General features: G+C 66.5%; 52 protein-coding genes, 1 pseudogene and 2 riboswitches (1 of these 55 running past the window's edge). Of the genes and pseudogenes, 27 read left to right on the forward strand and 26 right to left on the reverse strand.

What is annotated here, in order from left to right:
* From ADBZ5N_RS01355 to ADBZ5N_RS01370, 4 genes are all read right to left on the reverse strand, one after another.
* Positions 1-886, reverse strand: an 886-nt coding sequence (locus ADBZ5N_RS01355) for a phosphatase domain-containing protein (protein ID WP_526255692.1), incomplete at its 3' end; no start/stop codon positions are given.
* 38 nt (positions 887-924) lie between these two features.
* On the reverse strand, positions 925-1,581 hold the full coding sequence (locus ADBZ5N_RS01360; protein ID WP_526255693.1) for an LpqN/LpqT family lipoprotein: 657 nt from the start codon (positions 1,579-1,581) through the stop codon (positions 925-927).
* Positions 1,582-1,716: 135 nt separating this feature from the next.
* Entirely contained in the window at positions 1,717-2,283 is a 567-nt protein-coding gene (locus ADBZ5N_RS01365; protein WP_526255694.1) for a hypothetical protein, read from the reverse strand.
* Between the two features lie 34 nt (positions 2,284-2,317).
* Positions 2,318-3,580, reverse strand: a complete 1,263-nt coding sequence (locus tag ADBZ5N_RS01370; RefSeq protein ID WP_526255695.1) for a cadherin-like domain-containing protein — start codon at positions 3,578-3,580, stop codon at positions 2,318-2,320.
* A gap of 712 nt (positions 3,581-4,292) precedes the next feature.
* On the opposite strand from ADBZ5N_RS01370, the gene ADBZ5N_RS01375 reads away from it, so the two are divergent.
* From ADBZ5N_RS01375 to ADBZ5N_RS01385, 3 genes are read left to right on the forward strand one after another with little or no spacing between them, the layout of a single operon-like run.
* Positions 4,293-5,189 carry a uridine phosphorylase gene (locus tag ADBZ5N_RS01375; RefSeq protein WP_526255696.1) on the forward strand — a complete coding sequence of 299 codons (897 nt, stop codon included), beginning with the start codon at positions 4,293-4,295 and terminating at the stop codon, positions 5,187-5,189.
* 36 nt (positions 5,190-5,225) lie between these two features.
* A complete protein-coding gene (deoC, locus tag ADBZ5N_RS01380; protein WP_526255697.1) occupies positions 5,226-6,020 on the forward strand; it encodes a deoxyribose-phosphate aldolase in 795 nt (264 codons plus the stop codon).
* Complete coding sequence (locus ADBZ5N_RS01385) at positions 6,020-7,687, forward strand: phospho-sugar mutase (protein ID WP_526255698.1); 1,668 nt, start codon at positions 6,020-6,022, stop codon at positions 7,685-7,687. Before deoC ends, ADBZ5N_RS01385 begins: the two co-directional genes overlap by 1 nt.
* Positions 7,688-7,691: 4 nt before the next feature.
* Here ADBZ5N_RS01385 and ADBZ5N_RS01390 read toward each other — a convergent pair whose 3' ends face one another.
* The 7 genes from ADBZ5N_RS01390 to ADBZ5N_RS01420 all read right to left on the reverse strand — a co-directional run bounded on the left by ADBZ5N_RS01390 (position 7,692) and on the right by ADBZ5N_RS01420 (position 11,822).
* Positions 7,692-7,832 (reverse strand): hypothetical protein, encoded by a 141-nt coding sequence (locus ADBZ5N_RS01390; RefSeq protein ID WP_526255699.1) that lies wholly within the window; start codon positions 7,830-7,832, stop codon positions 7,692-7,694.
* The gene (locus ADBZ5N_RS01395; RefSeq protein ID WP_526255742.1) at positions 7,829-8,245 is read right to left on the reverse strand and encodes a cytidine deaminase; all 417 of its coding nucleotides are present in this window, start codon (positions 8,243-8,245) and stop codon (positions 7,829-7,831) included. The genes ADBZ5N_RS01390 and ADBZ5N_RS01395 overlap by 4 nt, the downstream gene beginning before the upstream one ends.
* 145 nt (positions 8,246-8,390) lie before the next feature.
* Complete coding sequence (locus tag ADBZ5N_RS01400) at positions 8,391-8,903, reverse strand: Rv2253 family sensor-like surface protein (RefSeq protein WP_526255700.1); 513 nt, start codon at positions 8,901-8,903, stop codon at positions 8,391-8,393.
* 4 nt (positions 8,904-8,907) lie between these two features.
* Positions 8,908-9,180, reverse strand: a complete 273-nt coding sequence (locus tag ADBZ5N_RS01405) for a hypothetical protein (protein ID WP_526255701.1) — start codon at positions 9,178-9,180, stop codon at positions 8,908-8,910.
* A 97-nt stretch (positions 9,181-9,277) separates the two neighbouring features.
* The gene (locus ADBZ5N_RS01410; RefSeq protein ID WP_526255702.1) at positions 9,278-9,466 is read right to left on the reverse strand and encodes a CDGSH iron-sulfur domain-containing protein; all 189 of its coding nucleotides are present in this window, start codon (positions 9,464-9,466) and stop codon (positions 9,278-9,280) included.
* 40 nt (positions 9,467-9,506) lie between these two features.
* Positions 9,507-10,922, reverse strand: coding sequence for an NCS2 family permease (locus ADBZ5N_RS01415; protein WP_526255703.1), 1,416 nt, complete (start codon positions 10,920-10,922; stop codon positions 9,507-9,509).
* 66 nt (positions 10,923-10,988) lie between these two features.
* Positions 10,989-11,822, reverse strand: coding sequence for an MIP/aquaporin family protein (locus ADBZ5N_RS01420; RefSeq protein WP_526255704.1), 834 nt, complete (start codon positions 11,820-11,822; stop codon positions 10,989-10,991).
* Between the two features lie 151 nt (positions 11,823-11,973).
* On the opposite strand from ADBZ5N_RS01420, the gene ADBZ5N_RS01425 reads away from it, so the two are divergent.
* Both ADBZ5N_RS01425 and ADBZ5N_RS01430 read left to right on the forward strand, forming a co-directional pair.
* Positions 11,974-12,750, forward strand: a complete 777-nt coding sequence (locus tag ADBZ5N_RS01425) for a GmrSD restriction endonuclease domain-containing protein (RefSeq protein ID WP_526255705.1) — start codon at positions 11,974-11,976, stop codon at positions 12,748-12,750.
* Between the two features lie 22 nt (positions 12,751-12,772).
* Positions 12,773-13,597 (forward strand): SDR family NAD(P)-dependent oxidoreductase, encoded by an 825-nt coding sequence (locus tag ADBZ5N_RS01430; protein ID WP_526255706.1) that lies wholly within the window; start codon positions 12,773-12,775, stop codon positions 13,595-13,597.
* Here the strand turns inward: ADBZ5N_RS01430 and aceA are convergent.
* Both aceA and ADBZ5N_RS01440 read right to left on the reverse strand, forming a co-directional pair.
* On the reverse strand, positions 13,594-15,879 hold the full coding sequence (aceA, locus tag ADBZ5N_RS01435; protein ID WP_526255707.1) for an isocitrate lyase ICL2: 2,286 nt from the start codon (positions 15,877-15,879) through the stop codon (positions 13,594-13,596). The genes ADBZ5N_RS01430 and aceA overlap by 4 nt on opposite strands.
* 151 nt (positions 15,880-16,030) lie before the next feature.
* Positions 16,031-16,627 (reverse strand): peptidoglycan endopeptidase, encoded by a 597-nt coding sequence (locus tag ADBZ5N_RS01440; RefSeq protein WP_526255708.1) that lies wholly within the window; start codon positions 16,625-16,627, stop codon positions 16,031-16,033.
* 312 nt (positions 16,628-16,939) lie between these two features.
* Between ADBZ5N_RS01440 and ADBZ5N_RS01445 the strand changes: the two genes are divergently transcribed.
* The 3 genes from ADBZ5N_RS01445 (at position 16,940) to ADBZ5N_RS01455 (ending at position 19,449) form a co-directional block, all read left to right on the forward strand.
* Complete coding sequence (locus tag ADBZ5N_RS01445; protein ID WP_526255709.1) at positions 16,940-18,370, forward strand: aldehyde dehydrogenase family protein; 1,431 nt, start codon at positions 16,940-16,942, stop codon at positions 18,368-18,370.
* A gap of 4 nt (positions 18,371-18,374) precedes the next feature.
* On the forward strand, positions 18,375-18,806 hold the full coding sequence (gene dtd / locus ADBZ5N_RS01450) for a D-aminoacyl-tRNA deacylase (protein WP_526255710.1): 432 nt from the start codon (positions 18,375-18,377) through the stop codon (positions 18,804-18,806).
* Positions 18,807-18,888: 82 nt separating this feature from the next.
* On the forward strand, positions 18,889-19,449 hold the full coding sequence (locus tag ADBZ5N_RS01455; RefSeq protein WP_526255711.1) for a hypothetical protein: 561 nt from the start codon (positions 18,889-18,891) through the stop codon (positions 19,447-19,449).
* Positions 19,450-19,464: 15 nt separating this feature from the next.
* Here the strand turns inward: ADBZ5N_RS01455 and ADBZ5N_RS01460 are convergent, their stop codons facing one another.
* The 4 genes from ADBZ5N_RS01460 to ADBZ5N_RS01475 all read right to left on the reverse strand — a co-directional run bounded on the left by ADBZ5N_RS01460 (position 19,465) and on the right by ADBZ5N_RS01475 (position 23,504).
* Positions 19,465-20,538, reverse strand: a complete 1,074-nt coding sequence (locus ADBZ5N_RS01460; RefSeq protein ID WP_526255712.1) for a PDR/VanB family oxidoreductase — start codon at positions 20,536-20,538, stop codon at positions 19,465-19,467.
* Positions 20,539-21,438, reverse strand: coding sequence for a metal-dependent hydrolase (locus ADBZ5N_RS01465; RefSeq protein ID WP_526255713.1), 900 nt, complete (start codon positions 21,436-21,438; stop codon positions 20,539-20,541).
* Positions 21,439-21,512: 74 nt separating this feature from the next.
* On the reverse strand, positions 21,513-21,938 hold the full coding sequence (locus ADBZ5N_RS01470; RefSeq protein ID WP_526255714.1) for a hypothetical protein: 426 nt from the start codon (positions 21,936-21,938) through the stop codon (positions 21,513-21,515).
* Positions 21,939-22,022: 84 nt separating this feature from the next.
* A complete protein-coding gene (locus ADBZ5N_RS01475; RefSeq protein WP_526255715.1) occupies positions 22,023-23,504 on the reverse strand; it encodes a cryptochrome/photolyase family protein in 1,482 nt (493 codons plus the stop codon).
* Between the two features lie 121 nt (positions 23,505-23,625).
* On the opposite strand from ADBZ5N_RS01475, the gene ADBZ5N_RS01480 reads away from it, so the two are divergent.
* Positions 23,626-25,770, forward strand: a complete 2,145-nt coding sequence (locus ADBZ5N_RS01480; RefSeq protein WP_526255716.1) for an adenylate/guanylate cyclase domain-containing protein — start codon at positions 23,626-23,628, stop codon at positions 25,768-25,770.
* Entirely contained in the window at positions 25,767-27,212 is a 1,446-nt protein-coding gene (locus ADBZ5N_RS01485; protein ID WP_526255717.1) for a mechanosensitive ion channel domain-containing protein, read from the forward strand. Before ADBZ5N_RS01480 ends, ADBZ5N_RS01485 begins: the two co-directional genes overlap by 4 nt.
* Here the strand turns inward: ADBZ5N_RS01485 and ADBZ5N_RS01490 are convergent.
* The 4 genes from ADBZ5N_RS01490 to ADBZ5N_RS01505 are packed head-to-tail and all read right to left on the reverse strand — an operon-like array spanning position 27,209 to position 30,543.
* The gene (locus ADBZ5N_RS01490; protein ID WP_526255718.1) at positions 27,209-27,703 is read right to left on the reverse strand and encodes an NUDIX hydrolase; all 495 of its coding nucleotides are present in this window, start codon (positions 27,701-27,703) and stop codon (positions 27,209-27,211) included. The two genes, ADBZ5N_RS01485 and ADBZ5N_RS01490, sit on opposite strands and share 4 nt — an antisense overlap.
* Positions 27,704-27,706: 3 nt before the next feature.
* Positions 27,707-29,839 carry a 4-alpha-glucanotransferase gene (malQ, locus tag ADBZ5N_RS01495; RefSeq protein WP_526255719.1) on the reverse strand — a complete coding sequence of 711 codons (2,133 nt, stop codon included), beginning with the start codon at positions 29,837-29,839 and terminating at the stop codon, positions 27,707-27,709.
* 48 nt (positions 29,840-29,887) lie between these two features.
* Positions 29,888-30,211 carry a DMT family transporter gene (locus tag ADBZ5N_RS01500; RefSeq protein WP_526255743.1) on the reverse strand — a complete coding sequence of 108 codons (324 nt, stop codon included), beginning with the start codon at positions 30,209-30,211 and terminating at the stop codon, positions 29,888-29,890.
* Entirely contained in the window at positions 30,211-30,543 is a 333-nt protein-coding gene (locus ADBZ5N_RS01505) for a DMT family transporter (RefSeq protein ID WP_526255720.1), read from the reverse strand. The genes ADBZ5N_RS01500 and ADBZ5N_RS01505 overlap by 1 nt, the downstream gene beginning before the upstream one ends.
* A 66-nt stretch (positions 30,544-30,609) precedes the next feature.
* On the opposite strand from ADBZ5N_RS01505, the gene ADBZ5N_RS01510 reads away from it, so the two are divergent.
* The 7 genes from ADBZ5N_RS01510 to ADBZ5N_RS01540 all read left to right on the forward strand — a co-directional run bounded on the left by ADBZ5N_RS01510 (position 30,610) and on the right by ADBZ5N_RS01540 (position 37,609).
* Entirely contained in the window at positions 30,610-31,509 is a 900-nt protein-coding gene (locus ADBZ5N_RS01510) for a sterol desaturase family protein (protein ID WP_526255721.1), read from the forward strand.
* A gap of 4 nt (positions 31,510-31,513) precedes the next feature.
* A complete protein-coding gene (locus tag ADBZ5N_RS01515) occupies positions 31,514-31,999 on the forward strand; it encodes a cation:proton antiporter regulatory subunit (protein WP_526255722.1) in 486 nt (161 codons plus the stop codon).
* A 4-nt stretch (positions 32,000-32,003) separates the two neighbouring features.
* Positions 32,004-33,128 (forward strand): cation:proton antiporter, encoded by a 1,125-nt coding sequence (locus ADBZ5N_RS01520; RefSeq protein ID WP_526255723.1) that lies wholly within the window; start codon positions 32,004-32,006, stop codon positions 33,126-33,128.
* Between the two features lie 62 nt (positions 33,129-33,190).
* Positions 33,191-34,603 carry an NAD(P)/FAD-dependent oxidoreductase gene (locus tag ADBZ5N_RS01525; protein WP_526255724.1) on the forward strand — a complete coding sequence of 471 codons (1,413 nt, stop codon included), beginning with the start codon at positions 33,191-33,193 and terminating at the stop codon, positions 34,601-34,603.
* 121 nt (positions 34,604-34,724) lie between these two features.
* A complete protein-coding gene (locus tag ADBZ5N_RS01530; RefSeq protein ID WP_526255725.1) occupies positions 34,725-35,270 on the forward strand; it encodes a LysM peptidoglycan-binding domain-containing protein in 546 nt (181 codons plus the stop codon).
* Between the two features lie 175 nt (positions 35,271-35,445).
* Positions 35,446-36,102 carry an Rv1815 family serine proteinase gene (locus tag ADBZ5N_RS01535; RefSeq protein WP_526255726.1) on the forward strand — a complete coding sequence of 219 codons (657 nt, stop codon included), beginning with the start codon at positions 35,446-35,448 and terminating at the stop codon, positions 36,100-36,102.
* A gap of 43 nt (positions 36,103-36,145) precedes the next feature.
* Positions 36,146-37,609, forward strand: coding sequence for an FAD-binding protein (locus ADBZ5N_RS01540; RefSeq protein ID WP_526255727.1), 1,464 nt, complete (start codon positions 36,146-36,148; stop codon positions 37,607-37,609).
* Positions 37,610-37,621: 12 nt separating this feature from the next.
* Here the strand turns inward: ADBZ5N_RS01540 and ADBZ5N_RS01545 are convergent, their stop codons facing one another.
* A complete protein-coding gene (locus ADBZ5N_RS01545) occupies positions 37,622-39,532 on the reverse strand; it encodes an ABC transporter ATP-binding protein/permease (protein ID WP_526255728.1) in 1,911 nt (636 codons plus the stop codon).
* Between the two features lie 45 nt (positions 39,533-39,577).
* Entirely contained in the window at positions 39,578-41,494 is a 1,917-nt protein-coding gene (locus tag ADBZ5N_RS01550) for an ABC transporter ATP-binding protein/permease (protein ID WP_526255729.1), read from the reverse strand.
* Between the two features lie 106 nt (positions 41,495-41,600).
* On the opposite strand from ADBZ5N_RS01550, the gene ADBZ5N_RS01555 reads away from it, so the two are divergent.
* The 10 genes from ADBZ5N_RS01555 to ADBZ5N_RS01600 all read left to right on the forward strand — a co-directional run bounded on the left by ADBZ5N_RS01555 (position 41,601) and on the right by ADBZ5N_RS01600 (position 53,612).
* Positions 41,601-43,247 carry an acetolactate synthase gene (locus ADBZ5N_RS01555; RefSeq protein ID WP_526255730.1) on the forward strand — a complete coding sequence of 549 codons (1,647 nt, stop codon included), beginning with the start codon at positions 41,601-41,603 and terminating at the stop codon, positions 43,245-43,247.
* A gap of 23 nt (positions 43,248-43,270) precedes the next feature.
* Positions 43,271-45,652 (forward strand): accessory Sec system translocase SecA2, encoded by a 2,382-nt coding sequence (gene secA2, locus ADBZ5N_RS01560; RefSeq protein ID WP_526255731.1) that lies wholly within the window; start codon positions 43,271-43,273, stop codon positions 45,650-45,652.
* Complete coding sequence (locus ADBZ5N_RS01565; protein WP_526255732.1) at positions 45,653-46,237, forward strand: CDP-alcohol phosphatidyltransferase family protein; 585 nt, start codon at positions 45,653-45,655, stop codon at positions 46,235-46,237.
* 106 nt (positions 46,238-46,343) lie between these two features.
* A complete protein-coding gene (gene gcvH / locus ADBZ5N_RS01570) occupies positions 46,344-46,730 on the forward strand; it encodes a glycine cleavage system protein GcvH (RefSeq protein WP_526255733.1) in 387 nt (128 codons plus the stop codon).
* 162 nt (positions 46,731-46,892) lie between these two features.
* Positions 46,893-47,372 (forward strand): glycogen accumulation regulator GarA, encoded by a 480-nt coding sequence (garA, locus tag ADBZ5N_RS01575; protein ID WP_526255734.1) that lies wholly within the window; start codon positions 46,893-46,895, stop codon positions 47,370-47,372.
* Positions 47,369-48,121: a transcriptional regulator FtsR gene (gene ftsR, locus ADBZ5N_RS01580; protein ID WP_526255735.1), complete on the forward strand. Its 753-nt coding sequence runs from the start codon at positions 47,369-47,371 to the stop codon at positions 48,119-48,121. Before garA ends, ftsR begins: the two co-directional genes overlap by 4 nt.
* Before the next feature lie 45 nt (positions 48,122-48,166).
* Positions 48,167-48,661 carry a bifunctional nuclease family protein gene (locus tag ADBZ5N_RS01585; protein ID WP_526255736.1) on the forward strand — a complete coding sequence of 165 codons (495 nt, stop codon included), beginning with the start codon at positions 48,167-48,169 and terminating at the stop codon, positions 48,659-48,661.
* Between the two features lie 210 nt (positions 48,662-48,871).
* Positions 48,872-49,510 (forward strand): MerR family transcriptional regulator, encoded by a 639-nt coding sequence (locus ADBZ5N_RS01590; RefSeq protein ID WP_526255737.1) that lies wholly within the window; start codon positions 48,872-48,874, stop codon positions 49,508-49,510.
* A gap of 112 nt (positions 49,511-49,622) precedes the next feature.
* Positions 49,623-49,720, forward strand: a riboswitch (glycine riboswitch).
* A riboswitch (glycine riboswitch) is annotated at positions 49,721-49,822 on the forward strand.
* A 38-nt stretch (positions 49,823-49,860) separates the two neighbouring features.
* Positions 49,861-52,722 carry an aminomethyl-transferring glycine dehydrogenase gene (gene gcvP, locus ADBZ5N_RS01595; RefSeq protein WP_526255738.1) on the forward strand — a complete coding sequence of 954 codons (2,862 nt, stop codon included), beginning with the start codon at positions 49,861-49,863 and terminating at the stop codon, positions 52,720-52,722.
* A 50-nt stretch (positions 52,723-52,772) separates the two neighbouring features.
* The gene (locus tag ADBZ5N_RS01600; protein WP_526255739.1) at positions 52,773-53,612 is read left to right on the forward strand and encodes an alpha/beta fold hydrolase; all 840 of its coding nucleotides are present in this window, start codon (positions 52,773-52,775) and stop codon (positions 53,610-53,612) included.
* Here ADBZ5N_RS01600 and ADBZ5N_RS01605 read toward each other — a convergent pair.
* The 3 genes and pseudogenes from ADBZ5N_RS01605 to ADBZ5N_RS01615 form a co-directional block, all read right to left on the reverse strand.
* Entirely contained in the window at positions 53,609-55,441 is a 1,833-nt protein-coding gene (locus ADBZ5N_RS01605) for a vWA domain-containing protein (protein WP_526255740.1), read from the reverse strand. The two genes, ADBZ5N_RS01600 and ADBZ5N_RS01605, sit on opposite strands and share 4 nt — an antisense overlap.
* A gap of 3 nt (positions 55,442-55,444) precedes the next feature.
* Positions 55,445-57,625, reverse strand: a complete 2,181-nt coding sequence (locus ADBZ5N_RS01610) for a malate synthase G (RefSeq protein WP_526255741.1) — start codon at positions 57,623-57,625, stop codon at positions 55,445-55,447.
* Positions 57,622-57,671: pseudogene (locus tag ADBZ5N_RS01615) on the reverse strand (3-methyladenine DNA glycosylase); its annotated part runs 599 nt beyond the window's last position; the annotation flags it as partial. The pseudogene ADBZ5N_RS01615 and the gene ADBZ5N_RS01610, both read right to left, overlap by 4 nt.

A 57,671-nucleotide genomic window follows, 5' to 3' on the forward strand; every position in this document is an offset into this window, starting at 1 on the left:
CGAACGGCATGCTGGGGTAGGCCGCCAAGAGTCGGCGAATTGCCGTCCGTTTGTGTTCGGCGCCGCTGCGGCGCAGGTACCGCTCGGTGGGGCCCCAGTCGGTGAGAAACATCGGCCCCACCGGAAAGCCGCGGAGTTGGAGGAACTCCTGCAGGGTCGGGTAGAAGGCCCAACTGCCGGTCGACACGTAGAAAAACGTCGGCACCGGCTTGCGGTTGCCGGTGCGGGAGGCCACACCGCGGGCCAGCCCCCGGTAGAACGACGACATCCCCGGAATTGCGGCGCGCTCGCTGGCCTCACGGAGCACCGTGCGGGCGACCATGGCGACACCCTCGGTGAGGCCGGTGAGCAGGATCGTGTCATCGATGTCGGAGATCACCAGGAACGGGGCCCGCAGTGACGGTTTGACCACCCGGCCGCTGCCCGATGCGGACTGGCCGTCCTCGAGTGGAGTCGTCAGGGCCGCGTGCGCCTGGTGCCAGCCTGTCCGCAGACCCGGGACGGCGAGCGAAAATTTCGCGAACCCATGGCTGTCGGTGGTTTCCGTGGTGCGGTACTTGCCGATCCGCAACTCGACCTCGGCGCCGACGATCGCCAGCGCCGCGTGCCGCTGCAGGTTCGACTGGGCCACCTCCCAGTAGGGAATCCGGCTGTCGCCGGGCAGTTCCGGGGCTTCGATCACCCGGACCCGGACCTTGGCGACGTTATCGGCGACGAACCCGCGATAGACCACGACATGGACGCCCCGGAACGCACCGGATTTCATCTTCTTCTTGCGACGTCGTTGGGTGAGACCGCTCTCGAGGCCCGCGACGAAAGCCGCCGTCTCCGTGCTGCGGAGCTTGGAGTTCAGTTCCGAGGCGATCCGGCGGGGGAAGCTTGCCATATCGACCAGCATCCCAAAGACCGGCGGTGCTGGCCTGGTTATTGCGGCGTGATGGTGGTGAACTTGTCGATCGCGGTCCCCGCCTCAACCAGATCAACGATGGAGTCGTCACGACCATCGAGGTTGATCTGTAGAACGTACAGTCCGTTCTTGCCCGGGATCACCGTTGTCTTCTGCGCAATGAGGCGGCCGATACCATCTCGCACGTAGCTTCCGCCAAAGCGAACAGATTCAAACCCAGCGAGCTTCTCCCTCGTCGGTTCTGTGCTACTACCGAACTCGGCATTGAAATCGGGCAGGTTCTGGACCTCGTTAGGCGCCAGGTCAAGAATCTCGGCCGGATCGGTATCCATGGGCATCTTCGAATAGACGACGACGATCGTCGGTGGGTCCTCGCCGAACTCCGGATTGGTGTCGACCAGCGCCCCGTAGGCATACGCCGGCGTTGCCGGGCCGGCCGGCCGCCAGTTCGGTAGAACCGGCAGCTTCACGACCGGGGCGGTTGGGTCGCCGGGCTTCACCTGGACCGGGGTGAGGTTGTTCTGCTCGATGTAGTCAGTGATCGTCGGCAAACGGCCCTCGGTCCCGCTCGTCGGCGATTTGGGCTTCTCGGCGGCCTGGGACTGCGAGCCGGCTTCTTTGCCTGCGGTGTCCTGCTGGGAACATCCCACCGCGCCGCCGGACGCGGCGGTCACAGCCACGAACACTGCGGCGATCGGCAGCCACCGTTGGCCAGCTGACATGTTCGAGCTCCTTGGGGTCCGTCGCGCCGCCGCAAAAGCGGAGCCGACTTGTCATTATGCCGGACGGCGCCGGGACCCCGTAATCTGCTAGTCGCCTCGGATGCCCGGCGTGAAGCTCATCGGAGTGCGGGTGACGTTGATCCGCGGCCCCGGAGAATCGGTCTGTTCGCGAGGCGGCTCAGGTGATTGCGAGTTTGCCGGTGCCGGGTCGGTCGGCGCGGGTGCGGGCTCCGGACTGGGTTCGGTGACTGGCGAGGGTGCCGCAGACGAGGTGCGCGAGGACGCCGCCGACGACGTGCGCGGCGACGACGTGTTGGTAGCGACCGACTGGCTGACTCGGGTCGATGTGACCGGAGTTGACGACGTCCTGGTTTCCAGTCGGGGCTTGGCTGGGATCTCTCCGGAGAAATTGCTGGTCAGGAGCAGGGCCGTGGCGACCACCAAGGTGGCGGCAGCCAGTCCGATCAACAGCAGCAGTAATCGCGACGTGCGCTGTTCTCGGCTGGTCGGGACTGGGTGCACTGCCGCGCTGTCGAGGTGGTGCTCCCACTCGGGGTCGTCCCACTCCGGGTCGTAGCCGGGTTCGTCGTAGTCGGGGTCGTACGGCGCCCACCCCCGGCTGTCTTCCTCGTGGAGCGCCTCACGCTCGGTCATAGCCGCTGATGCTAACGCCGGGCGTGGGTGCGCGTCAGTCCAGCCGACGACGGATGAGGAATACACCGACGAACATCATCGCCGCCGTTCCGGGCCCCGGGTTCATCTCGTAGCCGATATCGCGCAGGATGCCCAACTCGACGGCGCTGAGTTTGCGGGGCCCCGGACCGCGGCTGATGACCGCGTTCATCAGCGTGTCTTTCGAACCGGTGAACACGTAATCGCTGAGGTGGGACACCGAACTGCCGGCCGCCCACGGGTTGGGGGTATGGAGCGGGACGCGCCCGTTGTTGGCGGCGCTCGCATTCGGCCCGCCGAAGTACAACCCTGCGTTGCCGCCGGTCAGGTTCGAGTTGTAGGCGTTTTTCCAAACGTAATCAAGGCCGATGACCGGGGATCCTGCGGAGTTCACCAGGAAACTGTCGAACACCGTCCAGGTCTGACCAGTATTGGCTCCGGCTGCTCTTACGTAGGACAGAAAACCCAACGTGTGCAGCAGTTCGTGCATGGCGATCGACTGGAAGTCGTACTGACCGCTCGTTACGGAATCCCCCAGACCCCAGGAGGGGCCGAAGTTCCAACGGATACTTCCGTCTGGAGCGGAGCCGTTGGCATCCACCCCGGTCTGAATCTTTCGTTGCGCGACCGTCTGCAGGAATCCCGTTCCGGTACCGGCGAAGTCGCTGCCCGCCTCGGCCAGGGTTGATGAAAACGGGGATAACTCCCCGGTGACGCGATAGGTGATCGTCACCGGCGAGGAGACGACGAAGTACGAAGTCAGTCGAGCAGCTGCCGATTCCAGAGCCCTGCGGGCCTCAGGTGACCAGTACTGGGATCCGGAGCCGTAGCTGAACTGGAAGCGCAGCACCGGTGTCACCGCGCCCCGGGCAACCGACACCGCTGCTGAGGTGCCGGCCGGACGGAACGGATTGAGCAGGTTGATGTGGAAGCCGCCGTCGGTGGCTGTCACGACGAAACTGTCGGTGCCGGTGAAGTCCGGACCGGGTGTGTAGGTGTAGTCGCCCGCCGGTGTCACCGACACCGTTCCGTACCGCGCATCGCTGCTGACTTTGTAGGACAGCGGATCGTCTTCGGGGTCAACCGCACCGATGGTTCCGGTGATCGGACCGTCGCCCTGACCGGTCAACTGCACCGGGTTGACGGTTGGTGCGTCGTTGAACAAGGTGCGGCGCACCAGCAGTGCGGCGCCTTCGAAGAAGGCTTGAAGTGGGCCGAGTAGACCCGCGAGAGAGTCGCTGAACGACGATGCCGCAGCAACCCCCGGGGTGCTGATCACCGCAAAGGCTCGAGGTGGCGCTGTGACGGGCTCGGGGGCAGGTTCGGGTGCTGTCTGGGGGTTGGCGGTCAGTTGCTCCGCAGCGGGCGGCGCACTCATCGACACGGCAGCGGCCGGTGCCGTTGGCTGCTGTGGGAGGGCGGGCGCAAGGGTATCCGGGTCGCGAGCAGGCTGTGCGGGTGTGACAGGCGGGCCGGCGTCGACTGCTGCGGACGCGCTCATGTCGATGCCACGTGCGGGCCGGTTGCTGCTGTCGCGATGCGCGGTTCCGCCGGACTCGTCGGGTGAGCTGTGAAGGGCTGATCGTGTACCGGTTGCCGGATCCGGCGAGGTGGTCCGATCGGCGCTGCTGCGAACCCGCGGCCTGGACGGGCGGGTGTTGCGTGGCTCCGGGCTGGTCTTGGCCTCGCCATCGGAGACCGAAGCGCCCTCGGTCGGCTGCGCCGTGTCGTTTGACTCCGCTGTCGCCACGGCGATCGCGTCGGGCAGCAGGCAGGGTGCGCCGAATGACAGCCCGAGTGCAACTACTGCCGCACTGAGTCTTCCGGTGAATTGCGTGGCCAACTGGCACCCCCTGCTCCTGCGGTCACGCAGGACGATCGGAAGGTGAATCTAGCTGCGATGCTCTGGATGCGTCAACGTCAAACCGCCGCCGCGGCCGCACCGTGATGCGTAGATTTCGTCGCGATCGACAAAAGCCGGGGAGGTCGCAATGAAGACCGACAACATCAACCACGCATTCCTCGACGGTGTCGTTGCCGGCAGCCACGAGGACGTCTACTACCACTTCGGCGTCGCGTCCTCGGATCCCCTGCTGGAGAAGTTACGAGGCGTCCAAGCCGTGGTCATGGCCGGATCCGGGGGGCGGATCAAGGAGTTCGCCGATGGCTGGAGTGCAACCACCGGATCGGAGATCGTCGCCTTCCCGAAAGAGGACCGATTCGTCACCCGCTACAGCGGCGGGGTCCTGTTCGCCTCACACGGTATGGGCATGCCCAGCGCGTCGATTGCCCTGCAGGAGTTGATGCGGCTGGTGTTCTTCCTCAAACGCGGTGATCTTGACGCCCTCGCCGAGGTGTTCTGGTGCCGAGTCGGGACCAGCGGCGGAGTCGGACTGCCCGGCGGCACAGTCGTGGTGTCCTCCGAGGGACTGATGGCCGACCTCAAGCCGTATCGGCTGCTGCGGGGCGGCGAAGGGGAGTACTGGTTCGACGGGCATTTCCCGGCGACTACCTGCCAGGCCATCATCGCCGCGAATCGGCATACCGATTTCGAGGTCGTCTCCGGAAAGACGGTGGCCGGCAACGAGTTCTTCCTTGAGCAGTTCCGTCTTGACGGCGCAGTGTGTTTCGAGACACAACAAAGCAAGATGGTGTGGCTGGGATGGCTCGACGAGAACGGTGTGCGCAACATCGAGATGGAGGGAGCGATGCTCGCCGGCTACCTCAACCATTGGGGTTTCCCGAAATTCGCGATGATCTGCTGCACGCTGCTCAACCGGCTGGAGGGTGATCAAGTCACCGCCACGCCCGAGCAATTGCACAAATTCAGCGAGGACTCCGGGATAGCACTGTTCAACTATCTCAAAGCCAGTTTGCTGCAACCCTGATCGAAAGAAGTCGACGGAAATCGAGGGAATTGCGACATGAACAACTACATCGCGGACTATTCCGGCCTGTTCAACCGGGCCAACGAGGCCGTGACTGCGGGCCTCGGCCCGGCCCCGGACGGGGTTGACATCCCGGACGCGCTTCGCGCATCCGAGACCCTCGCCGGTCGGATCGACCACACGCTGCTCAAGGCCGATGCGACGTTGAGCGCCATCGAAGCGCTCTGCGACGAGGCCAAACACCATGGCTTCGCCTCGGTGTGCGTCAACACCCGCTGGGTTCCGACCGCCGCTGCACGTCTCGCAGGCTCCGGTGTGATGGTCTGCACCGTGGTCGGCTTCCCCCTGGGCGCGATGACCAGGCTCGCCAAGGCCGAAGAGGTCCGCATCACAGTGGCCGAAGGAGCCGATGAGATCGACATGGTCCTCGACATCGGAGGCCTGCTTTCCGGTGATCTGGCCGCGGTCTACGACGACATTCTCTCAGTGGTGGGGGCCGCTCGCCCGGCGCCGGTCAAGGTGATTCTGGAGACCAGCATGCTCAATGACGATCAGAAGGCCATCGCCTGTCTGATCGCGCGGCGTTCCGGTGCTGCATATGTCAAGACCTCCACCGGTTTCGGCGGTGGTGGCGCGAACGCGCACGACATCGCTCTGATGCGCGCCATGGTCGGAGATACGTTGGGGGTCAAGGCCTCCGGCGCGGTCCGCACCAGGCAGGACGCCCACGCAATGCTCAAGGCAGGTGCCGACCGGATCGGCGCGTCGTCGTCGGTCGCGATCGTAGCCGGCACTGCCGATAACTCAGACGCAACGGCAGGCGACTACTGATGGCTCCGGACTCGCTGGTCGCCACCGCCCGGGCTTGGCTGGCCGAGGATCCAGACCCGGATACCGCCGCTGAACTGGCGGCACTGCTCGCCCGAGCAGAAGCCGGGCAGCAGGATGCGGCGGCCGAACTTGCCGATGCCTTCGACGGAACCCTGCAGTTCGGCACTGCCGGACTCCGCGGCCGATTGGGTCCAGGCAGCAACCGGATGAACCGAGTCGTGGTGGCCCGCGCGGCCGCCGGGTTGGCGGCCTATCTGCTCGGCACCGGCGGCACACCGGCTGACTCCCTCAAGGTGGTGATCGGTTACGACGCCCGGCGCAATTCCGATGTGTTCGCCCGCGACACCGCCCGGATCATGGCTGGTGCGGGCCTGACCTCGATGGTGCTGCCGAATGCGCTACCCACGCCGGTGCTCGCCTTTGCGATCCGGCAACTCGGTTGCGCGGCAGGTGTGATGGTCACTGCGTCGCACAACCCCCCGGACGACAACGGCTACAAGGTGTACCTCGGCGACGGCAGCCAGATCGTCCCGCCTGCGGACGCCGAGATTGCGGCCTGCATCGGAGCGGTCGGTCCGATGGCTTCAATCGCCCAGTCCGATGACTACCAGACTCTTGACGGCGCGGTCGTGGACTCCTACGTGGCTAGGGCAGTGTCACTGCTCGGCGACGGTCCGCGGGAGGTATCCGCGGTGTACACCGCGATGCACGGTGTCGGTGGTGAGGTTTTCATGCGTGCGGTCAGCGACGCCGGTTTTGGTGCGCCGACAGCGGTGGCCGCCCAGTTCGCCCCCGACGGCCTTTTCCCGACGGTGAACTTCCCGAACCCGGAAGAGCCCGGCGCGATGGACCTTTCGCTGGCAGACGCCCGGTCGCAGAATGCGGATTTGATCATCGCCAACGATCCCGACGCCGACCGGTGCGCGGCCGGCATCCGCTGCGGCACGGACTACCGGATGCTTACCGGCGACGAGGTCGGTGCACTGTTGGGTTGGTGGATCGCTGAACGCGGACGCCGGGACGGCACGCCGGTCAGTGGGGTGTATGCACAGTCGATCGTGTCCGGGACGTTACTGGAACGCATCGCCGGCGACGCCGGACTCGGTTATGCCACCACGTTGACCGGGTTCAAATGGATCTCCAAGGTGCCCGGGTTGCGGTTCGGCTATGAGGAGGCGCTGGGCTACTGCTGCGACCCCGACTCGGTCAAGGACAAGGACGGGATCACTGCCTCGCTGCTGATTCTGGAGATGGTGGCGGCACTGAAGGCGCAGGGTCGCGGGCCGCAGGATGTTCTGGACGACTTGGCCCGCAAGCACGGCCTCTACGCGACCAGCCAACTGTCGGTGCGAGTTTCGGACCTCTCACTGATCTCCGACGCCATGGCACGCCTGCGGGCCGATCCCCCGCAGAACTTGGGTGACCGCGAGGTGGTACGTATGGACGACTTGGAGAAGGGCGTGGACGGGTTGCCGCCGACCGACGGGTTGCGCTTCACGCTCTCCGACGCTCGGGTGATCATCCGCCCCAGCGGCACCGAAGCTAAGCTGAAATGCTATCTGCAGGTGGTTGTTCCAGTCAGCGGCGTGGTCACGGTGGCGCGCGCCACCGCCGAGTCAGAACTGGGCTCGCTGCGAGCCAGTGTGGCCGAGGTACTCGCCCTGTAACGCCTCAGACCTGGGCGGTTTGGGTGACATCGATGTGGTCGGGTGTGGGCCGACGGCCGATCACAGCCCACGCGAAGATCGCCCCGGCCGACGCCACCGCGGCGAGCACCAGCATTGTGGTGATCCCGCCCGCGCCGGCCGTCACGGATGGCCATCCTGTCGCTGAGAGTCGCGCCTTTCCACCAGGTCCCACGGGCCGAACGCCTGCGGCAGGATCTGTGCCATGCGCTGGACGCCCTGCGGTGTCATCACCAGCAGGTCCGGGCCGCCGTGTTCGTAGAGTAACTGGCGGCAGCGCCCGCATGGCATCAGCGGGTCACCGTTGCCGTCAACGCAGTACACCGCCGTCAAACGGCCACCGCCGGTGGCGTACAGCGCGGACACCATCGAGCATTCCGCGCACAGGGTGATGCCGTAGGAGGCGTTCTCGACGTTGGCGCCCGACACCACCCGGCCGTCGTCGGCGTAACCGGCGACCCCGACCGGGAAGTTGGAGTAGGGGGAGTAGGAGTTCGCGGTGGCCGCGACCGCCGCTTCGTGCAAGGTCTCCCAGTCCACGTGCGCGCCGCCCACACCTGCCTCTCACGACAGCTATCGCAGCCTCGCGCTGCCGACCACGTCAACGTAACACCGTAAGCGCCGCGCACTGGTGAAATCACGCTCCGGCGCTAAACACGCAACGGCAGCAATCGATCGGCTCGCCTCATGCGATCGAGTCCTGCTTGACCGGCGTCACGGTGAGCGGGATGTAGACCGTGCCCGCGCAGACGCCGCCGCCGATGTTGGTGGCGAAGGTCCCGGTGAGCGACCCGTCGGCCTGGGGTGTGTAGGTGGTCACCGAACTGGCCGGGTCGAAGGTGATGGTGCCATCGGGAAGGAGGCAGTCCCAGCGCCAGCTGTTGGTCCGCGACCACTGCGAACCGGTCCAGTCGAACGTCAACGACTGCGCCACATTGTCTTTGGGTGTGGGGCCCTGCTGCACCGACGCCACGCAGGAACCGGTCGTGCAGTCGGTGCTGAACAGGTAGGCCGCGGTGTAGGGCTCTTCAGGTTGGTTGGCCGCCGCGCTGGTTCCCGATTTCCGGTCGGTGTGGAACGTGATCCGGTACCAGCCATCCCAGTTCGGGGCCGGTTCGGCGCTGGCTGTTCGGGCGCCGGCCACACCGGCAGCCACCGCGGCTGGGACGAGGAGAACCCGGAAAACTCTGCCGCTCAAAGTTTTAGCGAACGCAGACGCCGTTGACGATCTCGTTGCAGACCGCACCCGGCGGCTTCGGGTTAACGCTCGGGGAGAAGGAGTTCCCGTCGCCGGGGCTGAGCGCCTTCTCGGTGGGTGAGACAGCCGGAGCCGACGTCCCCGTCGTCGCGGTGGTCGGTGCGCTCGTCGAGGCGGGAGCGTCCTTCTCGGTGGTGGGGCTGCACGCGGTCATCGTGCTGATGCTCAGCGCAGTGGCGCAGGTGCCGATAAACACCGTCAATCGTCGTGAAGTCATTACTGCATCCCGTCTGTCGGTTTCACCTGGCCCCAGGCCCGCCGAACCCGGCAGCCCACTGCAACGCATCGTAACGCCGTCGGCGCAGCGTGCGCCGTCAGGGAGCGGTGAAGCCCTCACGCTTGTGCGAACCGTCGCAGAACGGCTTCTTCTCGGAGTAGCCGCAGCGGCACAGGTAGCACTTCGCGGTCTGTTTCACCAGCGAGCCGTCCGCTGCCAGGATCTCGACCTCGCCGGTGATCTCGAGAGGGCCGTCGGTCAGGGAGGTGATGGTGACATCGCTCATGGGCCGCATTCTGCCGTACCCGGGTGTGCATCGTGTTGGGTTACTGCACGCCGGCCAGGCCCTGCACCCCCGAGCGGGAGAAATACAGTAGGAATCCTGCGGCGACCACCCACAGCAGGGGGCTGATCTCGCGGGCCTTGCCGGCCGCCGATCGCAACACCACCCAACTGATGAAGCCCACGCCGATCCCGTTGGCGATCGAGTAGCTCATCGGCATGACGGTCACGGTGAGAACGACGGGCAGCGCGATGGAGAAATCCGCGATGTCGATGTGGCGCAGGTGGGAGAACATCATCGCCCCGACGATCACCAGCGCGGCGGCGGCGACCTCGGTGGGCACGATCGAGGCCAGCGGGGCGATGAACATCGCGGCGAGGAACAGTGCTCCGGTGATCAGGTTGGCCAGGCCGGTTCGGGCGCCCTCCTCGATACCGGCTCCGGACTCGATGAACACGGTGTTCGACGACGCCGATGCCGCCCCGCCGAGCACCGCGCCGCCGCCCTCCACGATCAGGGCGGCGGGGAGCCGGGGAAAGTTGCCGCCTGCGTCGGCCAGTCCGGCCTCCCGGGACAGCCCGGTCAGCGTCCCGAGTGCGTCGAAGAAGTTGGTGAACACCAGGGTGAACACCAGCATCATCGCGGCGATCGTCCCGATGCGGCTGAAACTGTTCAGGCTGAACTCTCCGACAAGCGACAGATCCGGCAGCGCGAACGGGGAACCGGTCAACACCGGAACCGACAGCCGCCAGCCGCCGGGGTTGTCGACCGCAGAGCCGAGATGCCAGATCGCCTCGACAAGGATCGCGATCACCGTTCCGGCCACCAAGCCGATCAGGATTCCGCCGCGCACTCGCCGGGCCACCAGGATCCCGGTCAGCAGCAGGGTCACCACGAACACCAGGGCAGGGATCGTGGTGATCGACCCGGCACCGCCGCTGCCGAGTCCGACCGGTGGCGACGGCTGTCCGGTGGAGCCGACGAATCCGGCGTCGACCAGGCCGATGAAGAGAATGAACAGCCCGATGCCGGCGGTGATCGCGAGCTTGAGTTGCATCGGGACCGCCTCAAACACCAACCGCCGCAGCCCCGTTACCGCCAGCGCCACGATCACCAGGCCGTTGATCACCACCAGGCCCATGGCCTCCGGCCAGGTGCATATGCCGACGACCGAGCTGGCGAGGAAGGAGTTGATGCCCAGACCGGCTGCGAACGCGAAGGGCAGCCGCGCGATGACGCCGAACAGGATCGTCATCACCCCGGCGGTCAGCGCTGTCACCGCCGACACCTGGGCGAACTGCAGCCGGTTGCCTGCGACGTCTTCCGGTCCGGCCAGGATGATCGGGTTGAGCACGATGATGTAGGCCATCGCGATGAACGTGACCATGCCGCCGCGGATTTCGGCGCCGACGGTCGACCCACGGGTGGTGATCTCAAAGAAACGGTCGAGCCGACTCACGGGGTGAACCCTATGGCCTGCCGAGTCGGTCCGACCGCAAAAGCCCGTCCATCCGAATGGATCCGGCTAGCGCAGCGGGGTGGGTTCCACCACGCCGATCTCGGCGGGATTGGCGACCGCCGCCGGCAGGAACCTCTCGATGCAGAACACGAACAGCGCGCCGCCGATAAGCCCGCCAATCAGCGGGGCGACGATCGGAAGCCAAAAGTACAGTTCGGGTCCGTTGGCGGAATACCAGGCGTCGCTGTACCCGGTGATCCAGGAAGCCAGCCGCGGACCGAAGTCGCGGGCCGGGTTGATCGCGTACCCGGCGTTGGCGCCCCAGCCCAATCCGATGGCGACCACCAGCAGGCCGATGACCAGCGGCCCGGTGTTGGCTAGCGGCGGGTTGTTGACTGCGCTGGTCAGGGCGAAGATGACGGCCACCAGGATCGCGGTCCCGATGACCTGGTCGAAGAACGCGGTGAAAACAGTCACCCCGGCGTCCGGCGAGGTGGAAAAGATGCCCTGGGTCGCCTTGGTGTGTTGCGGGTCGACCTTGGCAATGAGGTCGCTGTAGGTGAATCGGACCAGCAGTGCCCCGACGAAAGCGCCCGCCACTTGGGCCCCGATGTAGGGAGCGATCTTGCGTGCGGGGAAGCCCTTGAATGTCGCCAGTGCGACAGTCACGGCTGGATTGAGATGCGCGCCACTGAGTCGCCCGGCGACGTAGACGGCCATGGCCACGCCCAGACCCCAGCCCCACGCGATGGAGTTGTAGTCCCCGGTGGCGCCGGGTGCCGTCGTGAGCGGTGTTCCGCCGGTGACCACCTGGGCGACCACACCGCACCCGAACAGGATCAGCACCATGGTGCCGAAGAACTCCGCGGAGCACTCGCCGAGTAACGGAGTTCGTGTCATTGCGGTGCCTCCCTAGGGCCGTGCCATTCTGTCTAGACCCGCGCGCTGGCTTCCGCGTGAGTGCTGCACCGCAAGGTAGCAACGACATCTGCGCTCAGGTGTGGCTTTGGGCAAGGTCAGGCCCAGCCAGCAAGAGTGCTACAACCGTCTGGTGGTTTCAGCTAGGAGCGTCATACCGGTCAAGCGGAGGTGGCGCCGACTCAGACTCGCCGCCCTGCTGGCTCTGCTGATCGGTGCCGTCGCCGGGGTGCTGATGTGGCAGCACCGATCGGCGCAGAGCGTGTCCGGCCCCTCACCGACCTGGCGGGCCGACGAACCGGCCGGCCCGCAGACCGCTGCGGGTGCCTCGCTGCCACCATCGCGCTACGACGTCGCACGACGGCAACTCAAGGATCTGCCGGTGCGCGGCTGGGACCGCACCTCGGACTTCCAGCGCTCTCAGTTCGGCAAGGCTTGGAGCGATGATGTCAATGTCGAGTTCGGCCACAACGGCTGCAACACCCGCGACGACATCCTGCGCCGCGATCTCAAAGAGCTCGTCGTTCGGCCCTTCACCTGTTTTGCCCAGAGCGGCGCCCTGGTAGACCCCTACACCGCAACGGTCATCGCGTTCGTGCGCGGCCCGCAGACCTCCAACAGCGTGGAGATCGACCACGTCGTCGCACTGGCAGACGCCTGGTACAAAGGTGCCCGTGCCTGGGATCCGCAACGCCGGCTGGACTTCGCCAACGACCCGCGCAATCTGCTCGCCGTCAGCCCGGAAGCCAACTTCAGCAAAGCCTTTCGGGATGCGGCGTCCTGGCTGCCGCCCAACGAGGCGTTCCGCTGCGATTTCGTGGCGCGCCAGATCGAGGTCAAGAGCGTCTACGGGCTGTGGTTGTCGGCCAAGGAGAAGAAGGCGATGACCGATGTCATGGCCGGCTGCTAGTAGAGGTTTGAGAGGAGCACCCATGACTCCACCGGTTGCGGTGGTCACCGGCGCCAGTCGCGGTGCGGGCCTTGGCATCGCCGAAGCGCTCGGTGCGGCAGGCTGGCGGGTGTACCTCACCGGACGCACCGTCGGGACAGCTGCGGCCCGGACCGTCAGCACTGCCGGCGGTGAGGGTATCGCCGTGCAGGTTGACCACCGGGACGATGCCGCTGTCAAACGGCTCTTCGAGCAGGTGCGTGCTGAGAACGGCCAGTTGCAACTCCTGGTCAACAACGCCGCAGCCATCAGCGACCGGCTCACCGACCCGGCGCCCTTCTGGGACAAGCCTATTGATTTGGCCGATGTGCTCGACGTCGGCCTGCGGTCGGCCTACGTGGCGTCCTGGTACGCCGCACCACTACTGCTGTGCGGCGAGCGCGGACTGATCGCGTTCACCTCCTCGCCGGGCTCCGTCTGCTACATGCACGGGCCGGCTTATGGCGCACAGAAGGCGGGGGTAGACAAGATGGCCGCCGATATGGCGGTCGATTTCGGCGGTACGGCGGTGTGCACCGTGTCCATCTGGATGGGAATCCTGCTCACCGAACGGGTGCGTTCGACGTTCGACGGTAAACCGGAGGCGCTGCGGGCCTTCGCTGAGCACGCCGAAACACCGCAGTTCACCGGGCGGTTGCTTGACGCCCTCTACCGCGACCCCGATCTGCCCGCACTCTCCGGCCACACTGTGATCGGTGCGGAACTGGCTGCCCGTTACGGAATCACCGATGAGGCGGGCCGACGTCCGCCATCCCACCGCGACGCGCTCGGCGCGCCACGGGAACCCAGCAGTGTGATCGTCCGCTAGTCCTCTTTGCGGATGAGTTTCTGCAGAGCGGCGCGGTCCGGCGCGAGCAGTTCGGCGATCCGGGGATGGTTGATGTCGGCGACGATGATCTCACCAACGTCCTTGTTGACGTTGCTGAAAATCCCGTGCGCCTGCATCTTCTCGGTCTGGTACTTGTTGTCCTCGGTCGGCGTCACGTAGTAGACCGCGTCTGCTCTAAACCTGTGCACCAGCCACAAATGAACGAGTGTCATCAGCCGTTTCTGGCGCAGCTTCGCCGAGTAGGTGTTCTGGTCGCGCACAGTCAGGATGCTGCGGCCCTGCCTGTCGGTGATCGGATCGAACACCACATCAGCCAGCTTCTCGTCGTCGTTGTCCCCGAAGATGCTGAGCTCAAGCAGATTTGAGCCGGCGCGGCGCGGCCGAAGCTGCACCCGAAGCCGCTCGCCGAGTTTGTAGTGTTCGCTCCACAGCGCCAGCCAGTCCTCCAGAAGCTTCTTGGGCACTTCGGTCTGCACCAGATGCTGAACCTGTGTGGAACCCTTGCCCATCGACTTTGTCGTGGCCGTCCGGCCGGAGGAGGCGGCCAGGGCGGCATCGCTGCGCGGACCGCCGACCAGTGTCTGCGGGGTCCGGTAGGGCGACTCGATCAGCCGCATCTTGCGTTGCAGACGGGCCAGGGCGAGCATGCCGTCCTGACGGAGCGCGGTGGCAAACTCCTCGGCTGCCACACCGTCGATTTGATGGCCGCCGTAGGTCATGAAGTTGAAAACAAACCCCATCTTGCCGAGTTCCTCGGGGAAGGCCCGCATCTCCTCATCGCTCATGCCGGTGGTGTCCCAGTTGAACGACGGGGAGAGGTTGTAGGCGAGCATCTTGTCCGGGTAGACCGCATGGACGGCCTCGGCGAACTCTCGGGCGTCGGCGAGGTCGGCGGTCTTGGTCTCCATCCACAGAAGATCGGCAAACGGCGCCGCAGCAAGGGATTTGGCGATCGCATACGGGATTCCGCCGCGCACTTGGTAGTAGCCCTCGGGCGTACGGGCCAACTCGCAGTCCCAGGGGGGGTCCACACCGAGCTCGGCGGCCTTCTTGCGGGCGGTGTGCAGCGAGGCGGTCCGGGAGAACTCGATCCAGTCGGCCGGCTTCATCGCCAGCGCCTCAGCCTCGGCGTCCTTGAACCGAAGTACCTCCGCGACCGCGTTGCCGTAGGTGTCCAGAGCGGCGTCGGCCTGCCAGGCGTCGACGAACTGTGATTCGACCTGGTCGAAAAGTGCATCCAGTGAGCCCGTACGGGCCGCGGTCCAGGTTGCCGCGGCCTGGTCGATCAGCGTGGCGATGCCCTTACTCTCCAGCCAGGTGTCCGCCACGGCGTATTCGTCTTCGGGCAGCGCGTACAGCAGGTGCCCGTTGATCTCGGTCACGCCCTTGGCGTGGAACCGGCGCATCATCGCCAGGAAGCACGACTTATACGGCGGGACAGAGAGGTTGGTGACTCCGAGTAGGAACGGCTGGTCTCGCTCGTCGGCCCGGCCGTCGATGAGGTTGGCCGCTTCGGCATCGGTGCGGGCCACGATGATGCCGGGCACGCCCATAATGTCCAACTGGAAGCGAGCGGTGTTGAGCCGCTTGATCTGCTCATCGGACGGCACCAGGACCTTGCCGCCCTGGTGGCCGCACTTCTTGGTGCCCGGCCGCTGATCCTCGATGTGATATCCGGTGACACCGGCCTCGACGAATCGGCGGATCAGGTTGCGCACGTGAGGATCTCCACCGTGCCCGGTGTCGGCGTCGGCGATGATGAAGGGCCGGTAGTCGACGGGCGGGGTGGCGGCCCGCTGCTCCTCGGTCATCTGCAGGCGCAGGAACTGCTGGTTGCGGTCGGCGGTCAACAGGGCCCGGACCAGACCCGCCGCCTCGTCGGGCACCTGACTCAGCGGGTAGCTGGCCAGGTCCGGACCGGGATCCTCGGTGACCGAGCCCTTCGCCGAGGTGGCCCACCCGCCGAGATAGATACCTTCGATGCCGCAGCGCTTCATGGTCACGGCCTGGCCGGGGGAGTAGGGCCCGAAGGTGGTGATGGATTTCCGCTGGCCGAACAGTTCCCGCAGCCTCGCGAAGAACGCCACCGAGGTTTCCCGCGCCACGGTGTAGTCGACCGGGATGGTGCCGCGTTGTTCGACCACCTGGCGCGCGGTGTACAGCCGGGTGATGCCCGTGAAGCGCAGACTCTCGAGATATCGCTGGGCGTCCGCCACCTCCTGCTCGACCTGGGTGGGGGTGTCCGCATCGACAATCGTCATGGCCGCTCCTATCGAGCCTGGTTCGCCAGGGGGTCTACGTACCCATCTAACTCCCCCCGGACCCGATATTCCCGGGCGGGGCGTCAGCCCCGGTGCTGCGCCGCGCCACCCGCCGGCTGTGCGGCAGCACAGCCGGCGGGTAAGGGATCCGCTAGGAGCCCGGCGGAGCGGCGGGAAGGTTTGCCGGTGGCGCAGTGTTCGGCGCTCCAGGCGGGGGCGGGGCGACGTCGAGAGCTATGGGCGGTGTCTGGCCGGCCATGTCGATCACCGGTGCCTGCGGTGCTGCCTGTGGTGCTGCGGGCGGTGCCTGCGGTGCTGCGGCCGGCGCTATGACCGGTGGGGCCGGCTCGGGTGCCTCGGTGTTCATCCGCTCGGCCTGCACCGGCAGGTACATGTGATTGGTGAACTGCGGCTGATAGGCGCCGCCGCCACCGATGCGTACCCCGGAACCGCTCTCACCGCTGGAAACCGGCGTGCCGTCGGGCAGTGTGACGGCGGCATGGCCGCCGTTCCAACCGATCACGACCGAGTTGGGGGCGGTGCCGTAGTGGAATCCGCGCGCCAGTAGTGCCGATTCCATGTTTCCGGTGTTGAAGCGGCTGCCGAATGCCGGCCGGCCTGAGGCGACATTGGCTACCCACGACGCCAGTCCGGAACAATCCGTCCCTGCCGGCGTATCGCCACCGGGTATGTAGGGGGTACCTGACACTTGCGAAAGAAGCGACATCAAGGCCGCGACAGCAAACATGTCGAATACGCTAACAACAGATCGATGATTCGGCCAAAGTCTGTGGCGTGCCTCACGATTGAGCCTCGATGCCCTGATGAGTCCGCAAAAGTCTTTGTTTTGCAGTGTAATTCGAATTGAAAGACACTCTCGATGCAGCAAATTGTCCTGCCAGCAGTGGGTTTAACCGTTCCGTGTCGCGACTGTGACGTCGGCTGATGTTGAGGAATCGTCAGCCGTGGCCTGCGCAATTCCTGTGGCGACGTGGCCGCCCTCACACTTCCAATGCGGTGTAACGATACGCACGCACGCCACGAGGAGCAGGATGGATACATGCGCGAATACCTGAAGTTTTACATCGACGGGCAGTGGGTTGATCCTGTCGAATTGCGGACGATCGAGGTGGAGAACCCGGCCACCGAACAGGTCTGCGGCCGGATCGCCATCGGCGCATCGGCAGACGTGGATAAGGCAGTGGCGGCGGCCCGGGTGGCCTTCGGCCGCTGGTCGCAGAGCAGCCGCGAGGAGCGCCTTGACCTGCTGGGGGCTGTGCTCGCCGAGTATCAGCGGCGTTCGGCAGATCTGGCGGCGGCGGTCACCGAGGAAATGGGTGCCCCGCCCGCCCTGGCCGCGGGTCCGCAAGTGCAGATGGGCGTTGGGCATCTGGTGACCACCATCGACGTGCTGAAGAGCTTCGCCTTCGAACAGCGTCTCGGCAATACGCTGGTCGTCAAGGAGTCGATCGGCGTCTGCGCAATGATCACACCGTGGAACTGGCCGCTGAACCAGATCGCCTGCAAAGTGTTTCCGGCCCTGGCGGCGGGGTGCACCATGGTCCTTAAACCTTCCGAAGTTGCTCCGTTCTCGGGGCAGATATTCACCGAGATCATGCACGATGCAGGGGTTCCCGCCGGGGTCTACAACATGGTGCACGGTGACGGCCCCGGTGTCGGTACGGCGCTGTCCAGCCATCCGGGTGTCGACATGGTGTCGTTCACCGGATCCACCCGGGCCGGTGTGGAGGTTGCCCGCAACGCCGCAGCGACGGTCAAACGGGTGGCCCAGGAACTGGGCGGAAAGAGCCCGAACATCGTGCTCGATGACGACTCCTTCACCGGCAGTGTCGCTGGCGGGGTGGCCTCGATGATGCTCAACAGCGGCCAGAGTTGCAACGCGCCGTCGCGGATGCTGGTGCCGCGCACCCGGATGGTGGAGGCGGTCAACGTCGCCCGGGCGGCGGCGGCCCAAGTCAAGGTGGGCGACCTCGCCGATCCGACCGCGATAGGTCCGGTGGCTTCGGCTGCCCAGTTCGACAAAGTCCAGCGCCTCATCCGGGTCGGCCTCGATGAGTGTGCCGACCTGGTGGCCGGCGGTCCGGGCCGGCCGGACGGTCTCGACGTGGGCTACTACGTGCGGCCTACCGTGTTCGCCAACGTCGCCAACGACATGACCATCGCCCGCGAGGAGATCTTCGGGCCGGTGCTGTGCATCCTCGGCTACGACGACCTGGATCAGGCCATCGAGATCGGCAACGACACCGACTACGGGTTGTACGGCTATGTCTCGGGCGCCGACGCCGATCAGGCACGTGCCGTGGCGCGGCGGATTCGGGCCGGGTCCGTCTCGATCAACCACGCGATCGACATCACCGCACCATTCGGCGGCTACAAGCACAGCGGGAACGGCCGCGAATGGGGCGAATTCGGCTTCCACGACTACCTGGAGATCAAGGGAATCGTCGGCTACGGCTCGCGCCCCCGCTGATCGAATGCGGGTCCTGGTGCAGCGCGTCACCGCAGCCTTGGTGGCGGTGGACGGTGAAGTGGTAGGCGAAATCAACCCGGACGGCCAGGGGCTGCTCGCACTGGTCGGCGTAGCCCACGGCGACGACGCTGACATCGCCCAGCGGATGGCCGAAAAGCTCTGGCATTTGAAGATTCTCGACGATGAGCGCTCCGCGTGTGACGTCGGTGCGCCGATCCTGGTGGTCAGCCAGTTCACTCTGTACGCGAACACGCTCAAGGGTCGCCGGCCGTCGTGGAACGCCGCCGCGCCTGCCGCGGTGGCACAACCGGTGGTGGAGGCCTTCGCCGCTGCGCTTGAATCGCTGGGTGCCAAGGTTCAGTCCGGCCGGTTCGGCGCCCACATGCGGATCGCTCTGGTCAACGACGGACCTGTCACGGTGATGCTGGAGTTGTGAAGTGTCTGCGGGCGTGATTTGTTACCGTTCCGCGCTCCGGCGGCGACCACGGATAACGGCTGACATGAGACAGTGAAGTCCTATGCACACCCACACCTTCGTCACCTACGAGGAATTCGGCCGCCGATTCTTCGAGGAGGCCGTCACAGAGGACCGGGTTGCTGCGGCGTTTTCCGAGATCGCCGGCGGTGACATCACCATGGGCCCGATGTCGCAGGGGCCGGCCGGGTTGGCGAAGGTCACCGCGCGGGTCAAGATCCAGGAACCCCACGTGCGCCGCACCCTCGGGGAGACCATCACCTTCGCGGTGCGCATCCCGCTACTCATCGAACTGATCGTGGACCTGCGCCTGGACAAGCAGCGGTTCATGGTCGACGGCGACATCGCCCTGCGGGCTACCGCAAGGGCCGCCGAACCGTTGATGATCGTGATCGACGTCGCCAAACCGCGGCCGTCGGACATTGCCGTGCACGTGACGTCGAAATCGCTGCGCGGCGAGATCGTCCGGTTGATCGGCGGCGTGGACGGCGAGATCCGCAAATTCGTCGCCGCCTACGTCGCCGAAGAGATCGACAGCCCGGCATCCCAACAGGCGAAGATCATCGACGTCGCCACCCAGGTCGCCTCCGCCTGGGACGCTTGAGCGGGGCCCGAACGGCTAAAGGTCCAACGTCAACTGCGCACCGGACGGCGCGCGGGAGACGCAGGGGAGCATCATGCCGGCATCCCGTTCCGGCCCGGTGAGCAGCGTATCCCTATGCTCCACAGCACCGTTGAGCACGCGACTGCGGCAGGTGCCGCAAAATCCCTGTTGGCAGGAGTAGGGCGGATTGACGCCCGCTCGTTGCAGCGCGGTCAGCAGTGTTTCGTCGGCGGCCACCCTCACGGTGGCGCCGGTGGATGCCACCGTCACTTCGAACGGCTTGCCGTCGACCACCGGCGCTGCGGCGAAGCGTTCGAAGTGCAACTCGACGTTGTCCCGGCCGACGAGCCGCTGCCGCACCAGGGTCAGCATCTCAGCGGGTCCGCACGCGTAAACCGTTGTGCCGTCAGGGCATTCACCCAGCAAATCGTTTGCGCTCGGTACGCCTTGCGTATCGTCGGTCCGGATCTCAACGCGGTGGCCGAAGGAGCGCACCTCGTCGAGGAATGGGATGCTGTCCGCGCTCCGGCCGACGTAGACCATCGACCAGTTCACGCCGAGTTGCTCCGCCATCCGCAGCATCGGCAGGATCGGCGTGATTCCGATCCCGCCGGCGATGAAGCGCATTCGCCGGGTGGGCGATCCGTAGCCGGGAACGCTGAGTGGGAAGGCATTTCGCGGACCGCTGGTGGTGACTGTTGAGCCCACCGGGAGTCGGTCGTGCACCTCGATCGAACCACCGCCGCCACCGGGGATGCGGCGCACGGCGATGCGGTACTCGGTCCGCCTCCCGGGATCACCGCACAGCGAGTACTGCCGAACCCGCCCGCTGGGTAGGTGGATGTCGAGGTGAGCCCCCGGGTGCCACGGCGGCAGTGGGGCGTCGCCGGCGGCCGCCAGAGTCACTGCGACGACGTTCTCGTCATGAGCTACGACGACGCGATCGGTCACTGCGAGGGTCAGGGTGCGGTCACGGGTGGGCGGCGGGACCGGCTGACGCGACCCGGTGACTGCCCACAGGGCTGCCAGCACCGTGTCCGCCAGGCCCAGCAGCGGGGTCGGCGCCGAACGCAGACGCCGCAGAATCATCTAGACGTGGGCGGCGCGTGCCGCAGGTGACGTGGCCAGATAAGCGACGGCTTGGGCGGTGGACCCGACGTCCAGTGGTGAGTAGTCACGACGGAAGTAAGACAACGTGGAGGTGCCGAACAGGGTGCGGTACGTCGGTAGCAATCCCAGCTTGGAGTCGCCGGCCCGCAGTCGCTGCATGTGCAGCCAGGTGATGTCCAACGTGGGATCGGTGCGGCACAGGTACCACAGCCCGCGTTCGAAAAATGAGCCCATCACCGACATGGCCAGTGTCATGGCTCGGATCCTGGCCAGGTAGCTGTCGTGAAAATAGCCGGCGACGTCGTGCGCGACGCAGCGGTGCTCAACTTCCTCGCTGCCGTGCCAGCGGAACAGGTCGACCATGGTCGAGTCGGCACCGAAGTCGTCCCACGCGCAGTTCAGCGCGAAGTCGCCCAGTACGGCGGTGTAGTGCTCGATGCCGGCGATGAGCCACAGCCGTTCGCAGAGGTGGTTGAAGCGGCGCTTGGGATCGGCCGAGGTGCTCGGCGCCAGTACCTTGCCGATGATGTAATCCACCTGTTTGAGGATCGGCTTCGGGTTGACCCCGCGGGCTTCCATGACCTGGTGCAGCATCCGCTCGTGGGTGTCGGCATGGACCGCCTCCTGGCCGATGAAACCGCGCATATCGTCGGCGAGTTCGGCGTCGTTAACCAGGGGAAGCGCCTCGTTGTAGGTAGCGACGAACCAGCGTTCGGCCGCCGGCAGCACGACGTTGAGCAGGCTGACCATATGTGATGCCACCGGGTGCCCCGGAATCCAGTGCAACGGGACCTCGGAGGCGTCGAACTCCACGTTGCGGGCCTGGATCGCAACCGGCCCAGGGTCGATTTCCTTGCGGAAACGGCGCGGTCGCAGCATGTTGCACCTCTCGACGAGACGATCGGGTGAGTCTAATCGCGGCATGGCCCCCGATCAGGCAACTCCGGTCCGAATCAGCCGACCGGAGTCGGAATGACTGTCACCACGCCCGGCGCGCCAGGCGTCGGCCGGGCCGTGGCCTCGGTGCTCGGGGCGGCGCCCGGGGTGCTCGGGGCGGCGGTGGCCGCCGGTCGCTGGGGTTGCGCCTCGGCCGAGCAGTCCAGGTTCAGTTGCATCTTTCTGGTGGTGCCGAGCACCTTCTGGCTGGCCACCACGCATTGGGCCTGCGGAACGTCGCTGCCCACCGATCCGCCGAATACGCTGGCAACGCCCTGCGCGCGCAGGATCGCCACGGCCTTGGCGTACGGTTCGCCGACCACGTTCAGCGTGGTGTTGGTATCCCCCGGGGCGGCGTGACCCGCGCCGGCACTCAGAGCCAGCAGCACACCCGCCCCGCCGGCCGCGACCACGCCGCCCGCAGCGACGATGAGTTTTCGCACGTCACACCTTTCCTGTCCGAACATAACGCAGGCCGGACCGAAGATCCTTCTGGGAGTGTGATCGCGATCCGGGCCGTCGACGTTTCAGAAGCTCTGCCGGTGGTGCTCCTGCTCGAGTACGGCGTCGAGATCGCCCAGGCGCTTCATCGACGACACCGCGCGTGCCGTGCGCATGTTGGCGGCTAGCAGATCGGCGTGCCGGTGGGTGAAGGCCCAATAGCCCGCGGTGAAGGGGCAGGCGTCTTCTCCGAGGCGCTTCTTGGGGTCGAACCGGCAGTTCCGGCAGTGATCGCTCATCTTGTTGATGTAGGCCCCGCCGGAGGTGTACGGCTTGGTGGCCACCTGACCGCCGTCGGCGTGCTGGCTCATCCCGATCACGTTGGTGGGCATCACCCAGGCGAAACCGTCGACGAACGACGAGGCGAACCAGTCAGACAGTGCGCGCGGGTGGTACCCGCGCTGCAGGGCGTGGCTGCCCAGAACCATCAGCCGCTGGATGTGGTGCGCCCACCCGCGGTCACGAACCCCGGCGAGGGCCTGGCGCAGACATTCGGCGTCGACGGCGTCGGCGTCGAGGTCGGTCCACCACCCCGGCAGCGGCGTGTGGGCGCCCAGGCTGTTGCGGTCCAGATAGTCCGGCCCGAAATGCCAGTACAGCTGCCACATGTATTCGCGCCAGCCGAGGATCTGGCGGATGAAGCCCTCGGCCGCAGCCAGTGGCGCGCCGCCGTCGTGATAGACCCGTTCGGCGGCGTGCACCGCGTCAAGGGGATGCAGCACCCCGAGGTTGAGCGGCACCGACAGCAGCGAGTGCGCCATCGCCCAGTCGGCGCCGAGCATGGCGTCCTCGTAGCGGCCGAAGCTCGGCAGCCGCTCGACGAACCGGCCCAGGGCGGCGTCGGCTTCGGCCGGGGTGACCGCGAACAGTCGCGGTCCGTCGGCGCCCACGGTGTCCAGGGCCATGGCGTCGAGGTCGCGCCGGACCTCGGCGTCGATGTCGTCCTCGTCCGGCAGATAGGGCGGCGGGACGTCCAGAAGGCTGCGGCCCTTGGGCGGCGGTTCCCGGTTCTCGGCGTCGAGGTTCCAGCGACCCCCGACCGGCTGATCGCCGTCCATCAGGATCCCGAACCGGCGTCGCTGTTCGCGGTAGAAGTCCTCCATCCGGAAGCGGGTCCGATTGCCCGCCCAACGCTGGAACTCGTTGCGGGACAGCACGAAGGTGGGGGTGGGCAGGATGTCGGCGACGAGTCCCTCCCGGCATAGCTGGCGCACGAAGATTTCAGCACTGTGCGAGGTCGGCTCGCACACCAGAACCGGACGGCCGTAGCTGTGCAGCGCCTCGCGGTACGTCTCGGCCCGGATCAGGGTGGCGCGGTCGCCCAGGTCGGCCTTCGCGTGCCGCAGGGCAGATAGCGTCAGATGCAGTTTCTGGCGGTGAAACCGCTTGCGCCGCAACGCCGATTGCGCCTCAACTAGCAGGATCGGCCGGGTGGAGTGCTCGTCGCCGTACACCCGCGGACCCAACTGATCGCCGAAAAGCCAGAGCGGAACGTCATCGGCCGTCACCACGGCGATTCTAGGGTCCCGGCCGTTGGCCGGTGGGTTAATATCTGGCGACCGAGAACGCGGTCGGGTAACGCTGTTGTGTTGCAAGGCCCGTCATTCGACGACGATTCGGAGACTCATCGTGGCCCGGCTTCCCTCGATTCGAGGTCTGCGTTCGATGGGCTTCCAGTCCAAGTTGCTCATCATGCTGTTGGCGGTGAGTGTGTCCTCGGTCCTGACCGCCGGTGTCATCGGCTATCTGTCCGGCACCAACTCGCTGCGCAACGCCGAGTATCAACGGTTGACCGAACTGCGGGAGTCCCGAAGCCGGGAGATCACCAGCTACTACGGCGGCATAGCCACCGCGGCGACGGTGCTGACCCACAGCCCCACGGTTGTCGCGTCGATGGAGTCTTTCGCAAAGGGCTTCGAGGCGCTGCAGACGACTCCGCTGCCACCGGGTGCCAAGCAGGCGATCGGGACCTTCTTCACCGATGTGTTCGACCCCGCCCTGGAGAAGAACTCGGGGAAACCCGCCGAGGGTGGGCTGTTCCTGCCGAAATCGAATGCCCAGAGTTATCTGCAGGCGCTCTACATGGTGCCGGCCAAGGGTGACAGGGCTGCCGCGATCAAGGTGAAAACCGCCGGTGACCCCAGCGCATGGTCCGAAGAGCACGCTCGCTCGCATGAATTCTTCGCCGACTTCGCCGAGCGATTCGCCTTCGATGACGCCATGCTCATCGATACCGACGGCAACGTCGTCTACTCGGTGGCCAAGGAACCCGACCTGGGTGCCAACGTTTTAGAGGCTCCCCTGAAGACCACCCAACTTGCCGGGGCCTACGGCCAGGCGATGCGAGCCAATTCGGCCGATGAGGTGTTCTTCACCGACTTCGAGTTCTACGGGCCCAGTTACGGCAGGCCGACGCAGTGGGTGCTCACCCCGATCGGCGATGACAACCGCGTCGTAGGGGTGCTGGCCATGCAGCTGTCGGCTGATGCCATCAACAACGTGATGACCGGAAACCGGAATTGGGAGAAGGACGGCTTGGGCAAGACCGGCGAGACCTTCCTGGTCGGTCCCGACAAGATCATGCGCTCGGATGCGCGACTGCTGCTGACCGACCCGGAGAAGTTCGCCGCCGGGGTGATCGCCAACGGCACCCCGGAAGACATCGCCAAGCGCGAGGTCGAACTCGAGACCAGCGTGCTGCTCCAACCCCTGACGGCGAGTGTGTCGGTCGGCGAAGCGCTGGCCGGCAACACCGGCGTCCGGACCGGCAAGGGCATCACGGGACCGCCTGCGCTGTCCGCGTACGCCCCGTTGGACATCCCCGGTCTGCAATGGGCGATCGTCGCCAGGGTCGACGAGTCCGAGGCACTGGCCCCGGTCAGCACATTCGCGCGGAACATCGCATTGTCGACAGCGGCCATCGTGCTCGCGGTATCCGGACTTGCCCTGTTGTTCGCCCGGATACTGACAAGACCGGTCAAGACACTGGCCGCCGCCGTGAAACGGGTCACCGGCGGCGAACTCGGCGTGCGCGTGCCGGTGACGTCCCGCGACGAGTTCGGAGATCTGTCGGCGGCGTTCAACGACATGAGCAACAGCCTGCAGACCAAGCAGATGCTGATCGACGAGCAGGCCCGGGAGAACGATGCGCTGCTGGCAAGCCTGATGCCCGAGACGGTGGCCCGCCGCTACCGCGAGGGCGAGGAGAACATCAGCACCCAGCATCGCGACGTCTCGGTGATCTACTCCCAGATGCTCGGGTTCGACGACTTCTCCCGTTCGCTTCCGTCGGAGGAGTCGGTCGCGCTGCTGAGTTCGCTCGTCGCGGCTTTCGATGACGCCGCCGAACGTCACGGTGTCGAACAGGTGCGCAGTATGCAGGACAACGGTTTGCTGGCGACCTGCGGACTGGTCGTGCCCCGGGTCGACCACGCGAGCCGCACCATCGCATTCGGCAAGGAGATCAACGATATTCTGCGGCGCTTCAACGACCAGCACGACTCGCAACTGACCATGCGGATCGGCATCGACAGCGGGCCGGTCACCAGCGGACTGGTCGGTGAACGCTCCACCGTGTACGCGCTGTGGGGTGAGGCCGTCGACTTGGCACACCGGGTGCACGCGGCAACCCGGTCCGACGGCATCTTCGTCAGCGACAGGGTCTACCAGTCGGTGGTGGGGATCTACCCGTTCACCGAGGCGGGGACGATCACCGGACCCGAGGGTGTGGAGAAAGTCTGGCAGCTGGACATGTCTGTGGGGCAGCCCGCGTGACGGCCCTCACCGCGCAGCCGTGGTTCTGGCCGGCAACACTCGTCGTCTTCGGTCTCCCACTCATGCTGGTGCTGCTCAACGAGATCTACAACGCGCTGGTCCGACGCAGCAGTGTCTTCGCCAAGCCGGTCGGACTGCTGCGCAACTGGGTGCTGCCGGCGTTTGCGGTGTACCTGCTCATCGACCAGCTGCAACGCTCCGGTGCCAGCGGGCCCGCGACCTGGTCGAAAGTCGCCGCCACGGTGTTCGGTTTCCTGCTGATCCTCTTCGTCCTCTCGGGAGCCAACGCGGCGTTGTTCGGGGGAGCCCGAGCCGGCAGCTGGCGGGAGAGGTTACCGGGGATCTTCGTGGACCTGGGCCGGTTGGTGCTGATCATCGTGGGTCTTGCGCTGTTGCTGTCCTGGGTGTGGGGGGCCAACCTCGGCGGCCTGATCGCCGCGGTGGGCGTCGGCTCCATCGTCATCGGCCTGGCCGTGCAGAATGCCGTGGGCCCGGTGATCTCCGGGCTGCTGCTGCTCTTTGAGCGGCCGTTCGGCATCGGGGACTGGCTCGACACCAAGTTCGGCAAGGGCCGGGTGGTCGAGGTCAACTGGCGCGCGGTGCACATCGACACCGAGAACGGCATTCGGGTGGTGCCGAACGCAGCCCTGGCCAGTGACCCGTTCGTCAACCTCAGCAAGACCGTCGCGCCGTACTTCAAAGCCAAGGCCTTTTTCGACTTCGCCGCCGAGGATCCGCCGGGGCTGGTCAAGTCCACCCTGCTGTCGGTGGCGGAGGGATTGCCGACGAAACTGCCGGGGGCGGCGCCCTTGGTCACTCCGCTGGGCCCCCACCCCGACCAACCCTCGATCGACAAGTACCGCATCAACATCCCGGTCACCTCGCCCGCAGAAGCCGACGGCACCGTCTCGACGATGACCTACCGAACCTGGTACGCCGCTCAGCGCGTGGGCCTTCACCTCAACAACGTCAAACACGGCGGCAAGAAGAACACCGCCGACATCGCCGAACGCCTGCAGAGCGTGGTCACCGGCCTCGGACTCGGTCCGGAGGCGTACGCGACCATGTCCGCAAACGCCCGGCTTCTGCAGTTCGCCGAGGGTGAGACCGTGCAGCACCGCAACACCATTCCCGCTGCCGTCGGCTTCATCACCGAAGGTCGCGTGGAGATGCTCGTGCAGGCCGACGACGGACGGCAGGTTCGGCTGGGGACCCTGGGTATCGGTGACTATCTGGGAGCGACGGCAGTTACCCGCCAGCGCGGCATCGTCGCAATGGTGGCTCTGACCGACGTCGCGATCGTCGCGGTGCCCTGGGAGGCCATGGAACAGGTTGTGCGCACCGACCACCGGTTCGCCCGGCAGATCGGCGACACCATCGACATGCGCCGAAACGCCGCCAAGGAAGCGCTGGCCCAGGCCGCGCAGACGGCGATCGGTTAGCCCTGCCCGGGTGGCCGGCCGTTGCGCGGGCAGGCCACAGCGGTCGCCAAGCGGTCCAGGAACACCTGCTGCCCCTTGAGCAGTTTGATGCCCGCCCCGGGCAGGCCCAGCCAGGCCACCCGGTCCAACTCCGGGAATTCCTGAAGGCGCCCTGAGCCTTTCGGCCACTCCAGCGTGAACGTGTTGCTGCGGAAGCCGCTGACGTCGAGGTCCGCGGCCACGGCGAACACGGTCAGCAGCTTGCCGCTGGGCTGCTTGGCCGTTCCGAGGTCGCGCCGCGGCCCGTCTGGCGGGTCACAGCCCAGTTCCTCGGCGAACTCGCGGCGAGCGGCGTCCCACGGGTCCTCACCGGAGGCGTACTCGCCCTTGGGAATCGACCACGCGCCGTCATCCTTGCGAGCCCAGAACGGGCCGCCGGGGTGTCCGATGAGCACCTCCAGCGCATCCCCACGAACCCGGTACAGCAGCAGGCCGGCGCTGAGAACCGGCACCGCTCAGCCCGATCCGGGATCAGTCGCCGCCCGCATTGCCTCGGCCAATGCGGCCGCGCGGCGGTCGGTGAACACATCCTCGAGGAGCAGATGACGTCCGTCCGGTCCGGCCAACGGCACCCGCCAGTTCGGATACTCGTCGGTGGTGCCGGGCTGATTCTGGGTTCGCCGCTCGCCGACCGCATCGGTCAGCGCCAGTGCGAGCAGCCGTGACCGCGTCCGGCCCAGGTAGCGGTGCAATGCCAGCGTCACGTCCTGTTCATCGGCCTGCGCACCGAGCAGGCCGACCCGGCGCAACTCCGCCAACCACGCCTCCTGCCAGGCCTGGTCGTCGGCCAGTTCCACCTCGGCCGGGCGGGTGAGCAGGCCGAGTTCGTCACGGAGCCGGATGTGCTCACCGGCCAGATAGCCGGGGGTCGGCGGAAGATCGTGGGTGGTGACCGAGGACAGGCACAGCTCCCGCCAATGCTCGGCTGCCAACGGTCCACGGCTGTACCCGTCGATCTCGAACCACAGAATCGAGGTGCCCAGCAGGCCGCGCTCGCGCAGGTAGTCGCGGACCCACGGTTCGACGGTGCCCAGATCTTCGCCGACCACCACCGCGCCGGACCGGTGCGCCTCCAGGGCGACGATGCCGATCATGGCGTCGTGGTTGTACCGCACATAGGTGCCTTTGGTCGGCGGAGCGCCCTGCGGAATCCACCACAGCCGGAACAACCCGATGATGTGGTCGATCCGCACACCGCCCGCATGCCGGAGGATGGCCGCGATCAGTTCCCGAAAGGGTTGGTAACCAACCTCTTCCAGCCGGTCGGGCCGCCACGGCGGCTGCGACCAGTCCTGCCCAAGCTGGTTGAACTCGTCGGGCGGCGCCCCTGCGGTTACCCCGAGTGCCAGAACCTCCTGCAGCGACCAGGCGTCGGCGCCGGACGGATGGACCCCGACGGCCAGATCATGCATGATCCCCAACGGCATCCCGGTCTGAAGTGCCTGAGATTGGGCGTTGGCCAATTGCTCGTCGAGTTGCCACTGCATCCACCGGTGGAAGTCCACTTCCCGGCGGTGGCGCTGGGCGAATTCGCCGACCTCCGGGTTGGCCGGGTGCTGCAGGTCTTTCGGCCAGGTCCGCCAGTCACCGCCGTAGTGCTCGGCCAGTGCGCACCAGGTCGCGAAGTCGTCCAGGGCGGTGCCCTCACGTTCGGTGAACGCGGTGAAGGACAGCTCACGGCCGACAGACCGGGGGACCCGGTAGACCAGTTCCAGGGCCTTGCGCTTAGCCGCCCACACCGCGTCGCGGTCGATGGTGTCACCCGCCTTGGACTGCAATGCTTTCCGGCGGGTGTGCACCCGCCCGCGCTTGGGCAGCCAGGCGAATTCGGGGATCGCCTCGACCCGAAGATAGAGCGGGTTGACGAAGCGGCGTGAGGTGGGCAGATACGGGGAGGGCTCCATGGGCTTGGCCGGCGCAGCGGCATGCAGGGGGTTGACCAGTACGTAACCGGCACCGTGCCGTGCCCCCGCCCAGACAGCCAGGTCGGCGAGATCGGCGAGGTCGCCGAAGGCCCAGGAGCCCTTCGACCGAACGCTGTAGAGCTGGGTCGTCAACCCCCAGGTCCGGCCGTCTCCCATCCGGGCCGGTAGGCCCAGCCAGGACGGGGTGACGATCAACGCGGTGTCGATCTCCTGCTCACCTGAGCGCAGATGAATCCGGTGATAGCCCAGCGGAAGATCAGCGGGCAAGACGAAGGTGGCTTCGCCGACCAGCCTGTCGGCCAGATCGAACGGGGGGGTGAAGTTGTCGGCCTGCCGGATGTGGGACCGCGTGGTGCCGTCCTCGAGGCGGACCCACACCTGCGCGGGCGCTCCGTGGGTGACATGCACCCAGAACGCAGTCTCAGTGCCGGAGCGGGCCACGACTGTCGGCGGAAGGGGGCGGGACCAGTACTGCCGATCCAGCTCGGAAAGGGCTGCTGCGCAGTCCTCTTCGGTATCGGCGCGAACACCGAGGGCCCCCAGCACGCCTATCACGGTCGACGACTCGACTGTCAGGAAGTTTCCGGTCCAGTCGTGATAGGCGCATGCCACGCCCAACCGGTCGGCCAGAGCGGTCAACCACGGTTCAGCCATACGTGCCATCTTGCTTGCTGGGCCGCATCCGCGCCGACGAAACTCCCAAGCCCAGGTTCAACCCACGGACCCGGACAGTTCGATGGTCAGCACCCCGGCGATGATCAGCGCGATGCCGAGCATCATCAGCGGGGTCAATGGTTCGGCGAACAGCACCTTGGCCAGCAGCGCCACCAACGCCACCCCGCAGGCCGACCACACCCCGTAGGCGATACCGACCGGCATCCCCAGCGATAGCGTCCAGGACACCAGCGAGAAAGATGCGACGTACCCGATGACCACGGGGGCGATCCACGCCCGTTTCCGTAGGCCGTCGGAGGCGCGCAGCCCCAACGTGGCGAGCACCTCCAGCGCGATTCCACCGGCCAGCGTCAGCCACATCATGATTCGGCCGCCCGGTGTGAGCCCAACTCCACCATCAGCACCCCCGCGATGATCAGCCCGATCCCGGCCACGATCGGCCATGTGAAGGGGTCATCGAAGATCAGCGATGCCATCACCGCGGTGATCGCGGTGCCCGATGCACCCCAGATCCCGTAGGCGACCCCGATCGGAACCCCGGCGCGCAGCACCCGGGTCAGCAGAAAAAAGGAAGCCACATAGCCGGCCACCACCAGGATCAACCAGAGCCGCTGATCCTGAAACGCCCGCAGCGCCAGGGTTCCGGTCACCTCGGTGAGGATCGCGCCCATCAGCAGCGCCCATCTCCGCATAGGGGACGACGATAGCGGCGGACTAGACTCGCGATCCGGAGGTGCCCGGTGGATCGACTCGCAGACATGCTGTCTGTCCTGCCCCCGCCGATGCGTGACCCGGTCTTGTTCGCCGTTCCGTTCTTCCTGCTGCTGCTCAGCATCGAGTGGACCGCGGCGCGCAAACTCGAGCACCTCGAATCCGAACCGGGCCGACCCGCATCCGGCGCCTATCTGGGACCCGACGCTCGGGCCTCCATCCTCATGGGCCTGGTGTCGGTAGCCACGATGGGAGCCTGGAAGTTCCTCGGCCTGCTCGGCTACGCCGCCCTGTACGCCTACGTCGCACCCTGGCACCTGTCGGCGCGGGACTGGTACACCTGGGTGATCGCCCTGGTCGGGGTCGACGTGCTGTTCTACGCCTACCACCGCATCGCCCACCGGGTCCGGCTGATCTGGGCCACCCATCAGGCCCATCACTCCAGCCGCTACTTCAACTTCGCCACCGCGCTGCGACAGAAGTGGAACAACAGCGGCGAGTTGATCATGTGGATGCCGTTGCCGCTGTTGGGCGTTCCGCCGTGGATGGTGTTCACCAGCTTCTCGATCAGCCTGGTCTACCAGTTCTGGATTCACACCGAGCGAATCGGCACCTTGGCGCGCCCGATCGAGTTCATCTTCAATACGCCCTCGCACCACCGCGTCCACCACGGCACCGACCCGGAGTACCTGGACCGCAACTACGGCGGCATCCTGATCATCTGGGACCGGCTGTTCGGCACCTTCCAGCCTGAGCTGTTCCGCCCGCACTACGGGCTGACCAAGCCGGTGAACACCTTCAACATCTGGAAGCTGGAGACCCACGAATACCTCGCTATCGCGCGGGATGTGCGTTCGACGTCCGGCTGGCGGAACAAACTGGGCTACATTTTCGGACCGCCCGGTTGGGAACCGAGCCGCGCCGTCGCCGCCCAAGCAGGAGGTTAACGTCATGGACGTCAGAGAAACGCGGCTACCCGGCGTGGGACTGCGCTACGAGTTCGACACGAGCGACGGCGAACGGATCGCGGTGATCGCCCGCCGCGGAGGGGATTTCGAGTTCTTCGTCTGCGCCGCATCGCGCGATCCCGACAGTGCCCAACGGATCTTCCATCTGACGGCCAGCGAGGCGGATGCCGTCGCCCAGATACTCGGGGCGCCTCACATGGTCGAAAGCTACGCCGACCTGACCAAAGAGGTCCCCGGTCTGAGCGCGGGGCAGGTTCCGGTCCCACCGAATTCCCGCTACGCCAGCCGTCCGTTGGGCGACACCAGGGCCAGAACGCTGACCGGGGCGTCGATCGTGGCCATCGTCCGGGGCGATCAGGTAATGGCCTCGCCGGGTCCGGAGGAGCTGATCGAACCGTACGACGTCCTCGTGGTGATCGGCACCGACGACGGAATCGCCGGAGTCCGGCAGCTCATCGACCAAGGTTGAGCCGATGGCCATCTCGGCGCCGCTGCTTCTTGAACTCGGTGCCATCCTTCTGGTTCTCACCGTGCTGGGCAGTGCGGCGCGGCGCTACGGGCTCTCGCCGATTCCGCTGTACCTGCTGACCGGACTTTTTCTCGGCACCGGGGGTGTCGCCCCGGTGGAGCACGCCAGCGAGTTCGTCGAGACCGGCGCCTCGATCGGGGTTGTTTTGCTGCTGCTGACCCTGGGCCTGGAGTTCTCCGTTGGCGAGTTCTCCGAGTCGCTGCGCCGGCACCTGCCCTCGGCGGGGGTCGATCTTGTGCTCAACGCGATTCCGGGAGCCGTGGCCGGCTTGCTGTTGGGGCTGAACACGGTGGGCATCGTTGCCTTGGCCGGCATCACTTATATCTCGTCGTCGGGGGTGATCTCCCGCCTGCTCAGCGACCTCGGCCGGCTGGGCAACAGGGAGACCCCGGCGGTGCTGTCGGTGCTGGTTCTCGAGGATTTCGCGATGGCGGCCTACCTGCCGGTGCTGACGGTCCTGGCGTCAGGTGGAACCCTGATCGAGGCGGTGGTGTGGACAGCGGTCGCGCTCGGAGCGCTCGGGATGGCGTTCCTGGTGTCTTTCCGGTGGGGTCATCATGTCGGCCGGGTATTGGGGCACCCCGAGGACGAGCAACTCCTGCTGCGGATCCTGGGACTGACGCTGATCGTCGCGGCAGTCGCCGAGCAGTTGCACGCCTCGGCGGCGGTGGGCGCATTCCTGGTCGGGCTTACTCTGACTGGCCCCGTCGCCGACCGTGCCCGTTCGGTCCTCAGCCCGCTTCGCGACCTGTTCGCGGCGGTGTTCTTCGTGGCGATCGGGCTGACCGTCGACCCGGCCGCACTGCTGCCCATGCTGCCGGTCGCTGTGGCGCTGGCCGCGGTGACCGCCGTCACCAAGGTCATCACCGGGGCCTACGCAGCCCGCCGGGAAGGTGCAGCGCGCCCCGGCCAGCGGCGCGCCGGCGTCGCATTGATCGCTCGCGGCGAGTTCTCCCTGGTCATCATTGGGTTGGCCGGCACCAGCATCAGTGCGCTCAGTGCGGTGGCCACCCCGTACGTGTTCATCCTGGCGGTCGTCGGGCCGGTGCTGGCCCGCTTCACGCGCTGAAGTCGCAGTCGCCGGGGCACCTCACATTCCTGGCAGCCGGATTCCTGGCAGCATGGGCGGCTATGCAGACGGTTTTCGATCGGGACGTCGACCAGCGTCTGGTCACGGCCGCGCTGGCGCCGGCGGTGTTCGGGTCGATGTGGCTGGATCCCGATGTGGTGGGCCGGCGGCCGGAGTTCCCTGCGCTGACCGGTGCGACGACCTGCGACCTGCTTGTCGTCGGCGGTGGCTATGCCGGGTTGTGGACCGCACTGCACGCCGCGCAACGCGGTGCCGCGGTCGTTCTGATCGAGGCCGAACGGCTGGGCTGGGCTGCCTCCGGCCGCAACGGCGGTTTCGTCGAGGCCAGCCTGACCCACGGCGCGGAGAACGGGAAATCCCGCTGGCCCAACGAATTCGATCAGCTTGAGAAGTTGGGTATGGCCAACCTGCAGGGTATGCAGAACGACATCGCCGCCCACGGGATGTCGGTTGACTGGGAACGTACCGGGATGCTGTCGGTGGCCACCGAGTCACACCAGATCGAGTGGCTGCGCCTGATGGCTGCCGACGGCAGGGGCGAGTTTCTGGACGTCGAATCAGTCCGGGCACAGGTGAATTCACCCACCTACCAGGCCGGTCTGTTCGCCGCCGACACCGTCGCCCTGGTGCATCCGGCGCGACTGGTTTTCGAACTGGCCCGGGCCTGCGCGGAGTACGGCGTGCGGATCCACGAACACACGGCGGCCCGGTTGATTGAGTGGGACTCCGCGACGGTGCGGGTCGCTACCTCGGCCGGGACGATCAGTGCCAAGCGAGTAGTCCTGGCCACGAACGTGTTTCAGAGTTTGCTGCGGCGAAACCGGCTCTACACGGTGCCCGTCTACGATTACGTGCTGGGCACCGAACCCCTCACCGCTGACCAACTGGGGCGCATCGGCTGGCGGGGGCGTCAAGGCATCGGTGACAGTGCCAACCAGTTCCACTACTACCGCCTGTCAGATGACAACCGGATCCTGTGGGGCGGGTACGACGCGATGTACTACTACGGCCGCCGTGTCGACCCGGGCCGGGAAGACCGGCCGGAGTCGTTCCGAAAGTTGGCCGAACACTTCTTCATCACCTTTCCGCAACTGGAAGACGTCCGGTTCAGCCATCGGTGGTCCGGGCCGATCGACACCAACACCCGGTTCTGCGCGCACTGGGGTCTGGCCGGCCGCGGTCGGATCGCCTACGTCAACGGATTCACCGGTCTGGGTGTGGGCGCGGCACGCTTCGCCGCCGACGTATGTCTGGATCTGCTCGAGGGACACCCCACCGAGCGCACCGAGTTGCAGATGGTCCGCCGCAAGCCGCTGCCCTTCCCGCCCGAGCCGCTGGCCAGCATCGGCATTCAGGCCACCCGCTGGTCACTGGATCGTGCTGATCACCACCGCGGGCGGCGCAACCTGTTCCTGCGTACCTTGGACCGGCTTGGCCTGGGCTTCGACTCCTGACGGGACGAGGTCGCGGCGATGCCGGCGCCTGGACCCCCGGCACCCCGGGCGGTCGGAATTTTCCAGTAGGCTCGCGGACGCCCGCCGAGCAGAAGGCGGCCTTAGAGGAGGTTAATCAAGCGTGGCAGACACACTTAACGCAGGGCAGAAGCTGGGCAAGGGCGATTCGCTCACGTCCAGCAACGGTGCCTACACCCTGACCCTGCAGTCCGACGGCAACCTGGTGCTCGCGGCGCGCGGCGAAGCCGTCTGGGCCACCGGCACCGACGGCCAGGGAATCGACCGTGCCGAGGTGCAGTCCGACGGCAACTTCGTGCTCTATGCCGGCAGCACCCCGAAGTGGCACAGTGACACCAAGGGCAAGAAGGACGTCCGACTCGTCGTCCAAGACGATCGCAATGTGGTGCTGTACTCCGCCGACGGCGCCGCCTGGACCTCGCGCACCGAGACCGACGCGCCGCCGCCGCCCGTGGTCGACAAGGAGTTCGCGCCGGTTGCCAACGAGGTTCCCGCCCCCCGTAGCCACACCGTGGCGTCCGGTGAAACCCTGTTCAATATCGCCAAGCAGTACCTCGGCGACGGCAACCGCTACCAGGAGTTGGCGAAGTTCAACAACATCGCCAACCCGGACCACATCGAGGTCGGCCAGGTCATCAACATCCCCTGAGCCGTCCGGCGTTATTCACCGCAGGGCTGGTTCACTCCGGCGAGGTCGCGATAAAGAGTCGGTAACGATCGGCTGAGCGGGCCGATACACAATCGACACGCTATTGCGACCGCGTTATTGGCAGGTCGCCAACCGATCGGGGTGTATTTTGCCGGGTTTCCTGCGACCTGCAGTCGTGGCTGCGGCGGCCGGAAGTGTGCTGATTGCACTATCTCCGGCCGCCCCGGCTGACGAGGGCGTGCAGGTGTTCCCCGGGATGGAGATCCGTCAGGGCACCACCGTATGCACCCTGGGCTTCGTCGACCCGATTGCGCGCATCGGGTATTCCGCCGGACACTGCCGCGGTAACAGCACGGTCACCGACCGCGACGGCCGATTCATCGGTGTGGTGGCCACCGCCCGCGACAACACCCCCAACGGCGCGGTCGTCCGCACCGACCAGGTGATCTCCGACTACGAGACCATCACCCTGGCCAAAAATGTCACCGTCAGCACCGAGCTGCCCGGCGGACGTCAACTGGTCGCCGACCCAGGACTGCTTTTGGCGCCGGGGCAGCCGATCTGTCACTACGGGGCGATCACCCGGGAAAGCTGCGGCACCGTCGAGCGGATCAACAACGGCTGGTTCACCATGCACAACGGGGTGGTCAGCCAGAAGGGTGACTCGGGCGGGCCGGTGTACACGCTGTCCGGCAACGGCACGGCGGTCATTGCTGGACTGTTCAACAGCACCTGGGGCCAACTGCCCGCCGCGGTGTCCTGGCAGGCGACCGGCCAGCAGGTCCGGCAGGAGACCGGCGCCGCTATCGTCGACGTCGCCGCGACGAAGTAGCTCGACACATAGGACGATTCACCCCGGGGGATATCCTCGAACGGTGAGTGGGCGCGACATTCCAGAGACCGTCGCCGCCGCAGCGGTGACCGAGTACTCCGATGACGTCGACGTCGTGATCGTCGGTTTCGGCATCGGGGGTGGTTGCGCTGCGGTGTCGGCCGCCGCCGCAGGCGCGCGGGTACTGGTTCTGGAACGTGCCGCGGTCGCCGGCGGCACCACGGCCCTGGCGGGCGGTCACTTCTACCTAGGCGGCGGCACGGCGGTCCAGCAAGCCACCGGTCATCCCGACACCGCCGAGGAGATGTACAAATACCTCGTCGCCATGTCGCGGGATCCCGAACACGACAAGATCCGGGCCTATTGCGAGGGCAGCGTCGAGCACTTCAACTGGCTCGAGGACCTCGGCGTGCACTTCGAGCGTAGTTATTACCCCGAGAAGGCGGTGATCCAGCCGGGCACCGAAGGGCTGATGTACACCGGTAACGAAAAGGTTTGGCCATACAAGGATCTGGCTGTCCCCGCTCCGCGCGGGCACAAGGTCCCGGTGCCGGGTGACACCCAGGGCGCGGCCATGGTGATCGACCTGTTGCTCAAACGGGCCGATGAACTCGGCGTGCAGATCCGCTACGAGACCGGCGCGACACACCTGATCAACGACGATGCCGGCGCGGTGACCGGGGTGTCGTGGAAACGGTTTGGCGAAACCGGGTACATCCGCGCCAAGGCAGTGGTGATCGCCGCCGGGGGCTTCGTGATGAACAAGGACATGGTGGCCGCCTACACGCCGAAACTTGCCGAGAAGCCTTTCGTGCTGGGCAACACCTACGACGACGGCCTGGGTATCCGGTTGGGGGTGTCGGTGGGCGGGGCGAGTAAGCACATGGATCAAGCCTTCATCACCGCGCCGGCCTACCCGCCGGCGATCCTGCTGACCGGCATCATCGTCAACAAGTTGGGGCAGCGCTTCGTCGCCGAGGACTCTTACCATTCCCGTACTTCGGGTTTCGTGATGGACCAGCCAGACAGCGCGGCCTACCTGATCGTCGATGAGGAGCATCTGCAGCGTCCGGATTTCCCGTTGATCAAGTTCATCGACGGCTGGGAGACGGTCGAGGAGATGGAATCTGCTCTCGGCATTCCGGCCGGGAATCTGGTCGCCACCCTGAACCGCTACAACAGTTTTTCGGCTCAGGGGGAGGACCCCGACTTCCATAAGCAGCCGGAATTCCTCGCCCCCCAGGACACCGCGCCGTGGGCGGCCTTCGACCTGTCGCTGGGTAAGGCGATGTACTCCGGCTTCACCGTAGGCGGTCTGGCCACCAACGTCGACGGCCAGGTGCTGCGCGAAGACGGGAGCCCGATCGCGGGCCTCTACGCGGCGGGTGCCTGCGCGTCCAACCTGGCCCAGGACGGCAAAGGGTATTCCAGCGGAACGCAATTGGGGTCCGGATCGTTCTTCGGGCGCCGTGCGGGCGACCACGCGGCCGCCGCGACTTTCCGTTAGACCGTTAGACCGTTAGACCTCGGCTGTTTGCGCTTTCCGGTCCAGCTGCCACGTACCGTCGCCGTTGAGTCGCAGATGATGGTCGTGGTGCTCCTTGACCGTCCCACGATGGGTGACCGAGACGATGATGCTGTTCGGGAGGCGATCGTTGAGCATCCGGTAGATGGCGAACTCCTGGCCCTCGTCGATCGCTGAGGTGGACTCGTCCAGAAAGATCACGCTGGGCTTCTGCAGCAGCACCCTCGCGAACGCGACGCGCTGCTGTTCACCGGGCGAAAGCTCCTTGGCCCAGTCCGTGACCTCGTTGAGGCGAGTGCTCAGGTGGCCGAGTGCCACCGCGTCCAGTGCGGCGGCGATCTCCTCGTCGCGCACCGTGCACTCCCTCCTCGGGTACGACAGCACCGATCTCAGATCCCCGAGTGGCAGGTAAGGCACCTGGGACAGGAACATCGCGTCGCGGTCGCCGTCGGGACGCAGCATCGTGCCGGTGGCGTACGGCCACAGGCGGGCGATGCTGCGCAGCAGGGTGGTCCGCCCACACCCGGACGGGCCGGTGATCACCAGCGACTCGCCCGGATCCAGCCGCAGGTCAAGGTTGCGCAGCAGAACCTTGCCGTCGGGGTTGCGAACTTCCAAGTCGCGCAGGTCGATTGACCCGTCGGTGCTGCGTGCGGTCTGCAGGCGGGGCAGTGCCCGGGCCTCCTCGTTGGCCCGCACCAGTCCGTCGAGGCGGATGATGGTGGCGCGGTATGCGGCGAAGGAGTCGTAGACCGACCGGAAGAACGACAGCGAGTCGTGCACTCTGAAGAACGCGTCGGCTGACTGGGTCACGTCACCGAAGCTGATCTGTCCGGAGAAGACCCGCGGCGCCTGTACCGCCAGTGGCAGGGGGTTGATGATCTGACTGATCGACTGATTCCAGCCCAGCAGCGCCAGCGAGCGCAGCACATACCCACGGTAGTTGGAGATGATCGCGGCGAATCGTGCTCGCAGGATGGACTTCTCGGCGTCCTCGCCGCGATAGAAGCTGATCGACTCGGCGGCGTCACGCATCCTGACCAGGGCATAACGGAAGGCCGCGTTGGTCAGCTCATTGCGAAAATTGAATCGGATCAGCGGCCGGCCGATCCAAAACGCGATCACCGTGGTCGCGAACACATACATCAGCGCGATCCAGAACAGCGCGTGGCTCATGGTGATACCGAACAGCGTCAATTCCCCGGACAGGTTCCACAGGATCGGGGTGAACGCCACCACCGACACCATCGCGTTGATGGCGCCGAACAGCAGGGTGCTGGCGGCCTCCGTGGTGGGGGTGTTGGGCCCGGTTCCGGTGGCCGCGGTGAAGCTGTCGATGTCGAGTTGGATGCGCTGGTCCGGATTGTCGATCGGGTTGTCCAGGAACCGGCCACGGTAGAACGACTCCTCATCGAGCCAGTCACTGGACAGTCGATCGGTCAGCCACACCCGCCATCGGATGATGAAGTGCTGGGTCAGGTAGATGTCGAGCAGTTGGCGGCTGATGAACAGCGCGGCGATCAGCGCGAAAGTGAGGATGGCCGTCCAGAACCCCCGCACGCCGGACTCGCGGACAGCCTCGTTGCCCGCCCCGGCGCCCTCGAAGGCCACCTGCAGAGAGGAGTACAGATCGTTGCCCTGATAGCTCAGCAGCACGGTCAGACGCACTGAGATCAACGTCAAGAACAGCAGCAATCCAAGCCAGGCCCACACGACGGTGCTCTGGCGACCGCGGAAGTAGTCACCGGTCACCCGCCAGAACTGCCGGCCCCAGGTGGTCACCCGGGCCAGTACTACCAGCACGAGGAACGTGATGACGGCGGTGATCAGCCAGGCTTTGGCCGTCCACAGCAGCGACCCGACGAGTTCGTTCGCCCAGTCCAGCGAGGGCTCGTACATCTGCATGGGCGTTCACCTCCGCATTCGCGTCCCAGCATTTCAGCAATGCCGTCAGACCGATGCCGGTTCGCCGCCCTTGACCCGTCCCAATCTCCAGGCGCCGTCACCGAGCAGTTCCAGGTGTTGCTCGTGGTACTGATCGACCGTCGGCCGATGACTGACGCTAACCACGATGGTGTCCGGCAGTTCGGTGCGGAGCAGGTCATAGACCGCGTACTCCAACCCCTCGTCGAGCGCCGAGGTGGCTTCGTCGAGGAACACCACCTTGGGTTTGGTGAGCATGATGCGGGCAAAAGCCACCCGTTGCTGTTCGCCGGGGGAGAGCACTTTGGCCCAGTCGGCTTCTTCGTTGAGACGCGGAACCAGGTGCGAGAGCGCCACTTTGGCGAGCATCCCCTGGATTTCGTCATCTGGGATCTGGCCGGATTCGGCAGGATAGGAGACCACGGTGCGCAGGTCGCCCAGCGGCACATAGGGCAGCTGGGACAGGAACATGGTCTGGTGATCGTCGAGCGGGCGGCTCACCGATCCGGTCGTGTACGGCCACATCTGGGCGATACTGCGCAACAGCGTGGTCTTTCCGGTACCAGAGCGGCCGGTGACGACCATCGTGTCCCCGGGTTCCAGGCGCAGATCCAGTGGATCGAGCAGTTGGCCGCCGCTGGGGGTGCGCACCTCGACGCGGCTGAGTTGTAGCGAGCCGTCGGTGCTGGGCAGGGTCTCCAGGCTCGGCATCTGTCCGGCCTGGTGGTTGGCCTCGATCAGGCCGTGCAGACGAATGATCGAGGCACGGTAGGCGGCGAACTGGTCGTAGGCGTTGCGGAAGAACGACAGAGAGTTGGTGATGCTGGAGAACGCGCTGGCCGACTGGGTGACGTCGCCGAAATCCATCCTGCCGCTGAACAGATTCTGCGCCTGGACGGCCAGCGGCAGCGGTGTGATGGCCTGGCTCATCGCCAGGTTCCAACCGGTGAATTGCAGTGTCTTGCGCACGTACCTGCGGTAGTTGGCGATGATGCTGTCAAACCGGGTGCGCAGAATGCCGCGCTCGGTCTTCTCGCCTCGGTAGAAGCCCACCGCCTCGGCGGCGTCGCGCAGACGCACCAGTGCGTACCGGAAAGCGGCGTTGGTGGCCTCGTTTCGGAAGCTCAGCCGGATCAGCGGACGGCCGATCCAGAACGCCACCACGGTCGCGAGGAACACGTACACGAACGCCACCCAGAACAGCGCCTTGGGTAGCGTCACGCCGAAGATCGTCAAGTCGAACGACAGCCGCCACAAGATCGGAATGAAGGCCAGAACTGTCGCCACCGACGAGATGGCTCCGAATAACAGAACCGAACCCGTGCCCGTCGTGGGCGTATTAGGCGTCCCGCCGGCCCCGGTGGTGAAGATGTCGATGTCCTGCTGGATGCGCTGGTCGGGATTGTCGGTCTGGGCGTCGGTGAACCGGCCGCGGTAGTAGGCGCGGTCGTCGAGCCATTCACTGGTCAGTCGGTAAGTCAGCCAGGTGCGCCAGCGGATGATGAATCGCTGGGTGAGGTAGATGTCCAGCATGACCATACTGATGTAGATGGTGGCCAGGATGGCGAAGATGCCCAGCGCGGTCCAGAAGCCCGCGATGGCGTCGCTGCGGATGGCCTCTTCGCCGGCGCTGCCGGCCTGGAAGGCGATCTGCAGTGCGGTGTAGAGATCATTTCCGAAGTAACTGATCAACACGTCGATCCGGACCAGGATGATCACCGAGAGCAGCAGTGCTGCCAGCCAGATCCAGATCCGCAGCGACGCGGGACCCTTGAAGTAATCACCGGTGATCCGCCAGTACTGCCGGCCCCACACGGTGAACCGGGCCAGCGCAAACAACACCAGCAGGGTGATGACCGCCGCGCCCGCCCAGTATTTGAGGATCCACAGCAGCGATGGGACGAGTTCGTGTCCCCAATCCAGTGACGGTTCGTATTCCTCCAACGCGCTCTCCTCCATGCGGCGGCAGGTCCCCGGCGAAGCTACCCCAGCATCAGGCTAGGGGCAGCATCTCCCGCGCTGGTAAGACCACGCTGGCTAGTCTGAGCCGATGGAGAGGCCGACGGAGAACCCGATTGAGAACATGCATGCGGGCAGGCTGATCGCCAGGCGGTTGCGCGCCAGCGGAATCGACACCATGTTCACCCTCTCCGGCGGCCATCTGTTCTCCATTTACGACGGATGCCGCAGCGAAGGGATCCGGCTGATCGACACCCGTCACGAGCAGACTGCGGCGTTCGCGGCCGAGGGCTGGTCGAAAGTCACCCGGGTACCCGGTGTCGTGGCGCTGACAGCCGGACCTGGGGTCACCAACGGGATGAGCGCGATGGCCGCCGCCAGCCAGAATCAGTCGCCGATGCTGGTGCTCGGCGGACGGGCACCAGCGCTGCGCTGGGGGATGGGTTCGCTGCAGGAAATCGACCACGTTCCCTTCGTGGCGCCGTTGGCCCGCTACGCGGCGACCGCGCAGTCCGCCGCCGCCGTCGGCGACCGGGTCGACGACGCGTTGCGCGCTGCTGTCGGTGCGCCGTCGGGAGTGGGATTCGTCGACTTCCCGATGGACCATGTCTTCGGCGAGGCCACCGACCGTGGCGAGCCCGGCGCCCTGACCGAACTGCCCGCTGCGCCGCCCGCGGACGGCGCCGCACTGGACCGCGCTGTGGCGTTGCTGTCGCAGGCTCAACGGCCGGTGATCATGGCCGGCACCAACGTCTGGTGGGGCCGCGCCGAGAACGAGTTGCTGCACCTGGCCGAAAAATTGCGAATTCCGGTGCTGGCCAACGGTATGGCCCGTGGCGTCGTCGGCGCCGATTGCGACCTGTCGTTCTCCCGGGCCCGGTCCGCAGCCCTCTCGCAGGCTGATGTGGCGCTGGTCATCGGCGTGCCGATGGACTTCCGGCTGGGCTTCGGCGGCGTCTTCGGTCCGCGAACCGAACTGATCGTCGCCGACCGCTGCGAACCGGACCGGGAACACCCGCGGGCGGTGACCGCCGGACTCTACGGCGACCTGCCGGCCACCCTCACCGCATTGGCAGCGGCCGCCCCGACCGGCCATGAGGAGTGGATCGGTGGGTTGCGCACCATCGAGACCCAGGCCCGTGCCGGCGAGGCCGCCGAGTTGGCCGACGACCGCACCCCGCTGCATCCGATGCGGGTCTACGCCGAACTGATTCCGTTGCTGGATCGCGACGCGATCATCGTGATCGATGCCGGCGACTTCGGCTCCTACGCAGGCCGGCTGATCGACAGTTACACCCCCGGAGCATGGCTGGACAGCGGACCGTTCGGCTGCCTGGGATCCGGACCCGGTTACGCACTGGCCGCCAAGCTGGCCCGACCGGACCGGCAGGTGGTGCTGATCCAGGGCGACGGTGCGTTCGGGTTCTCCGGGATGGAGTGGGACACCCTGGTCCGGCACGGCGTGCACGTGGTGTCGGTGATCGGAAACAACGGCATCTGGGCGCTGGAGAAGCATCCGATGGAAATGCTGTACGGCTACTCGGTGGTCGCCGACCTGCGACCGGGCACCCGCTACGACGAGGTGGTCCGGGCCCTCGGCGGCCACGGTGAACTGGTCAGCACACCGGCCGAACTGCGGCCGGCTTTACGACGTGCCTTCGACAACGGGGTGCCGGCCGTGGTCAACACCTTGACCGATCCGGCCGTCGCCTACCCGCGGCGATCGAACCTGGCCTAGCCGCCGGGCGGTACCGTTGTCCCGTGGCTAGAGGTTCCTCGAAGAGTCCCAATTCCGCCCCCTCGGGCCAGGGCCGCGTCAGCCGCGGGTTCTGGCGCCTGCTCGGCGCGTCAACCGACAAGGTCAAGGCGCAGACCATGGCCGAGGTGGAGGCCGCCGCGCAGTTCGCCGACAAGGCCGCCGGCCTGGACGCCGAACAACTGATGCAGGCGGCGCGACTGCTGGACCTAGGCGGACTCGCCGACTCGCCGGATATCCCGCAGTTCCTGGCCATCGCGCGGGAGGCCGCCGAACGGACCACCGGGCTTCGTCCGTTCGACGTGCAGCTGCTCGGCGCGTTGCGGATGATGGCCGGCGACGTCGTTGAAATGGCCACCGGCGAAGGCAAGACGCTCTCCGGCGCGATCGCCGCAGCGGGCTACGCCCTGGCCGGACGACGGGTCCACGTGGTCACGATCAACGACTATCTCGCCCGCCGCGACGCCGAATGGATGGCCCCGCTGATCGAGTCGCTGGGCCTGACAGTCGGGTGGATCACCGAGGATGCCACCCGCGATGAGCGCCGCGCCGCCTACCAGTGCGACGTCACCTACGCCTCTGTGAACGAGATCGGCTTCGACGTCCTGCGCGACCAACTGGTCACCGACGTCGCAGACCTGGTTTCGCCCAACCCCGACGTGGCCCTCATCGACGAGGCCGATTCGGTGCTCGTCGATGAGGCCCTGGTGCCGCTGGTGCTGGCCGGCACCACTCACCGCGAGACACCCAAGGTCCAGATCGTGCGTCTGGTGGGGAATCTGACCGCCGGGGTGGACTACGACACCGACGCCGACAATCGCAACGTCCACCTCACCGAAGCCGGTGCGCAGAAGGTCGAGAAGTCACTCGGCGGTATCGACCTGTACTCCGAGGAGCACGTCGCCACCACGCTGACCGAAGTCAACGTGGCACTGCACGCCCACGTACTGCTGCAGCGCGATGTGCACTACATCGTCCGAGACGGCGCGGTGCAGCTGATCAACGCCTCCCGCGGTCGGATCGCCGCGCTGCAACGCTGGCCCGACGGTCTGCAGGCCGCGGTGGAGGTCAAAGAGGGCATCGAAACCACCGAGACCGGTGAGGTGCTCGACACCATTACGGTGCAGGCACTGATCAACCGGTATCCCACCGTCTGCGGGATGACCGGGACCGCCCTGGCCGCCGGGGAACAACTGCGCCAGTTCTACAAACTCGGCGTCTCGCCGATCCCGCCCAACACACCCACCGTGCGGGAGGACGAACCCGACCGGGTCTACATCACCGCCGGGGCCAAGAACGACGCCGTCATCGACCACATCATCGAGGCCCACGCCACCGGGCAGCCGATCCTGGTCGGCACCCAGGACGTCGCCGAATCCGAAGACCTGCACGAGCGGTTGCTGCGCCGCGGCGTTCCTGCGGTGGTGCTCAACGCCAAGAACGACGAAGAGGAAGCCCGGGTGATCGCCGAAGCCGGCAAACTGGGCGCGGTGACGGTGTCGACCCAGATGGCCGGCCGCGGCACCGACATCCGGTTGGGCGGATCTGGGGCCACCGACGACTCCGCGGAAAAGCGGGAGGTCGCCGAACTGGGCGGATTGCACGTCATCGGCACCGGGCGGCACAGCACCGAACGGCTGGACAACCAGTTGCGCGGCCGTGCGGGCCGGCAGGGCGACCCAGGCTCGTCGGTCTTCTTCTCGAGCTGGGAGGACGACGTCGTCGTCGCCCACCTCGAGAACCCTAAGCTGCCCACCGAATGCGACGAGACCGCCCGGATCACCAGCCCCAAGGCCAACGCCCTGCTCGATCACGCCCAGCGGGTGGCCGAGGGCAGGCTGCTGGACGTACACGCCAACACGTGGCGCTACAACCAACTGATCGCCCAGCAACGGACGATCATCGTCGAGCGGCGCAACACGCTGTTGAGCACCGCGACCGCGCGGGAGGAACTGACCGAACTCTGCCCGGACCGGTACGCCGAACTGGCCGAGGCCCTCGGTGCGGAGTCCGACCAAGCACGGGCCGACGACGAACTTGAGCGGATCTGCCGCAACATCATGCTGTACCACCTCGACCGTGGCTGGGCCGACCACCTGGCCTATCTGTCGGACATCCGGGAGAGCATCCACCTTCGGGCACTGGGCCGGCAGAACCCGCTCGATGAGTTCCACCGGCTGGCCGTGGACGCCTTCACCCACCTGGCCGCCGACGCCATCGAGGCCTCTCAGCAGACCTTCGAGACCGCCAATGTGCTCGAAGACGAGCCGGGACTGGACCTGTCCAAGCTGGCCCGGCCCACCTCGACCTGGACCTACATGGTCCACGACAATCCGATGCGCGACGATTCGCTCTCGGCGCTGAGTCTGCCCGGGGTGTTCCGCTAGATGCCGAGCCGGGTGCTGACGATCCCCAACGTCCTCAGCGTGATCCGGCTGGTGCTGCTGCCGGTGTTCGCCTACCTGCTGCTGGTGCGGCAGGCCTACGCCCCGGCGCTGGCCATCCTGATGTTCAGCGGTGCCTCCGACTGGGCTGACGGCAAGATCGCCCGACTGGTGGCCAACCAGTCCTCTCGGCTGGGGGAGTTGCTCGACCCGCTGGTGGACCGGGTCTACATGGCGGCAGTCCCGGTGGTCCTGGCCCTGGCCGGTGTGGTGCCATGGTGGCTCGTGGCGGTCCTGCTCGGCCGTGATGCCCTGCTGGCCGCCACCCTGCCGGTGGTCCGCAGCCGAGGGGTGACGGCCCTTCCGGTCACCTACATCGGTAAAGCGGCGACTTTCGCCTTGATGGTTGGGTTCCCGCTGATTCTGTTGGGGCAGTGGGACTCTGGTTGGAGCCGGGCGGTAGGGGCAATCGGTTGGGCCTTCGTGATCTGGGGCACCGGGATGTACCTGTGGTCGGCGGTGCTGTATCTCATCCAGGTCCGACTGGTGGTGCTGCAGTTACCGAAGGTGCGCAGCGCCGCCGCCTGATCCGTGACCGGAGCCGCCTTGCGGCGACCGAAAGCTCGCCAATACGCTCAGCGCGTCCAGTGTGCGGCTCGTGACCGAACTGCCCGACCGACCTTCGAGGAGCATTGTGAGCGACATCCCCGCCGACCTGCGTTACACCGCCGACCATGAATGGGTTCAGCGCACGGGCGAGCACACCGTGCGGGTCGGCATCACCGATTTCGCGCAGTCCTCGCTCGGCGACGTCGTTTACGTGCAACTGCCCGAGGTAGGCGTCGCAGTGACCGGGGGTGAGGCGTTCGGCGAGGTCGAGTCCACCAAGTCGGTATCAGACCTCTACGCCCCGCTGTCAGCCACCGTGGTTGCCGTCAACACCGAACTGGACGGCAACCCTGCGCTGATCAACGCCGATCCCTACGGGCAGGGTTGGCTGGTGGAACTGCGCTGCGACGGTGTCGATGAGGGATTGGCGGCGCTGCTGGATGCTGAAGGCTACCGGGCAACCCTGACCTGACCACCCGGGCCGGTGAAGGGGTGAAGGGGTGTCCGGGCTTTCCGAGTCCCGAAATTGGTTAGGGTGCTGCTAAACGGGCGATCCTGCAGTGGTGGCTCCACCGGCGATCGGTGAGCGGTACGGTCAACATAAGCGGCACAAGCCGCCAGTGAGGAGTAGCGGGTGACGGAGAAGGACTGGCCATCAGGATCTGACGACCACTCCGACGAGGTGACGGTCGAGACGACCTCGGTGTTCCGCGCGGACTTCCTCAACGACCTCGACGCACCGGTCAGTCCGGCTGCCGAGAAGGCGGTGTCGGGGGTGGAAGGCCTTCCGGTGGGCGCGGCCCTGCTGGTGGTCAAGCGCGGCCCCAACGCGGGCTCGCGATTTCTGCTGGACCAGCCGACCACTTCGGCGGGCCGGCATCCGGACTCCGACATCTTCCTCGACGACGTCACCGTGAGCCGTCGGCACGCGGAGTTCCGGTCTGACGGCGGCGAGTTCCAGGTCGTCGACGTCGGAAGCCTCAATGGCACCTATGTCAATCGCGAGCCGGTGGACTCGGCCTCCCTGGCCAACGGCGACGAGGTGCAGATCGGCAAGTTCCGCCTGGTGTTCCTGACCGGGCCCAGGGGCAACGGCGGTGCCGAACGCCAGTGACCGCGCCCGATAGTCCCGCAGCGGCCGGCATGTCGATCGGTGCGGTGCTGGACCTGCTGCGGCCGGATTTCCCGGATGTGACCATCTCCAAAATCCGGTTCCTGGAAGGGGAGGGCTTGGTCACCCCCCAGCGAAGTCCTTCGGGATATCGACGATTCACCGCTTATGACTGCGCCCGACTGCGGTTCGTCCTCACCGCTCAGCGCGACCAATATCTGCCGCTGAAAGTCATCAAGGCTCAACTCGACGCTCAACCCGACGGCGAACTGCCGCTGGCCTACCCGGCGCCGCGGCTGGTGCCGGTGACCGACGGCGGCGAACCGGCCCGCGGCGCCGGGGCACCTGCACCGACCCGGCCCACCCAGATCCGGCCCACCCAGACCCGGCTCAGCCGTGAGGATCTGCTGAACATGTCCGGTGTACCGGCCCCACTGATCACCGCCCTGTGCCGGGCCGGGGTCATCACCACCGGCCCCGGCGGCTTCTTCGACGAACACGCCGTCACCATCGCCCAGTGCGCCGCCGCTCTGGCTGAGTACGGCGTCGAACCGCGCCACCTGCGGGCCTTCCGCTCGGCAGCCGACCGGCAGTCTGATCTGATCGCCCAGATCGCCGGGCCGGTGGGCAAGGCCGGCCGGACCGGCGCGCGTGACCGGGCCGATGATCTGGCCCGTGAGGTAGCGGCGCTGGCCATAACGCTGCACACCTCGTTGATCAAGTCTGCGGTGCGCGACGTTCTGGATCGCTGAGGACTAGACTCGCCGATGACTGCTTGAGTAGCCGGAGGTCCGCGTATGGGTGAGGTACGGGTGGTCGGGGTTCGCGTCGAACAACCCGCCAATCAGCCGGTCCTGCTACTGCGCGAGACCGCCGGTGATCGCTACCTGCCGATCTGGATCGGGCCGAACGAGGCCAACGCGATCATCCTTGAACAGCAAGGCGTCGAGCCGGCCCGGCCGCTGACCCACGACCTGTTCCGGGATGTCATTGGCGCGCTTGGGCGCTCGCTGAAGGAGGTCCGTATCGTCGACCTCCAGGAAGGCACGTTCTACGCCGACCTGATTTTCGATCACGACATCCGGGTCTCGGCGCGGCCGTCGGACTCGGTGGCCATCGCGTTGCGGATGGGTGTTCCCATCTACGTCGAGGAGGCCGTTCTCGACGAGGCTGGTCTGCTCATACCCGATGAGAGTGACGAGGAATCGGCAGGCACCGTCCGCGAGGACGAGGTCGAGAAGTTCAAGGAGTTCCTCGACAGCATCTCCCCGGACGATTTCAAGGCCACCTGAGTCAAGATCACGGATGCGTCTCATCTGTGTCATGGCTGCGCCGACACGCCAATCGGATACCGCGCAGGTCCTCACCGGGCGCACATACTTCGAATGCGACTGAAGGTTGCGGCAGGAGCCACGACCACCCAAAGGCAGGCGTATGCTCAGGTCACTTGCGAGCGACGCGCGGTCGGCGGGCGGCAGGCTGAATTGGCGAGAGGAAGCATCGTGGGTGACGAGCCACGTCAGGAGCAGCTGGATTTCGCTGTCCCCACCGCCCGTTACGAGGATCCGGTGCCTCCGATGGCCGTGGCCCCAGTGAGCCCACCCGTGCAGGGCGGACTCTTCCCCGATGACTCGGTCCCTGACGAACTGGTCGGTTACCGGGGGCCCAGTGCCTGCCAGATCGCCGGGATCACCTACCGACAGCTGGATTACTGGGCACGGACGTCCCTGGTGGTTCCGTCGATCCGCGGCGCCGCCGGATCAGGCAGTCAGCGGTTGTACTCGTTCAAAGACATCCTGGTGCTGAAGATCGTCAAACGACTGCTCGACACCGGCATCTCGCTGCACAACATCCGGGTCGCCGTCGATCACCTGCGGCAACGCGGCGTTCAGGATCTGGCCAACATCACGCTGTTCTCCGACGGCACGACGGTCTACGAGTGCACCTCCGCCGAAGAGGTCGTTGATCTGCTGCAGGGCGGCCAGGGTGTGTTCGGCATCGCCGTCAGCGGGGCGATGCGTGAACTGACCGGCGCCATCGCCGATTTCCCGGGCGAACGGGCCGACGGCGGCGAGTCGATCGCCGCCCCGGAAGACGAATTGGCCTCCCGTCGCAAGAACCGCGACCGCAAGATCGGCTGAGCGGTTCGCGAACCTGCGGGCGACCAGATGCACAACGCTCTGTGCGGGCGTCTCGGCGCGGTTTGGGTCTGTTCGTGATTCCGATGCCGGGCGGCTAAACTCGGCCCTGTATCGATCTCGCACGGGAGAGTTTCGCGACAGCCAGCCGCGGACGCCGAAGGAGCAACACCTCTCCGTCAACCTCTCAGGCCCCCGGACCGTGCGTGGACACGATGCCTCTGGAAAGTGGTGACCGGCACACGTCCGCGGCACCCGCCCACGGGGAAAGGCATCCCGCCGAATCTCTCAGGCACCCACGACAGAGGGAGGGGACGACAACCGGCTGCGTCCGCCCTGAAGGAGTGCCTGTAATGCCTGAAATCTCCGGTCAGATCCCGTCAAGCTCATTCGCCGCCCGCCATATCGGCCCTGACGCGGGGGAACTCGCCACCATTCTGGGCGTGATCGGCGTGGCCTCGCTGGATGAGTTGGCGGCCAAGGCGCTGCCGGCCGGGATCCTGGACTCAGCTGATGACCATGGCATCGCCCCGGGGCTGGAATCTCTGCCGCCACCGATCAGTGAGCATCAGGCCCTGGCTGAACTGCGGGCCATGGCGCAGGCCAACACCGTCGCGGTGTCGATGATCGGCCAGGGTTACTACGACACGCTCACCCCGCCGGTGTTGCTTCGCAACATCCTGGAGGACCCGGCCTGGTACACCGCCTATACCCCCTACCAGCCGGAGATCAGCCAGGGCCGGTTGGAGGCGATGCTGAACTTCCAGACCATGGTCTCCGACCTCACCGGCATGGATATCGCCAATGCCTCGATGCTCGACGAGGCCACCGCTGCCGCGGAGGCGATGACTTTGATGCACCGGGCGACCCGCGGTTCGTGCAACCGGCTTGCGGTGGACACCGACCTGTTCACCGCCAGCGCGGCGATCCTGGCCACCCGGGCCGAACCGCTCGGCATCGAGATCATCACCGCCGACCTGCGTAACGGACTTCCCGACGGCGAGTTCTTCGGCGTCATCGCCCAGGTTCCGGGCGCCAGTGGCCGGATCACCGACTGGTCGAAGCTGGTCGAGCAGACCCATGAGCGCGGCGGACTGGTGGCCCTGGGCGCCGATCTGCTGGCCTGCACCATGATCGCCCCGCCGGGCGAGGTCGGTGCCGACGTCGCATTCGGTACTGCGCAGCGATTCGGAGTGCCGATGGGTTTCGGCGGCCCGCACGCGGGTTACCTCGCGGTGCACACCAGCCACGCCCGTCAGTTGCCGGGCCGACTGGTGGGGGTGTCCCAAGACGCCGACGGCTCGCCGGCCTACCGGTTGTCGCTGCAGACCCGCGAGCAGCACATCCGCCGGGACAAGGCGACGTCGAACATCTGCACCGCCCAGGTGCTGCTGGCCGTGATGGCCGCCATGTATGCCAGCTACCACGGACCCGACGGATTGACCGAGATTGCGCGCCGGGTTCACGGTCACGCCCGCGCGGTGGCCGCCGCGCTGAGCGCCGCCGGAGTGGACGTTGTGCACGAGAGGTTCTTCGACACGGTGCTGGCCCACGTTCCCGGCGGGGCCGCGGCCATCCAGGATGCCGCCCGTCAGCGCGGTATCAACATCTGGTGCCCGGATGCCGACCACGTGTCGGTGTCCTGTGACGAGGCCACCACCGATGACCACGTCGCGCTCGTTCTGGAGGCTTTCGGGGCTGAGGTCCAAGGTCGCTACGACGGTCCTGAGATCGCCCACCGCACAACCGAATTCCTCACCCATCCAGCCTTTCACCGGTATCGCACCGAGACGGCGATGATGCGCTACCTGCGGTCGCTGGCCGACAAGGATCTTGCGCTGGACCGCACGATGATCCCGCTGGGGTCGTGCACCATGAAACTCAACGCGGCCGCGGAGATGGAGTCCGTCACCTGGCCGGAGTTCGGCCGCCAACACCCCTTTGCCCCCGTCGACGACGCCGTCGGCCTGCGGCAGATGATCGCCGACCTCGAGCAGTGGCTGACCGGAATCACCGGCTACGACGCGATCTCGTTGCAGCCCAACGCCGGCTCCCAGGGCGAGTACGCCGGACTCCTGGCGATCCGCGCCTACCATGCCGAGCGCGGACAGTCCGGCCGTGACGTCTGTCTGATCCCGTCGAGCGCCCACGGCACCAATGCCGCTTCAGCGGCCATGGTGGGTATGCGGGTGGTCGTGGTGGGCTGCCGGGACAATGGTGACGTCGACCTCGACGAACTGCGGGCCAAGGTGGCCGAGCATGCCGACTCGCTTGCCGCACTGATGATCACCTATCCCTCCACCCATGGCGTCTACGAACATGACATCGCCGAGATCTGCGCAGCGGTCCATGACGCCGGCGGTCAGGTCTACGTCGACGGCGCCAACCTCAACGCGCTGGTGGCCTTGGCCCGGCCCGGCAAGTTCGGCGGCGACGTCAGCCACCTGAATCTGCACAAGACGTTCTGCATTCCGCACGGCGGCGGCGGGCCGGGGGTGGGCCCGGTGGCGGTGCGGGAACACCTGGCCTCGTACCTGCCGGGCCACCCGTTTGCCCCGGAATTGCCCGGCGGTGCGCCGGTGTCGGCCGCGCCGTACGGATCGGCGTCCATCCTGCCGATCACCTGGGCCTACATCCGGATGATGGGTGCCAACGGTTTGCGCCAGGCCTCGCTAGCTGCGATCGCGTCGGCGAACTACATCGCCCGACGCCTCGACGAGTACTACCCGGTTCTTTACACGGGGGAGAACGGCATGGTGGCCCACGAGTGCATCCTGGACCTGCGACCCATCACCAAGGCCACCGGCGTCACCGTGGACGATGTGGCAAAACGTCTCGCGGACTACGGTTTCCACTCACCAACCATGAGTTTCCCGGTGGCGGGGACGCTGATGGTGGAACCCACGGAAAGTGAAAGCCTGGCCGAGGTGGATGCGTTCTGTGACGCGATGATCGCCATCCGGGCAGAGATCGACAAGGTCGGTTCGGGCCAGTGGCCCGCTGACGACAACCCGCTGCGTAACGCCCCGCACACCGCCGATTGTCTGTTGACCGCGCAGTGGGCCCACCCGTATACCCGCGAGCAGGCCGCCTACCCGCTGGGCAAGGGGTTTCGGCCGAAGGTATGGCCGTCGGTGCGGCGTATCGACGGTGCCTACGGCGACCGCAACCTGGTGTGCTCCTGCCCGCCGGTGGCGGCGTTCGCGCACAGTTGATGCAGACGCCGCTGCCCGAATCCGTACGCCAGTGGCGGGACGGTGGCCGGATGTTATCCACACCGGCCGGACGGGTGTTCGTCCGGGCTCAGCCCGGTCGAGCGGATCCCATCGTCCTGATGCTGCACGGATTCCCCTCCAGCTCTTACGATTTCCGGGCGGTCTCTGACCGGTTCGACGAGTACGGCTGGCTGGCCCTGGACTTCCTGGGGTTCGGTTTGTCCGAGAAGCCGCGGCCGCACCGCTACAGCCTGATGGAGCAGGCCGACATCGTCGAGGCGGTGGTCGGCGAGCTTGCAGCTGGGCCGGTGGTGCTGATCGCTCACGATATGGGCACATCGGTGGCCACTGAACTGCTGGCCCGCGACCTGACCGGCGCGTTGTCGTTTGATCTGCGGCGGGCGGTGATCAGCAACGGCAGCGTGATCCTGGAGCGGGCCAACCTTCGGCCCATCCAGAAGATCCTGCGCGGTCCGCTGGGCCCGCTGGCGGCACGGCTGACCACCACGCGGGGATTCCGCCGCGGATTCGGCAAATTGTTCAGCGCCTCCCACCCGCTCACCGCCGAGGAGTCCGCGGCGCAGTGGGCGCTGCTGACTCATGATGACGGCCGCGGGATCTTGCCTATGCTCAGCAGCTACCTCGCTGAGCGGGTGCAGTTCGCGGCGCGCTGGCACGGCGCGGTCCGGGACTGGGCCAAGCCGCTGAACTTCCTGTGGGCCACCGGCGATCCGGTGGCGACCACGGCTGTGCTTGACGGGTTGCGGGAACTGCGTCCGGCCGCGCAGGTGATGGAACTACCCGGCATCGGGCACTATCCGCAGATCGAGGTGCCGCACGAATTCGCCGCGGCAGCCAAGATTCTGCTGGGACTGTCCGGACCGGGTTAGGACAGCATTCGTGAGATCGCGGCGATCAGATCGGGTGCCGCCGAGGTCGGGAGTTCCTGGTAGCTGCCGCCGGTCAGCCTGGTAACCGCCTCCCAGGTCGGCCGGTCCGGGTCACCACCGAAGCTGATGACGTTGACCGGCAGCGGCCGGTTGGGGTCCTGCGATTTGGTGATGAAGTCCTCCAGGCCCGCACCGTCTATTGCGTCGTCGGTGTGCGGGCCCTGGGTGATTAACAGCACCGAGTTGGGTTGCCCGGGGCGGTAATTCAGCAGGGCATCACCGTAGGCGGCGCGCAGTGTGGTGAAGGACAGGCCCCCTCCGCTGGTCGGCGCCGTGGCATCCAGCACGCCGGTGAGGACTGCCGAGCGCGGCTGGGTTTCGATCGGATCACCCAGCGGTCCGGTCGAAACGGCGGGGCCGCTGTAAAGCCTGTTGAACGTCCACAGTCCGACCGCCGCGTCGGGTGGCAGCGCGTTGATCCGATCGCGCAGTGCGGCGGTGACGTTGAAGAGCCTGCCCTGTCCGCCTTCGACGCCGGTGAGTCCCTCGGCCAGGGCGACGGTGGTCGTCGCGCCCAACGGTTTGACGACGCCGGCGACCGCAGAGCGCACCGTGTCATCGGCAGCGGGCAGCGCGGCCTCCAACTTGGGGAAGTCCACCACGCCGTTACCCTCCGGACTGGCACCCTCGGGCCGAAAACCTGCCTTGGCCAGTTCGCCGAGTTGGTCGTCCTTGCGCAGAAACCGGGCGAACTCGCTGGCCCCGGCGACCTGCTCGTCGGCCAGCCACGGACCCGCAAGGAGCACGGTCGGGTAATCGGCCAACGGAACCGGTCCGGTGGGAATCCACTCCGCGACCGTATCGGCGGCGTTGGGGATATCGCCGGACCGGGCGAACAACTGCTGCTCGGTCATCGCCACCGCGTGCACCGGCGCGGCGGCCGGATCGCCAGGAGCGGTCAGCGCCTCCCAAGCTGCCGTGGCGGAGTCAGACGGCAGCCGCGGCTGGCCGGCCAGCAGGGCGGCCACCGCGGGAAGCCCCGCAATAGGCGAGGTGTTCGGCGGCGCTGCCGCGGCGGCGACCGCCTCAGCGACCAGATAGTTGGCGTCGGCCGACTCGGCGGCGGGCAGCGCAAGGCGCAGCGTGCCCCACCCGGGAAGGTTGCGGCCATCCAAGGAGCCGGGGTCGTTCTGGAGTCCGGGCAGAGCCGCCCAGCCCTCCTGCTGCAGGGTCCTCTTCAGTTCTGGGCGCACCGCCAGCACCACCGGTGAGATGGCCAGCGAACGAGCGTCGCTGACCACCTGTTTTCCGGCAGCAGCCTGTAGTCGTGCCGATTGCACCGAACTCGCCGGCAGCCACAGCGCCGGACGCTCGCCGAGTTCAGCGGGCCAGGTTCCGGCGAGGCCCTTCAGAGCGACATCCGAATCAACAGGTGTGACAACGACATCGACGCATTTGTCGCCGATAGGCGTGGCCTCGGCGTCGAAGCGCTCGGCGAAGGAGGTGATGATCCCGGCGATGGAGGGGTCGGCGGCGACTGCCACCGTAGCTGTTCCCTGCAGGCACTGCTCCGCGGCATCGGAGGATCGCCGCGACAGGGCGTCGCCGAAGAAACGCCACAGGATCACCCCGGAGATGAGAACCACAACGCCGACTGCTGCGGCGATGACGCCCAGGCTGACCCCGCGGCGGCCCGCGTCGATCCGCCTGCGGCGGCCCTGCCAGTCACCGTCGGCCCGGCGAATCCGTCCGGACGGCGGATTGCCGCTATCGGACTCGCCTTGCTCACCGCTGGGTTCCCCCGCCGAGGGGATGCTGTGCTTGCCCATCGTCTACAGACCCACGCTCGCTTTGTACTCACGGCGGCGCCGGTGCAGGATCGGCTCGGTGTAGCCGTTGGGTTGCTCCGACCCGGCCAGGATGAGCTCCTGGGCCGCCTGGAAGGCGATGCTGCCCTCCGGGTCGGGGGCCATCGGCCGGAACTCGGGGTCGGAGGCGTTCTGCTCGTCGACGACAGCGGCCATCCGCCGCAGGCTAGTCCTCACGTCCTGCTCGGTGATCACCCCGTGCAGCAGCCAGTTGGCCAGCAACTGGCTGGAGATCCGCAGCGTGGCCCGGTCCTCCATGAGCGCGACGTCGTGGATGTCGGGAACCTTCGAGCAGCCCACACCCGCGTCGATCCAGCGCACCACGTAGCCCAGGATCGACTGGCAGTTGTTGTCGACCTCCTCGCGGATCTCTTCCGGCGCCCAGGCCAGGTTCCGGTCGGCCAGCGGAATGGTGAGCAACTGCTCGATGTTGGTGCGGGCCTTGCCGGCCAGGTCGGCGTGCACGGCGTAGACGTCGACGTAGTGGTAGTGCATAGCGTGCAGGGTGGCGGCGGTGGGTGACGGCACCCAGGCCGTGGTGGCGCCGGCCCGGGGCTGGCCGATTTTCTGCTCGACCATGTCGGCCATCAGGTCGGTCATCGCCCACATGCCTTTGCCGATTTGGGCGCGTCCGGAAAAACCGGCGGCCAGCCCGACGTCAACATTCTGGTCCTCATAGGCCAGGATCCACGGCTGGGACTTCATCGCCCCCTTGCGGATCATCGGGCCGGCGGCCATCGAGGTATGGATCTCGTCGCCGGTGCGGTCCAGGAACCCGGTGTTGATGAACACCACCCGGTCGGCGGCCGCCTTCACACAGGCTTTGAGGTTGAGCGTGGTGCGCCGTTCCTCGTCCATGATGCCGACCTTCAGCGTGCCCTGCGGCAGGCCCAGCATATCTTCGACGCGGCTGAACAGTTCGCAGGTGTAAGCCACCTCATCCGGGCCGTGCATTTTGGGTTTGACGATGTAGATCGACCCGGTCCGGCTGTTCTGGCCGTTCAGACCGTGCATCGCGATCAGGCTGGTGAACAGGGCGTCCTGGATTCCCTCGTACACCTCTCGGCCTTCGTCGGGTCCCTCTCCGAAGACAATGGCGTCATTGGTCATCAGGTGGCCCACGTTGCGGACGAACAGCAGACTGCGACCGGGCAGGCTGAACAGTGTCCCGTCGGGCCGCGTGTAGGTGCGGTCACCGTTGAGGACGCGGGTGAAGGTGCGGCCGTCCTTGCCGACTTCCTCCGAGAGATCGCCCTTGTTCAGACCCAACCAGTTGCGGTAGCCCAGAACCTTGTCCGGGGCGTCGACGGCGGCCACCGAGTCCTCGAAGTCCATGATCGTGGTGATCGCGGACTCCAGGACCACGTCTTTGATCCCGGCCGGGTCGGTCTTGCCGATGGGGGAGTTCGGGTCGATGAGGATCTCGATGTGCAGGCCGTGGTTGACCAGCAGGACCGAGGTCGGGGAAGGCGGGTCGCCGGTGTACCCGGCGAACTGGCCGGCGTCCGCCAGGCCGGTCACATCGCCGTTGCCGAGGACCACTTCGAGGCGACCGTCCTCGATGAGGAACCGGGCCACGTCGCGGTAACTGGCGTCGACCAGTGGCACCGCGTCGTCAAGGAAACGGCGGGCGTAGGCGATCACTTTGTCGCCGCGGACGATGTTGTAGCTGCTGCCCTTCTGCGCGCCGCCCGCTTCGCTGATGACGTCGGTGCCGTACAGGGCGTCATAAAGCGAACCCCACCGCGCGTTGGCGGCGTTGAGCGCGAATCGGGCGTTGAGGACGGGCACCACAAGTTGGGGCCCGGCGGTGGAGGTGATCTCAGGGTCGACTCCGGAGGTGGAGATGGCGAAGTCGTCGGGGGCCGGCTGCAGGTAACCGATTTCGGTGAGGAAGTTCTTGTAGTCGCCGATGTCGAAGCCCCCGATGACATGGTTGCGGTGCCACTTGTCGATCTGGGTCTGCAGGTCATCACGGCGGGCCAGCAGGTCGTCGTTGCGCGGGGTGAGGTCGGTGACCACCTTGCCCACACCGGCCCAGAAGCTCTCCGGGTTGATGCCCGTACCCGGTAGGGCTTCGTTGGTGATGAAGTCGTACAGGTTCTGCGCCACCCGCAGATTGCCCACGACCACCCGGTTCGTCATTGGTCCTCCAACCACCTCGGCCCTTCGGCGGATTCGCGCTGGGCAA

The organism is Mycobacterium sp. (assembly GCF_044370595.1).
Lineage (GTDB): Bacteria > Actinomycetota > Actinomycetes > Mycobacteriales > Mycobacteriaceae > Mycobacterium.

What these genes read in the sequence shown, in the direction of transcription:
- ADBZ5N_RS01365 (WP_526255694.1), bottom strand. Translation starts at nt 2,283, where the DNA reads ATGACCGAGCGTGAGGCGCTCCACGAGGAAGACAGCCGGGGGTGGGCG.
- ADBZ5N_RS01375 (WP_526255696.1), top strand. Translation starts at nt 4,293, where the DNA reads ATGAAGACCGACAACATCAACCACGCATTCCTCGACGGTGTCGTTGCC.
- deoC (WP_526255697.1), top strand. Translation starts at nt 5,226, where the DNA reads ATGAACAACTACATCGCGGACTATTCCGGCCTGTTCAACCGGGCCAAC.
- ADBZ5N_RS01385 (WP_526255698.1), top strand. Translation starts at nt 6,020, where the DNA reads ATGGCTCCGGACTCGCTGGTCGCCACCGCCCGGGCTTGGCTGGCCGAG.
- ADBZ5N_RS01405 (WP_526255701.1), bottom strand. Translation starts at nt 9,180, where the DNA reads ATGACTTCACGACGATTGACGGTGTTTATCGGCACCTGCGCCACTGCG.
- ADBZ5N_RS01410 (WP_526255702.1), bottom strand. Translation starts at nt 9,466, where the DNA reads ATGAGCGATGTCACCATCACCTCCCTGACCGACGGCCCTCTCGAGATC.
- ADBZ5N_RS01420 (WP_526255704.1), bottom strand. Translation starts at nt 11,822, where the DNA reads ATGACACGAACTCCGTTACTCGGCGAGTGCTCCGCGGAGTTCTTCGGC.
- ADBZ5N_RS01430 (WP_526255706.1), top strand. Translation starts at nt 12,773, where the DNA reads ATGACTCCACCGGTTGCGGTGGTCACCGGCGCCAGTCGCGGTGCGGGC.
- aceA (WP_526255707.1), bottom strand. Translation starts at nt 15,879, where the DNA reads ATGACGATTGTCGATGCGGACACCCCCACCCAGGTCGAGCAGGAGGTG.
- ADBZ5N_RS01440 (WP_526255708.1), bottom strand. Translation starts at nt 16,627, where the DNA reads ATGTTTGCTGTCGCGGCCTTGATGTCGCTTCTTTCGCAAGTGTCAGGT.
- ADBZ5N_RS01445 (WP_526255709.1), top strand. Translation starts at nt 16,940, where the DNA reads ATGCGCGAATACCTGAAGTTTTACATCGACGGGCAGTGGGTTGATCCT.
- dtd (WP_526255710.1), top strand. Translation starts at nt 18,375, where the DNA reads ATGCGGGTCCTGGTGCAGCGCGTCACCGCAGCCTTGGTGGCGGTGGAC.
- ADBZ5N_RS01455 (WP_526255711.1), top strand. Translation starts at nt 18,889, where the DNA reads ATGCACACCCACACCTTCGTCACCTACGAGGAATTCGGCCGCCGATTC.
- ADBZ5N_RS01460 (WP_526255712.1), bottom strand. Translation starts at nt 20,538, where the DNA reads ATGATTCTGCGGCGTCTGCGTTCGGCGCCGACCCCGCTGCTGGGCCTG.
- ADBZ5N_RS01465 (WP_526255713.1), bottom strand. Translation starts at nt 21,438, where the DNA reads ATGCTGCGACCGCGCCGTTTCCGCAAGGAAATCGACCCTGGGCCGGTT.
- malQ (WP_526255719.1), bottom strand. Translation starts at nt 29,839, where the DNA reads ATGGCACGTATGGCTGAACCGTGGTTGACCGCTCTGGCCGACCGGTTG.
- ADBZ5N_RS01500 (WP_526255743.1), bottom strand. Translation starts at nt 30,211, where the DNA reads ATGTGGCTGACGCTGGCCGGTGGAATCGCGCTGGAGGTGCTCGCCACG.
- ADBZ5N_RS01505 (WP_526255720.1), bottom strand. Translation starts at nt 30,543, where the DNA reads ATGCGGAGATGGGCGCTGCTGATGGGCGCGATCCTCACCGAGGTGACC.
- ADBZ5N_RS01510 (WP_526255721.1), top strand. Translation starts at nt 30,610, where the DNA reads ATGCTGTCTGTCCTGCCCCCGCCGATGCGTGACCCGGTCTTGTTCGCC.
- ADBZ5N_RS01515 (WP_526255722.1), top strand. Translation starts at nt 31,514, where the DNA reads ATGGACGTCAGAGAAACGCGGCTACCCGGCGTGGGACTGCGCTACGAG.
- ADBZ5N_RS01520 (WP_526255723.1), top strand. Translation starts at nt 32,004, where the DNA reads ATGGCCATCTCGGCGCCGCTGCTTCTTGAACTCGGTGCCATCCTTCTG.
- ADBZ5N_RS01525 (WP_526255724.1), top strand. Translation starts at nt 33,191, where the DNA reads ATGCAGACGGTTTTCGATCGGGACGTCGACCAGCGTCTGGTCACGGCC.
- ADBZ5N_RS01545 (WP_526255728.1), bottom strand. Translation starts at nt 39,532, where the DNA reads ATGCAGATGTACGAGCCCTCGCTGGACTGGGCGAACGAACTCGTCGGG.
- ADBZ5N_RS01555 (WP_526255730.1), top strand. Translation starts at nt 41,601, where the DNA reads ATGGAGAGGCCGACGGAGAACCCGATTGAGAACATGCATGCGGGCAGG.
- ADBZ5N_RS01565 (WP_526255732.1), top strand. Translation starts at nt 45,653, where the DNA reads ATGCCGAGCCGGGTGCTGACGATCCCCAACGTCCTCAGCGTGATCCGG.
- ADBZ5N_RS01585 (WP_526255736.1), top strand. Translation starts at nt 48,167, where the DNA reads ATGGGTGAGGTACGGGTGGTCGGGGTTCGCGTCGAACAACCCGCCAAT.
- gcvP (WP_526255738.1), top strand. Translation starts at nt 49,861, where the DNA reads ATGCCTGAAATCTCCGGTCAGATCCCGTCAAGCTCATTCGCCGCCCGC.
- ADBZ5N_RS01600 (WP_526255739.1), top strand. Translation starts at nt 52,773, where the DNA reads ATGTTATCCACACCGGCCGGACGGGTGTTCGTCCGGGCTCAGCCCGGT.
- ADBZ5N_RS01605 (WP_526255740.1), bottom strand. Translation starts at nt 55,441, where the DNA reads ATGGGCAAGCACAGCATCCCCTCGGCGGGGGAACCCAGCGGTGAGCAA.
- ADBZ5N_RS01610 (WP_526255741.1), bottom strand. Translation starts at nt 57,625, where the DNA reads ATGACGAACCGGGTGGTCGTGGGCAATCTGCGGGTGGCGCAGAACCTG.